Source organism: Phytopseudomonas dryadis, from assembly GCF_004327355.1.
GTDB lineage: Bacteria > Pseudomonadota > Gammaproteobacteria > Pseudomonadales > Pseudomonadaceae > Aquipseudomonas > Aquipseudomonas dryadis.
Genome location: NZ_QJUM01000026.1, coordinates 57,672 through 99,625, shown reverse-complemented (window position 1 = coordinate 99,625; position 41,954 = coordinate 57,672). Strand labels below are relative to the sequence as shown.

The window sequence follows — 41,954 nt, the reverse complement described above, 5'->3', positions numbered from 1 at the left end:
CCCCCGCCCCACCCTCGGCGGACAACTGGCTGGGCACCGACGACCAGGGCCGCGACGTGCTCGCGCGGGTCATCTACGGCTTCCGCATTTCCGTGCTGTTCGCCCTCATCCTCACCGTGCTCAGTTCGGTTATCGGCGTCGCCGCCGGCGCCGTGCAAGGCTTCTACGGCGGCTGGGTGGACCTGGCCGGGCAGCGCTTCCTGGAAATATGGTCCGGCCTGCCGGTGCTCTATCTGCTGATCATCCTGGCCAGCTTCGTGCAGCCGAACTTCTGGTGGCTGCTGGGCCTCATGCTGCTGTTCTCCTGGATGAGCCTGGTCGATGTGGTGCGCGCCGAGTTCCTGCGTGGACGCAACCTGGAATACGTGCGCGCGGCCCGGGCGCTGGGCATGCAGAACGGCGCGATCATGTTCCGCCACATCCTGCCCAACGCCATGGTCTCGACCATGACCTTCATGCCCTTCATTCTCACCGGCGCCATCGGCACCCTCACCGCCCTGGACTTCCTCGGCTTCGGCCTGCCCCCTGGCGCGCCCTCGCTGGGCGAACTGGTGGCGCAGGGCAAATCCAACCTGCAGGCGCCCTGGCTGGGCATCAGCGCCTTCGCCGTGCTGGCGATCATGTTGAGCCTGCTGGTATTTATCGGCGAAGCGGCTCGCGATGCCTTCGACCCGAGGAAATAAGATGACCGATTCGCACAACCTCGTCGAAGTCCGCGACCTCGCGGTGGAGTTCGTCACCGGCGACAGCCGGCAGCGCGTGGTGGAAAACGTCAGCTTCGATATCCGTCGCGGCGAAACCCTGGCCCTGGTCGGCGAAAGCGGCTCCGGCAAATCGGTCACCGCCCATTCCATCCTGCGCCTGCTGCCCTACCCGCTGGCGCAGCATCCCAGCGGCAGCATCCACTACGCCGGCGAGGACCTGCTGACCCTCGGCGAGAAGAAACTGCGCGCCATCCGCGGCAACCGCATCGCCATGGTCTTCCAGGAGCCGATGACCTCGCTCAACCCGCTGCACAGCATCGAGAAACAGATCAACGAGGTGCTGGCGCTGCATAAGGGCCTCACCGGCAAGGCCGCGACCCGGCGCACCCTCGAGCTGCTCGAACTGGTCGGCATTCCCGAGCCGCAAAAGCGCCTCAAGGCCTTCCCCCATGAGCTGTCCGGCGGGCAACGGCAGCGCGTGATGATCGCCATGGCCCTGGCCAACGAGCCGGAACTGCTGATCGCCGACGAGCCGACCACGGCCCTGGACGTCACCGTCCAGCTGAAGATTCTCGAACTGCTCAAGGACCTGCAGGCACGCCTGGGCATGGCCATGCTGATCATCAGCCATGACCTCAACCTGGTACGCCGCATCGCCCATCGGGTCTGCGTCATGCAGCACGGCAGCCTGGTCGAGCAGGCGCCCTGCGAAACGCTGTTCCACTCCCCGCAGCACCCTTACACCCAGGAACTGCTGGGCGCCGAGCCGAGTGGCGAGCCGGTGCCGGCGGCCGCTGCGGCGACCATCCTCGAAGTCGACGACTTGCGGGTCTGGTTCCCGATCAAGAAAGGCCTGTTGCGCCGTACCGTCGACCACGTGAAAGCGGTGGACGGGATCAATTTCAGCCTGCGCCAGGGCCAGACCCTGGGCATCGTCGGCGAAAGCGGCTCCGGCAAATCGACCCTGGGGCTGGCGATCCTGCGCCTGCTCGGCAGCCAGGGCGGCATACGCTTCCAGGGCCAGGCCTTGGATGGCCTGTCGCAGAAACAGGTGCGCCCGCTCAGGCGGCAGATGCAGGTGGTGTTCCAGGACCCGTTCGGCAGTCTCAGCCCGCGCATGTCAGTCGGCATGATCGTCGGCGAGGGGCTGCGCATTCATGGCATGGGCAGCGAGGCCGAGCAGGAACAGGCGATCATCGCCGCCCTGCAGGAAGTGGGGCTCGACCCGGAAACCCGGCATCGCTACCCCCACGAATTCTCCGGCGGCCAGCGCCAGCGTATCGCCATTGCCCGCGCCCTGGTGCTGAAGCCGGCGCTGATACTGCTCGACGAACCGACCTCGGCCCTGGATCGCACCGTGCAGCGTCAGGTAGTCGAGTTGCTGCGCTCGCTGCAGGCCAAGTACAACCTGAGCTACCTGTTCATCAGCCATGACCTGGCCGTGGTCAAGACCATCAGCCATCAACTGATGGTGGTCAAACAGGGCCAGGTGGTCGAGCAAGGCGCCGCCGATGAGATCTTCCGCGCCCCTCAGCATCCTTATACGCAACAACTGCTGGAAGCCGCCTTCCTCGCGCCAGCCAGCCGCGCCTGAGCATGCCGCCCTGCCCCGTATCGACTGCTACGGGGCAGGGTGCTCTTGCTCGGGCGATACGACCCCGACCAGGCATAGCGCAGAGCTATCCCTTTTCTTGACGGCAAAAACACGAACGCCCCGACGAGTCGGGGCGTTCGCATGATCGGCCATCGGGCCTAGAAGCGCTCGATATCCGCCTTGCTTTCCAGTTGCCTGCGGAAGGCGGCGAAGTCCTGCTGACCGCTGCGCGAAGCGAGGAAACGGCGATACATGGCCTTCTCGTCCTCCGCCACAGCCCCTTCGGGCTCGCTGACACCATTCAGACGAATGGCCACGAAATCACCATTGCTCAGGGTCACGCCCGCGAACTCTGGTGTGCCCTCGACCGGCTTGGGCATACGGAACAGCGTCTGCAGCACGGCGGGATCGACACCATCCTGATTGCGCGTGGCCGCTTCCACGACCTGCCAGTCCTCGCCCTCTGACTGCGCCTTGCCATCGCGCAGCTCGCTGATCAGCGCTTCGCCAGCCGCTTTCGCCGCCTCGCTGGCACGGCTCTGGGTCAGTTGCTCGCGGATGCTGTCGGCTACCTGTTCCAGGCTCAGTTGCTCGGGCTTGCGGTGTTCCTTGACGCGGATCACCACCAGGGTGCTCGGGTCCAGTTCGATGGCGCCGCTGTTGCTGCCATCCTCGAGCACCTCCTGGCTGAACGCGGCCTGCAATACCTGGCGGTTGCTCGCCAGCCCTGCACCGCCATCGCGGCCGAACGCCGGGCTGGTCTGTACCTCGAGGCCCAGTTCCTGAGCCGGCTGCGCCAGGTCGGAGGATTCGAAGGCGGCATCTTCGAGCTGCTTGGTGGCTTCGACGAAGCGCTGCTCGACGCGCTGACTCTTCAGATCGCGTTCCAGTTTTTCCTTCAGGCTGGCGAAGCTCGGCACTTCCGGTGCCTGTACGCCGAGCAGTTTGATCAGGTGCCAGCCGAACTCGCTGCGCACCGGCGCCGAGACTTGGTTTTCCTTGAGCGCATAGAGCGCGTCCTCGAAAGCAGGGTCGTAAACGCCCTTGCCGGCATAACCGAGGTCGCCGCCCTCTTCGGCGGAACCCGGGTCCTGGGAGAATTCCTTGGCCAGGGTGGCGAAGTCCTCGCCCTGCTGCAGGCGCTTCTGCACCTCTTCGATCCTGGCCTTGGCCTGGTCGTCGCTGAGGTCGCCGCCGACTTCGATGAGGATATGCGCCGCCTGACGCTGTTCGGCCAGGTTGGCGATCTCGGCCTCGTAGGCGTTCTTCAGTTCCTCTTCGCTGACCTCGACCTGGGAGAAGAAAGCCTCCTTCTTCAGCTCGACATACTCGAGCACGACCTGCTCGGGGCTCATGAACTGAGCCATCTGCGCGTCGTAGTAGGCCTTGATGTCATCATCGCTGACCTGAACCGACGAGCTGTCGACCTTCAGGGTACGGGTGGCGAAGTCGCGGGTCTGCTTCTCCAGACGGGCGAAGGCGTCGACCTCTTCATCGGTGACGAAGCCACTGCCCGCCAGGCCGGCGCGCAGCTGGCCAATCAGCATTTCCTGTTCGAGCATCTGCCGGAACTGCATGCGCGTGTAACCGAGCTGGCGAATGACCTGGTCGAAACGCTCGGCATTGAAGCGGCCATCCACCTGGAACTCCGGCGTCTGTACGATGACCTGATCCAGCGCGGGCTGGGAAAAGGCGAATTTGGCGTCCGCGGCGCCCTGCATCAACAGGGAGCGCTCGATCAGCCCCTTGAGGGCGGACTGGCGCAGCAGGTTCTCGTCCAGCAGCGAGGCATCGAAATCCTGGCCGAGCTGCTGCAACAGCTGACGGCGCTGCATCTCGACCGCCTGATTGAGTTCGTTCTGGCTGATCGCCTCGCCATTCACCTTGGCGGCATTCTGCGTGTTGCCACCACCGGTGAAGATGGCCTCGACCCCGGTCAGCGCCAACAGGGCGATGATCAGGCCGATGATGGTTTTGGCAATCCAACCTTGTGAATTGTCCCTGATATTCTGCAGCATTGTTTCCCCCAGAACGGCCATGAACGAATGACGGCCGCGCAGCGTGGGTAAAATCCGGATAGAAGAAAGGCGCATCCGAGGATGCGCCTTCTCGTAACGTGCGGAGCGGATCGGGACTCGATTCTACAATCCCCGGCGTGGCAGACCCTGAGGTCTTGTGCCATCGCCCCGCAACCGAGCCGGGATGAACCGACCCGGCGGGCAAAGGCCCGGAGACGCTTAGTTGACGGCGTCTTTCAGCGCTTTACCAGCTTTGAAACCAGGGATCTTGGCAGCAGCGATGCTGATCGGCTTGCCGGTCTGCGGGTTACGGCCAGTGCGTGCAGCACGCTCTTTAACGGCGAAAGTACCGAAACCAACCAGTACGACGGAGTCACCAGCCTTCAGAGCGCCAGTGACGGATTCAATCACTGCGTCCAGCGCGCGGCCAGCAACAGCTTTCGGGATATCAGCAGATGCAGCGATGGCATCGATCAGTTCCGACTTGTTCACTCTAAGTCCCCTTAATTTCTGTTGAGTTTGTTTCTTGATTTTAGTGTAAAGCGAATCGGTGCTGGATTGCCTGCCGACACGGTAAGAGCCGCTTTATAACAAGGGCTCTAAAATGGTGTCAAGGAAGCCGCCCGGCTAATGCGTGCTGATTCGCTCCTTGGAATCAGACTCGCGTTTTTCATCCTTTGCAACCAACTCCGGAGCCGCATCGGGCAAGGGCTCCGGAGCGTATTGCAGCGCAATTTGCAGGACCTCGTCAATCCATTTAACCGGTTTAATCTGCAAGTTCTGCTTAATGTTCTCGGGAATCTCCTTCAGGTCGCGAACATTCTCCTGCGGAATGATCACGGTTTTGATTCCACCCCGGTGTGCCGCCAGCAGTTTTTCCTTGAGCCCGCCAATCGCCAGAACCTGTCCGCGCAGGGTGATTTCCCCGGTCATCGCCACGTCGGCGCGCACCGGAATCTGGGTCAGGGCCGAAACCAGGGCCGTGCACATGCCTACGCCCGCGCTGGGGCCATCTTTGGGCGTGGCCCCTTCCGGCATATGGATATGGATGTCGCGCTTCTCGTAGAAGTCCACAGGCACGCCCAGGCTCTTCGCCCGGCTGCGCACGACGGTCTGCGCCGCGGTGATCGATTCGAGCATCACATCGCCCAGGGAACCGGTCTTGATCAACTGGCCCTTGCCGGGAACGACGGCGGCCTCGATGGTCAGCAACTCGCCGCCGACCTGGGTCCAAGCCAGCCCCGTGACCTGCCCGATCTGATCCTGCTGCTCGGCCAGTCCGTAGCGATGCTTGCGCACGCCCAGGAAGTGCTCCAGGGAATCGGCGTTGACCACGACCTGGAAGCGCTTCTCCTTGGCGTGCTCCTTGACCGCCTTGCGGCAGACCTTGGCGATCTGCCGTTCGAGGCTGCGCACACCGGCTTCGCGGGTGTAGTAGCGGATCATGTCGCGGATCGCCGATTCGTCGAACGCCAGTTCGCCCTTCTTCAGGCCATTGGCCTGAATCTGCTTGGGTGCCAGGTACTTGATGGCGATGTTGACCTTCTCGTCCTCGGTGTAGCCCGGCAGACGGATCACCTCCATGCGATCCAGCAGGGCTGCCGGAATGTTCATGGAGTTGGCCGTGCACAGGAACATCACGTCGGACAGGTCGTAATCGACTTCCAGATAATGGTCGTTGAAATTGTGGTTCTGCTCGGGATCGAGCACTTCGAGCAGCGCCGAGGCGGGGTCGCCGCGCATGTCCTGCCCCATCTTGTCGATCTCGTCGAGCAGGAACAGCGGGTTGCGCACACCGACCTTGGTCATCTTCTGGATCAGGCGACCCGGCATCGAGCCGATGTAGGTACGCCGATGACCGCGGATTTCCGCCTCGTCACGCACGCCACCCAGGGCCATGCGCACGAACTTGCGGTTGGTGGCGCTGGCGATGGACTCGGCCAGGGAGGTCTTGCCCACCCCGGGCGGCCCCACCAGGCAGAGTACCGGGCCCCGGATCTTCTTCACCCGCTTCTGCACGGCGAGGTATTCGAGGATGCGTTCCTTGACCTCGTCGAGGCCGTAATGGTCGGCATCGAGGATGGTCTCGGCACGCGCCAGGTCCAGGCGCACCTTGGTCTGCGCCTTCCACGGCACATTCACCAGCCAGTCGATGTAGGAGCGCACCACGGTGGCCTCGGCGGACATCGGCGACATCTGCTTGAGCTTGTTCAGCTCGGCCTGGGCCTTGCCATGGGCTTCCTTGGTCAGCCCGGCGTTCTCGATACGCCGCTTCAGCTCGTCGAGCTCGTTGTGCCCTTCCTCGCTGTCGCCGAGTTCCTTCTGAATGGCCTTCATCTGCTCATTCAGGTAGTACTCGCGCTGGCTGCGCTCCATCTGCTTCTTCACCCGGCCACGGATGCGCTTCTCGACCTGGAGCAGGTCGATCTCGGCATCCAGCAGCGCCAGAACGTGCTCGACCCGCGACGGCAGATCGATGATCTCGAGGATTTCCTGCTTCTGCTCGATCTTCAGGGCCATGTGCGCGGCCATGGTGTCGACCAGACGGCTCGGCTCATCGATGCTGTTGAGCGAAGAGAGCACCTCGGCCGGCACCTTCTTGCCCAACTGCACGTATTGCTCGAACTGGCTGAGCAGGCTGCGGGTGAACACTTCAGACTCGCGTTCGGGCGCATCCACCTCGTCGAGCAGTTGAACCTCGGCACGGCTGTAGCCATCGGCCTCGATGAACTGCTCGATCTCGCCGCGCTGCTCGCCCTCGACCAGCACCTTGACCGTACCGTCCGGCAGTTTCAGCAGTTGCAGCACGGTGGCCACCGTGCCCACACGGTAAAGCCCCTCCTCACTCGGATCATCGTCGGCGGGATTCTTCTGGGCCAGCAGCAGGATCTGCTTTTCCCCGGTCATCGCCGCTTCCAGCGCTTCTATGGATTTTTCGCGGCCCACGAACAGCGGGATGACCATGTGCGGATAGACCACGACATCGCGCAAAGGCAGGAGAGGCAATTCGATGGTTGTCTTCATGATTTTGGCTCTACGGCGGCCATACGGCCGTAAACGGTGGGAGTACCCTTGACCCTAAGATGGGGGTAGGCCCGAGAAAAAACAAGCACCGTGTCGGCATAAGCAAAGGGCCCCATGGGGGCCCTTGCTTTCAACATGTGACAAACGCCTCAGGCGTCGGGTGCGGCCTTGGCCGGCGGCTCGCTGTTTTCGTAGATCAGCAGCGGCTTGGAGGTCCCCTCGATGACGCTTTCGTCGATGACCACCTTGCTGACGTCGGACTGCGAAGGAATCTCGTACATGGTATCGAGCAGGATACCTTCGAGAATCGAACGCAGGCCACGGGCACCGGTCTTGCGCTCCAGCGCCTTGAGGGCCACGGATTTCAGCGCATCGGGCCTGAACTCCAGGTCGACGCCTTCCATTTCGAACAGCTTGCCGTACTGCTTGGTCAGCGCGTTCTTCGGCTCGGTGAGAATCTGCACCAGCGCCGCCTCGTCCAGCTCGTCGAGGGTGGCGATGACCGGCAGACGACCGACGAACTCGGGGATGAGGCCGAACTTGACCAGATCGTCCGGTTCGACTTCACGCAGCGACTCGCCGATCTTCTTGCCTTCCTGCTTGCTGCGCACCTCGGCGTTGAAACCGATGCCGCCGCGGGTGGAACGGCCCTGGATGACCTTTTCCAGGCCGGAGAACGCCCCGCCGCAGATGAACAGGATGTTGCGCGTGTCGACCTGCAGGAACTCCTGCTGCGGATGCTTGCGCCCGCCCTGGGGCGGAACCGAGGCCACGGTGCCCTCGATCAGTTTCAGCAGGGCCTGCTGCACGCCCTCGCCGGACACGTCGCGGGTGATCGACGGGTTGTCCGATTTGCGCGAGATCTTGTCGATCTCGTCGATATAGACGATGCCCATCTGGGCCTTCTCGACATCGTAATCGCACTTCTGCAACAGCTTCTGGATGATGTTCTCGACATCCTCGCCCACATAACCGGCTTCGGTCAGGGTGGTGGCATCGGCGATGGTGAACGGAACGTTGAGCAGACGCGCCAGGGTTTCGGCCAGCAGGGTCTTGCCCGAGCCGGTCGGCCCGATCAGCAGGATGTTGCTCTTGCCGAGCTCGACGTCATCCTTCTTCTCGCGCTGATTGAGGCGCTTGTAGTGGTTGTAGACCGCGACCGACAAGACCTTCTTCGCACGCTCCTGGCCGATCACGTACTGATCGAGGATGGTGCTGATCTCCTTCGGAGCCGGCAATTTGTGCGCGCTGCTCTCGGCCTGTGCCTCCTGCACCTCCTCGCGGATGATGTCGTTGCACAGGTCGACGCACTCGTCGCAGATAAAGACCGAGGGTCCGGCAATCAATTTGCGCACTTCATGCTGGCTTTTGCCGCAGAAGGAGCAATAAAGCAACTTGCCGTTGTCCTCGCCGTTGCGGGTGTCAGTCATTCGATCAATCCAATACCGTAGGCTTAAAACACAAGATGGAGGCAAACCCGGGCATTTTCAAGCCCGATGCGCAGCGGACCGACAATCGTCGGCCGCCGCCACTCACCTTCAGCCAACCTGCTGACGCCGGCTGTGTACCTGGTCGATGAGGCCGTAATTGACGGCTTCTTCGCCGCTCATGAAGCGATCGCGGTCGGTATCGCGGGCAATCACGTCGATCGGCTGACCGGTGTGATTGGCCAGAACCTGATTCAGGCGCTCGCGGATGAAGAGAATTTCCTTGGCGTGGATCTCGATGTCCGAGGCCTGGCCCTGGAAGCCGCCCAGCGGCTGGTGGATCATCATGCGCGAGTGCGGCAGGCAGTAGCGCTTGCCAGCGGCGCCGCCGGCCAGCAACAGCGCGCCCATGCTGCAGGCCTGGCCGATGCAGGTGGTCGACACGTCGGGCTTGATGAACTGCATGGTGTCGTAGATCGACATGCCGGCAGTGACCGAGCCACCCGGCGAGTTGATGTACAGGTGGATGTCCTTGTCGGGGTTTTCCGCCTCGAGGAACAGCAACTGGGCGCAGATCAGGTTGGCCATGTAGTCTTCGACCTGGCCGATCATGAAGATCACCCGCTCCTTCAACAGGCGCGAATAGATGTCGTAGGCGCGCTCGCCACGGGCGGACTGCTCGATCACCATGGGAACCAGGCCGCCGGCGGCCTGGATATCGGACATTTGCTGCATGAAAGGATTGTGCGACATTTCTTGCACTCGCTCCCTAATAAAAGTCATGTCTCGAATACGCATAAGCCAGCACTGAGGCTGGCTTATGGTGTTCTCGAACGAGGTAAAGAAATCAGGCGGCTTGCGGAGCTTCTAGCGGCTTGACAGCTTCTTCGTAAGAGACCGATTTGTCAGTCACTTTGGCCTTCTGCAAAACAGTATCTACAACTTGCTCTTCCAGCACAACCGAACGCACTTCGTTCATCTGCTGGTCGTTTTTGTAGTACCAGGCCACGACCTGCTCCGGCTCCTGGTAGGCCGAGGCCATTTCCTGGATCAGTTCACGGACGCGGGCGTCGTCGGGCTTGAGTTCGAACTGCTTGACCACCTCGGCGACGATCAGGCCGAGGGAAACGCGGCGCTTGGCCTGCTCTTCGAACAGTTCGGCCGGCAGTTGGTCAGGCTTGATGTTGCCACCGAACTGCTGGACGGCCTGCGCACGCAGACGGTCGACTTCGTTAGCGATCAGCGCCTTCGGCACCTCGACCGGGTTGGCCGCCAGCAGGCCGTCCATCACCTGGTTCTTGACCTTGGATTTGATCGCCTGGCGCAGTTCGCGCTCCATGTTCTTGCGCACTTCGGCGCGGAAGCCTTCCAGGCCGCCGTCCTTGATGCCGAACAGGGCGAAGAACTCGTCGTTCAGCTCCGGCAGCTGCGGCGCGGCAACGCTGTTCACGGTAACGGTGAATTCAGCGGTCTTGCCGGCCAGCTCGAGGTTCTGATAGTCCTCGGGGAAGGTCGGGGTGATGACCCGCTCCTCGCCGGCCTTGGCACCGATCAGGGCGTCTTCGAAGCCCGGGATCATGCGGCCCGAACCAATCACCAACTGGGTGCCCTTGGCGGAACCGCCGGCGAAGGCCTCGCCGTCGATCTTGCCGACGAAGTCGATGTTCAACTGGTCATCCTTCTCGGCGGCACGCTCGACCGCTTCGAAACGGGTGTTCTGCTTGCGCAGGATATCCAGCATGTTGTCCAGGTCGGAATCGGCCACTTCAGCCTGCAGGCGCTCGACCTCGATGCCGTCCAGACCGCCGATCTGGAACTCGGGGAACACTTCGAAGGTGGCGACGTATTCGAGATCCTGGCCCTTTTCGAAAGCCTTGGGCTCGACCGACGGAGAACCGACGGGATTGAGCTTCTGCTCGACGACGGCCTCGTAGAAGGTCGCCTGGATCAGTTCGCCCAGCGCTTCCTGGCGCGCAGCTTCTTCATAACGCTGACGAATGACGCTCATCGGTACCTTGCCAGGACGGAAACCCGGGACCTTGGCGCGACGGGCAGTCTGCTGCAGACGCTTGTTGACTTCGGTCTCGATGCGCTCGACGGAAACACCAACGGTCATACGGCGCTCAAGAGCAGAAGTGCTTTCAACAGAAACTTGCATGAATATTCCTCGTTGCACAGACAGTAAGCCGGCCGTTTACCGGCCCCTAATCAAGGGCATGCATTCTAGAGGGTCGATTTACAGAAGTCACCCTAGATGCAGGCGGCAAACGGGAGGGCACTAAAAGATGGTGCGGACGGAGAGACTCGAACTCTCACGCCTTGCGGCGCTGGAACCTAAATCCAGTGTGTCTACCAATTCCACCACGTCCGCGTGGCAAGGCTTTACAAACAAAAACGCCAGGCCCGAGGGCCTGGCGCTTTGGAATATGGGGTGGACGAAGGGGATCGAACCCTCGACACCAGGAGCCACAATCCTGTGCTCTACCAACTGAGCTACGCCCACCATATTGCACGTTGCTTGTGCCAAGACTGCCAAATGGCACGCCCGGCAGGACTCGAACCTGCGACCATCCGCTTAGAAGGCGGATGCTCTATCCAGCTGAGCTACGGGCGCCTATCCATCTGCAAGCGCAGACTTAAAGCTTTCGGCTTCGGCCATCGCCTTTCGGCTCCGGCCTTTGCCGTCTTACCCAGCGACTGGCTGTGCTCGACAAGCGGGGCGCATGTTATAGAGGTGCCCCTATGTCGTCAACAGCAAAATCAAAAAAAGTTCAGCGAGATAAAGGGGTTACAGGAAATTCGCCGGCCCGCGCCTTTGCCGCACTGCGACGCCATGCGAGAATGCGCGTCCTTTTTCATTCCCTTTCGATGGTTAACCAAGCGCAATGACCGCACAACTGATAGACGGCAAGGCGATTGCCGCCGACATCCGCCAGCAGATCGCCCAGCGTGTCGAGCAACGACGCCAGCAAGGGCTGCGTGCGCCGGGCCTGGCGGTGATCCTGGTCGGCAGCGATCCGGCCTCTCAGGTCTATGTCGCGCACAAGCGCAAGGATTGCGAAGAAGTGGGCTTCGTCTCCCACGCCTATGACCTGGATGCCGACACCCGCCAGGATGACCTGCTGGCGCTGATCGACTCGCTCAACGACGACCCGAGCATCGACGGCATCCTGGTGCAACTGCCGCTGCCCGAACATCTCGACTCGTCGCTGCTGCTCGAGCGCATTCGCCCGGACAAGGACGTGGACGGCTTCCACCCCTATAACATCGGGCGCCTGGCGCAACGCATGCCGTTGCTGCGCCCCTGCACGCCCAAAGGCATCATGGCCCTGCTGCACAGCACCGGCGTGGACCTGTATGGCCTGCACGCCGTGGTGGTGGGCGCCTCGAACATCGTCGGCCGGCCCATGGCCATGGAGCTGCTGCTGGGCGGCTGCACCGTCACCGTGACCCACCGCTTCACCAGGGATCTGGCCAGCCACGTCGGCCAGGCCGACATCGTCGTGGTCGCCGCCGGGAAGCCCGGCCTGGTCAAGGGCGAGTGGATCAAGGAAGGCGCCATCGTCATCGACGTCGGCATCAATCGCCAGGCCGACGGCAAGCTGATCGGCGACGTGGTCTACGAAACCGCCCTGCCCCGTGCCGGCTGGATCACCCCGGTTCCCGGCGGCGTAGGCCCGATGACCCGCGCCTGCCTGCTGGAGAACACCCTGCACGCCGCCGAGCACCTGCACGACTGAGCGGCGTCGCGCGCCTGACGAACGGGTAATGCCGGTCAGTTGGGCATTGGCCTGCAAGACAGCGATTGGCCCAGGCCCTGTAGGAGCTGCGACCTCGCAGCGAATAGCGGTCGCACCACGGATTTTGCGGGATGGCCGCAAGCGTATCGCGCCGAGGGCGACGCTCCTACACGAGCGGTGGTTTGCCGCGATTTTCTGTGGGAGCTGCGACCTCGCAGCGAATAGCGGTCGCACCACGGATTTTGCGGGATGGCCGCAAGCGTATCGCGCCGAGGGCGACGCTCCTACACGAGCGGTGGTTGCCGCGATTTTCTGTGGGAGCTGCGACCTCGCAGCGAATAGCGGTCGCACCACGGATTTTGCGGGATGGCCGCAAGCGCATCGCGCCGGGGGCGACGCTCCTACATGGGTGGCGGTTTGCCGCTCTCCTGTAGGCGCCCCGCCAGCAGGCCCGCCGCTCCTTGGGGCCTGCGCGCATACCAGAACACGCGACTGACGCCGCGGGTGATCGCCACGTACCCCAGGCGCAGGCTCTCGTCCGCCATCGCCTGGTCGTAGCTGTTGCTGAAAAAACCGCAGTGGGCGTACAGGGCGTTGCGCAATGGATGGGAGGCAGGCGGCAGGCAGTCATCGACGATGATCGCCACTTCGGCCTGCAGCCCCTTGGCGCGGTGGATGGTGTAAGCCTTGACCGGCAATTGCCGCTCGAGCTGGGACTGTATCTGCCGCAGCGTCTCGTTGCGCCGGCCGAGCAGCAACACGGCCGTGCGCTCCGTGGAGCCCATGGCACGGGCATACTCGCACTGGGCAACAACCTCGCGCAGCAATTCAGGCATTTGCCGGACCGCATCGAAAGGCGTGATCAGCCGCACACCATGCCCGCCCGCGGGCACCGTCCTGATCGCCTGCGTGGTTTTCTCCTGCTTGCAGGCCACCTCGCGCAGCAGCGCCTCGGCATCACGGATCACCGGCTCGATGGATCGGTAGTTGGCCTGCAGCATCAGCAGCGCGCTCTTGCCCTTGCCTTTGCTCGGAAAATGCCGATCAAAGGCCATGAACAGCTCCGGCGAGCTGCCGCGCCAGCCATAGATGGATTGCCAGTCGTCGCCAATGGCCATCAGGCTCACCGCCTCGCCGGCCCGCACCAGGCGCCGGTGCACGGCCTGCAGCCACTGCACGATCTGCGGCGAGACATCCTGGAACTCGTCGATCAACAGGTGGGAAAAACCCGCCAGCGCATAGATGGGCCCGTCGCCTTCGTCGAGCATCCGCGTCAGTTGCTGAAAGGCACCGTTGAAGGTCATCAGACCCTGCTCGCCAAGCCTCTGCTGCAATGCCCGCCAGAATGCCTGCAACGCCTGGAGAAAAAGGCGCTCCTGAGCACCGCAGGACAGCGCATCCACCGTCAACCGGTCGATACCTATGCCGATGCTTTCGATAAAGCCGGCCTGGCCGTAAAACACTTCGAACAGTGGCGCCGCGTGCAACTCGCCGTCCAGCCTGAATGGCTGCATGGGAGCCTTTGCCAGCGACTTCCGCTCATCCGCTGCAGGCATGCCGAGCAGTTCGTGCACCTGGGCGCGAAATGCTCGATCGTCGGCGTAACAAGCCTGGTACACCTCTTTCAGCAGGCGACTTTGCGCGGCGCCCAGGCGCCCGCCGGCCAGCGGATTGTCCGGCTCGCCGGACGAGGCCCGCTTGTCACCCAACTGCTCGAACCAGCCCGGATTGCCCAGCGCCTGACGTGCCAGCAGGCCCATGGCCGAGTGAAAGGTGCGCACGCATTGCTGCACCGCGCGCTCGTCGACGGACGACTGCCAGAATGCCAGCACCTTCAACAAGCGCTCACGCAGTTCGGCGCAGGAGGCATTGGTGAAGGAGATCACCGTCAGTCGCCCAGGTTCGATATTCAGGTGGCAGAGCATGAACACCACACGCAGCACGAGGGTCGTCGACTTGCCCGAACCGGCCCCGGCGAAAATTCGCGTCAGCGGCTGCCGCCCCAGAATCATCGCCCACTGCTCGTTGGAAGGCGCGCCAACCACGCCTGCGGCCACGGCTCGTGCGACGGCGTCACGCATGGCCTGCTCCTGGGCAACGGCGACCTTCATGGCTGCAGCCGAGTAGATGCCGGCGCTCGAGCGCCTAACGGGCTTTTTTGGCGCAGGCCCTCCCTTGGCGCCCTTACCCGCGCGCTTTGCAGGTGCCGCCTTCTTTCCGGGCACAGGCTTGCCCTTGGCTTTGGCAGCGGATTTCAGGCGTTCGGCGGCAGCCTGTCTTTCCGCTTCCAGATAAGCCGTCGTGCGCGGGAAATAGCGGGCCAGCGTGGTGGAGAGCAGCAGTTTGTAGCGCGTCAGCATGGGGATTCCGTAGGAGCCGTCTCCGCGTCTTCGCCGCAGCGCTGCCGCGCAGCAAACAGGCCGTAGGATGGGTGGCAACCCATCAATTGCCGATGGGTTGCCACCCATCCTACGCGGCCCGCCCTTCCTGCATTTTTTACATGCCTAAAAATCAATGGGTTACCTGATGTCTGATAAGAGATTCGGGCGCAGGCCGCGACAGGGCCATGGCTGGCGGCCTGGCGAGGACTGCCGGCAGCCGCGCGGGAGGCGCTTCAGCGGCGAGCTTTTTCGCGGCCGAACCCCCTCCCACGAAAGCTGACCGAGCACCGACATCGGGAACGATGCCTATCTGGCCAGCAGCCGTTTCGTGACGACAGCGGATTACTCGGCCAGGCGCCAGGTGGTGCCGCCCTTGCCATCCTCGAGCACCACGCCCATGGCGCCGAGCTGATCGCGGATACGGTCGGATTCGACCCAGTTCTTCTCGGCACGGGCCTGCAGGCGCGCGGCGATCAGCGCGTCCACCGCGGCGGCGTCGACCTTGCCGGCCGCGCCGCCCTGCAGGAAGGCATCCGGCTCCAGTTGCAGCACGCCGAGCAGGCCGCCCAGCACCTTCAGCCGTGCGGCCAGCCCTGCCGCCGCCTGGGGATCGCTGTCGCGCAGGCGGTTGATCTCCCGCGCCAGCTCGAACAGCACCGCGCAGGCTTCCGGCGAGTTGAAGTCGTCATCCATGGCCGCGGTGAAGCGCTCGACGAACGCCTCGCCACCGGCAGGCGCTATCGCGGGCAGGCCCTTGAGGGCGTTGTAGAAGCGCTCGAGGGCACCCCTGGCCTCGCGCAGGCTGTCCTCGGAGTAGTTGATCGGGCTGCGGTAGTGACTGGACACCAGCAGGTAGCGCACCACTTCCGGCGCATATTTTTCCAGCACCTCGCGAATGGTGAAGAAGTTGCCCAGGCTCTTGGACATCTTCTCGCCGTCCACGCGCACGGCGCCGGCGTGCATCCAGGCGTTGGCGTACGGCTTGCCGGTGGCCGCCTCGCTCTGGGCGATCTCGTTCTCGTGGTGCGGGAACACCAGGTCCGGCCCGCCGCCGTGGATGTCGAAGGTTTCGCCCAGGCAGCAGGTGGACATCACCGAGCACTCGATGTGCCAGCCCGGACGGCCCGCGCCCCAGGGCGACGCCCAGCTAGGCTCGCCCGGCTTGACGCCTTTCCAGAGGACGAAATCCAGCGGGTCCTCCTTGGCCTCGTCGACTTCGATACGCGCGCCGATCTTCAGGTCTTCGATCTTCTTGCGCGACAGCTTGCCGTAGCCTTTGAACCTGCCGACCCGGTAATACACGTCGCCATTGCCCGGCGCATAGGCGTAGCCCTTGTCGATCAGGGTCTGGATCATGGCGTGCATGCCGGCGATATGCTCGGTGGCGCGCGGCTCCTGATCCGGACGCAGCACGCCGAGGCGCGCCTCGTCTTCGTGCATGGCGGCGATCATGCGCTCGACCAGCGCCTCGAAGGGTTCGCCGTTGTCGTTGGCGCGGCGAATGATCTTGTCGTCGATGTCGGTGATGTTGCGCACGTAGGTCACGTCATAGCCGCGGTGGCGCAGCCAGCGGCTGACCACGTCGAACGCCACCATCACCCGCGCATGACCGATATGGCAGAAGTCGTAGACCGTCATGCCGCACACGTACATGCGCACCTGGTTATCCACCAGCGGTTTGAATACGTCCTTGCTTTTGGTCAGCGTGTTGTAGATCGAGAGCATCGGGATTCCTTGGAGAAACAACGGGCCACCGCGCGGCCCGCGTAAAACGGGGGTGGAGCCTCAGCTCCAGGAGTCGCGCAGGGTCACCGTACGGTTGAACACCAGGGCGCCGGGCTTGCTGTCCTTGGCGTCGACGCAGAAGTAGCCCTCGCGCTCGAACTGGAAGCGATCCTCGGGCCCGGCCAGGGCCAGGGACGGCTCGGCACGACAGCCGCTGAGCACCACCAGCGACTCGGGATTGATGTTGTCGAGGAAGCTGCCGCCCTCCTCGTCCTTCTCCGGGTTGGCCGAACGGAACAGGCGGTCGTAGAGACGCACTTCGCACTCGACGCTGGCCGCGGCCGGCACCCAGTGGATCACGCCCTTGACCTTGCGCCCTTCCGGGTTCTTGCCCAGGGTGTTCTCGTCGTAGCTGCAGCGCAGCTCGACGATGTTGCCGTCAGCATCCTTGATCGCCTCGTCGGCGCGGATCACGTAGCTGCCGCGCAGGCGCACTTCGCCACCGGGGATCAGGCGCTTGTAGCCGGCCGGCGGCACTTCCTCGAAGTCGCTGGCGTCGATGTAGATCTCGCGGGCGAACGGCAACTGGCGGACGCCCATGTCCTGCTTGGGATGGCGCGCCAGTTCGAGCGTTTCGACCTGGCCCTCGGGGTAGTTGGTGATCGTCACCTTCAGCGGCTTGAGCACGCACATGGCGCGCGCCGCATTGGCATCGAGGTCTTCGCGGATGGCGAACTCCAGCATGCCGATGTCGACCACGCCGCCGGCGCGGTTGACGCCGATCATGTCGCAGAAGGTGCGGATCGACGCCGGGGTGTAGCCGCGGCGGCGGTAGCCCGAGAGGGTCGACATGCGCGGGTCGTCCCAGCCATTGACGTGCTTCTCGTCGACCAGTTGCTTGAGCTTGCGCTTGCTGGTGATGGTGTAGTTGAGGTTGAGGCGGGCGAATTCGTACTGACGCGGCTGCGCCGGCACCGGCAGGTTGGCCAGGAACCACTCGTACAGCGGACGGTGATCCTCGAACTCCAGGGTGCAGATGGAGTGGGTCACGCCTTCGATGGCGTCCGACTGGCCATGGGTGAAGTCGTAGCTGGGGTAGATGCACCACGTGTCGCCGGTCTGGTGGTGGTGGGCGTGGCGGATGCGGTAGAGGATCGGGTCGCGCAGGTTCATGTTGCGCGACGCCATGTCGATCTTGGCGCGCAGGGCGCGGGCGCCGTCCGGGAACTCGCCGGCCTTCATGCGGGCGAACAGGTCGAGGTTCTCCTCGACACTGCGCTCGCGGTAGGGGCTGTCCCTGCCGGGCGTGTTGAGGGTGCCGCGGTACTCGCGGGCTTCGTCCGGGGACAGATCGTCGACATAGGCCTTGCCGGCCTCGATCAGCTCGACGGCCCAGGCGTGCAACTGGTCGAAGTAATCGGAGGCATAACGCTCCTTGCCGGCCCACTGGAAGCCCAGCCACTCGACATCGGCCTTGATCGCGTCGATGTATTCCTGATCTTCCTTGGCCGGGTTGGTGTCGTCGAAGCGCAGGTGGCAGTCACCGCCGAACTCCTTGGCCAGGCCGAAGTTCAGGCAGATCGACTTGGCGTGGCCGATGTGCAGGTAACCGTTGGGCTCGGGCGGGAAGCGGGTGATGATTTTCGCATGCTTGCCGGCATCCAGGTCGGCCTGGACGATGGGGCGCAGGAAGTTCGAAGCGGCAGTGGTTTCTGGCTTGCTCATGGTGTCCTTGATCATGCAGGTGCGCGGCGCAGGTAGGCCGACTAAAACAAAGCGCTTATCATAGCCGAAGCTGTCAACCCCCTGACAGGCCTTGGTGCCTGCTCTTCGCCCTTTGCCCATCGTCGATGGCGCATCACACGCGCTGCAGCAGCACCGGGATTTTCCCGACAGAGCGATTAAACCCATGATCAAGCTGCACACCAACCACGGCGTCATCACCCTGAAGCTGTTCAAAGACAAGGCCCCCGCCACCGTCGCCAACTTCAAGGAATACGTTCAGGCCGGCCACTACGACGGCACCGTGTTTCACCGCGTGATCGGCAATTTCATGATCCAGGGCGGCGGTTTCGAGCCGGGCATGAAGCAGAAACCCACCCGTGCACCGATCAAGAACGAAGCCAACAACGGCCTCAGCAACAAGACCGGCACCGTGGCCATGGCCCGCACCATGGAGCCGCACTCGGCCTCCGCGCAGTTCTTCATCAACGTCGCCGACAACACCTTCCTCGACCACAGCGCGCCGACCGTGCAGGGCTGGGGTTACGCGGTGTTCGGCGAAGTGGTCGAGGGCCTGGATGTGGTCGAGGCGATCAAGGGCGTGGCCACCACCATGAAATCCGGCCACCAGGACGTCCCCAGCGAAGACGTGATCATCGAGCGTGCCGAGATCGTTGAGTGATCCTGCTGATCTCCGACCTGCATCTTGAAGAGGAGCGCCCGGACATCAGCCGGGCGTTCTTGCATTTCCTCGCCACCCGCGCACGCCAGGCCGAGGCGCTGTACATCCTCGGCGACTTCTTCGAAGTGTGGATCGGCGACGATGCCATCAGCCCCTTCCAGCGCACCATCGCCCAGGCCCTGCGCCAGCTCGGCGACAACGGCACGCGCATCTACCTGATGCACGGCAACCGCGACTTCCTGCTGGGCAAGGCGTTCTGCCGCGAGGCTGGTTGCACGCTGCTCGGCGATCCCCACGAAGTGCAGCTCGCCGGCGAGAAGGTGTTGCTGATGCACGGCGACAGCCTCTGCACCCTGGACGTCGGCTACATGAGAATGCGCCGCTGGCTGCGCAACCCGCTGAGCCTGTTCATCCTGCGCCACCTGCCCCTGGCCACCCGGCGCCGGCTGGCCCGCAAGCTGCGCAACGAAAGCCGCGCGCAGACGCGCCTGAAGGCCAGCGACATCGTCGACGTCACCCCCGCTGAAGTGCGCCGGGTCATGGCCGCCCATGGCGTACGCACCCTGATCCACGGCCACACCCACCGCCCTGCCACCCACGAATGGCAGATCGATGGCCAAGCGGCACGCCGAATCGTCCTGGGCGACTGGGATAAACAGGGTTGGGCCTTGCAGATCGATGAAAACGGCTTCAATCAGGCGCCGTTCGAACTGTAGGGCTTTGCTCCCCTCTCCCGTGTGCGGGAGACGACTGCATGGATGCAGGAGGTAGGGCAACGCAGGATGCCCAAGCCGAGGGGTTGGGGGAGAGGGCAACGGCATGCGCTGAACCACCCTCTCCCGCCCTTCGGGCACCCTCTCCCGAGGGAGAGGGTCATCAGAAGGCCGCAAGCGGCCGTTTTATATGGGCACGCCGCTGTGGAAGCGAAACTCCGTATCGGGCGACTCGATCAGTTCCTGCTCGACCGCCCTCACCCGCGCGATCGCCTGCTCGACGTCCGCCGCATCGCCATACTGGTAGGCCAGCTTCAGGTAGCCCTGGAAGTGCCGCGCCTCGCTTTTCAGCAAGCCGAAATAGAACGTGCCCAGTTCCTCGTCGAGATGCGGCACCAGCGCCTCGAAGCGCTCGCAACTGCGCGCCTCGATAAAGGCGCCGACCACCAGGGTGTCGACCAGCTTGTGCGGCTCGTGGTTGCGCACCACCTTGCGCAGCCCCGAGGCATAGCGGGCCGCCGAGACCGGGCGCAGGCCGATCTTGCGACGCTTCATGAGGCGCAGCACCTGTTCGTGGTGCACCAGCTCCTCACGGGCCAGGCGCGACATCATGTTGATCAGGTCGACATGGCAGCTGTACTTGGCCATCAGGCTGAGCGCCGTGCTGGCGGCCTTGAACTCGCAGTTCTTGTGGTCGATCAGCAGGGTGGCCTGATCGGCCAAGGCCGCGTCCACCCAGGCTGGCGGCGTGCGGCAACCGAGGAACTCGTGGATTTCCGGCAGGTTCATCGGGCGTCCCCGGTAGCCGGGCAGGCAGGGCATTCGACGGGACTTGCGGGCAACGACAGGGTTTCGACTGGGGATGACACGGGCATGGACTCACGAACAGTACGGGGTAGCGCCGATCTTCGCGCCGGACCCGGCATTATACGGCTGGAGGCGGCGGCGACCAGCCACGACCGTTGATACCGATCAAGAACTTCCCACAGCCCCGGCATCTATATTGGTTGTATATCGTCAGGGGGACACGCTCATGCAAGCCATCCGCAGCATTCTTGTGGTCATCCAGCCCAACCATGCCGAGGGCCTGGCCCTCAAGCGCGCCAAGCTGATCGCTGGCGTCACCCAGTCGCACCTGCACTTGCTGGTGTGCGACGACAAGCATGATCACAGTGCTTACCTGCGCACCCTGTGCGATGCCCTGGAGCAGGATGGCCACAGCGTCAGCGCCCAGCAGGCCTGGCACGAAAGCGAGCAGCAGACCATCATCAGCACGCAGCAGAGCGAAGGCTGCGGCCTGGTGGTCAAGCAGCACAAGCCCGACAACCCGCTGAAGAAGGCCCTGCTCACGCCAGATGACTGGAAGCTGCTGCGCTACTGCCCCTGCCCGGTGCTGCTGGTCAAGACCGAGGCCTCCTGGGCGGGTGGCACCGTACTGGCGGCCGTCGACGTGGGCAACGCCGATGGCGAACACCGCGCCCTGCACACCAGCATCATCGATCATGGCTACGACATCGCCGCCCTGGCCAAGGCCACGCTGCACGTGATCAGCGCCCATCCGTCACCGATGCTGGCAGCGGCCGACCCGACCTTCCAGCTGCGCGAAACCATCGAAGCGCGCTACCGCGAACAGTGCCGCGCCTTCCAGCAGGCCTACGACATCGACGACGATCACCTGCATATCGCCGAAGGGCCGGCGGACGTGCTGATTCCGCATTACGCCCGGCAGTTGCACGCCTCGGTCACCGTGGTCGGCACAGTGGCGCGCACGGGCTTTTCCGGGGCGCTGATCGGCAATACCGCCGAGGTGATTCTCGACGCTCTGGAAAGCGACATCCTGGTGCTCAAACCGGATGACATCATCGGCCACCTGGAGGAACTGGTCAGCCAGCGCTGATATGCCGCGGTGCCCACCCCAGGGAGACGATCCCTGGTTTGCTGCCAGCGCTGTGCGGTCGAGCAAAAGGCCGTGGAACCCTGGAACGGATCGGGCCGCGTGGGTGGCAGCCCACCGGAATTATCGATGGGTTGTCACCCATCCTACAGACTGCCTCGCTCCCGGGAGCTGACCCGGGGTTTCGTTCGCAGTGGCTCGAGCAGGGACGACAGGCCGTTGTGGTCGATCTCCTGCATCAACGCCAGCAGGCGGCCGAGCTCCCCGGCGGGAAAGCCCTCGCGGGCGAACCAGTTCAGGTAATGCCCCGGCAGGTCGGCAATCAGCCGCCCCTTGTACTTGCCGAAAGGCATTTCCCGGGTCACCAGCAGTTGCAGGTCTTCGGCTTTCATCGCGGGGCCCCTATCGCCGTTGTGCAGTGACGGATTATGCCGAAAAGTCCGGCCGTTCGCCCGGCCAGCGGGTCAGTGGCGCGCAACTCGGGTAAGCTGCGCGCGCCGTTCACAGCTCACAGGTGTTTCCAGGATGATTATCAAGGCTCTCAGACTCGGCCTCGGCCAACTGATCGTAGGGCTCGACCTCGCTACCCGCCCGGCCCCCATGAAACGCGCCGCCGAGGATCAGGCCGCGGTCGAACGGGCCGCCGGCCATCTGACGCTGTACCAGTTCAAGGCCTGTCCGTTCTGCGTCAAGATCCGCCGCACGCTGCACCGGCTCAACGTGCCGGTCGCCCTGCGCGACGCCAGGAACGATGCCCAGCACCGCCAGGCCCTGGCCGAACAGGGCGGCAAGATCCAGGTCCCCTGTCTGCGCATCGAGGAAAATGGCCAGAGCACCTGGCTGTACGAGTCCAAGGCCATCGCCGCTTACCTGCAGCAGCGTTTCGCCGCCAGCCAGGCGCAGTGAAGACGGCTCATCCACCACCCCGTGGATGAGCCAGGCGGCACGCCGACCCGCAGCGTGCCGCGATTTATCGGGCCGTTGAAAAACGTTGGCGAGGCAGCCTGTTTTTAACGCCGCGATGGCAACGCACGACTGCATGGATGCAGGAGGTAGAGCGACGCAGGAAGCCAAAGCCGAGGTGGTTTTTCAACGGCCTGTTACTCGACGACGCCGATCTTTCCCACCATCCCGGCCTGGTAGTGCCCGGCGATCAGGCAGGCGAAATCGAACGCGCCGGCCCGGTTGAACGTCCACACCACCTCCCCCTGCTCGCCCGGCTGCACGTGCAGCATGTCCAGCCCATCGTGGGCCATGTCCGGATGCTCGAGCATCATGGCCGCGTGTTCGTCCAGCTGCGCCTTGTCGCCCAGCACGAATTCGTGCAGCAGCTGACCGTCGTTATGCAGGACGAAGCGCACGGTTTCCCCCTGCTTCACCTCCAGGCTGGCCGGGACGAAGCGCATCTGGTCGTTCATGCGGATCTCCACCGTGCGCCCGGCCCTGGCGGCATCGCCAGGGACGCCCCAGGGCTTCTGCTGGGTGCTGGCCGAACCATGCTGGTGGCCGCCGTGCCCATCCGCCGCGGCCAGCGCCATGGGTGCCTGGATAAAGCCGCTCAGCAGCAGTGTGCCAATCAAGCCGGTCATCTTGTGCATCGTTGTCACCTCGATAAATCGTCGTTCTGCGTACTCGGGCACGCAGCAGGTCGCTCGGCTGTCGAGCGGCGAAAAAAGAAGAAAATCAGACGAGGAAACGACGAGGAGGACGATCCGGTGTGTCGCCGATATGGCCACTGAAGTGCCGCTGCCAGGCGCCACCTGCCAGGCTGGAAGACAGGGGCGAAGGCGCGGCCAGACCGGCATCGAACGCCACTGCGCCGACGCAGAAGGCGCACAGGCCGCAGCCGGCATGGCCAGGGGCTGGATGATCCATGGCCTGCGCAGGGTGCCCGATGCCTTCGGCACAGGCCAGCTCGGCCAGCGGCCCATGCATGGCCTGGTCGCTAGCCGCGGTCGCGGCCAACGCCATGCTCAGCTGCATGGCAACGGCCGCCACGCCCTGGGCGGGCAAGGCCAGCACCAGCATGCAGAGCAGCAGGACACGCAGGGAACGGGAAGCCATGGGCTACGACTGAACCAGTAAGGGCCGAAGCCGGGATTATGCGTCAGTTCGCCTCCTGTTCAAAGCGCCGGAAAGAGCGCTGGAAGACAGACGGCAACTTGGAACTTGCGGCTTGCCTAGTGTCGCGGCACCGATCAAATGTCGGTCTACACGGGATTCAGCAAGAAGCGCTCAGCATGGCCACATTCGTGTGGGAGCCGCGACCTCGCGGCGAATCGTGGCCATATCGCGTTTTTGCAGCATGGCCGCCATCGCATCGCGCCGGGGGCGACGCTCCTACTGGCGAACTCTGATTCCGAACGGGCTCTTGCTGGCCAGGGATCAAGACGGTATCCACGGGAGTCCGACATTTCATGATCGACGCGGCCCTAGTGCTGGTGGCTGCGCCCGACATGGGAGACAGCGTTGTCATTGTGCAGGTTGTCGCTGGTGTTGAGTTGGCGAATGATCTCGCAGGGGGCCGCGTCGCGATCCGCCATGCAACTGCGGCGCAGTTCGACCAGTTGCGCCTGCAAGGACTGCAGGCTGGCGATACGCGCATTGACGTGCTCGATATGCTCGTCGATCAGCGCGTTGATCGCCTCGCAATTGTCGGCCGGCCGACCACGCAGGCTGAGCAGTTCGCGGATCTCGTCGAGGGTCATGTCCAGGGTGCGGCAGTTGCGGATGAAGGTCAGGCGCTCGACATGCTCGGCGCGGTACAGGCGGTAATTGCCTTCGCTGCGCTGCGGCGCGGGCAGCAGCCCTTCACGCTCGTAGTAACGGATGGTTTCCACCTGACAGTGGGTCAGTGCCGCCAGTTCGCCGATCTTCATGCCATGTCCTCCCCCATGAAAGGTACTCAGGGCAATTGTGCTACGCGCTCGAAGAACCGACGACTGCATCGATGCAGGAGGGGAGCCCGAGCCGAAAAAAGCAGCCCGAGCACGCAGTTTCTCGTTCAGCCTTCCAGCCTCCAGCGCTTTTCATCGAGTGTATTTCACACGATGACGCCATGGCGCGATTGCCCTGGAAAGGTACTCCAGGGCCTTGACCCTATAGTGGCTACAGGGTGTTCACTCTGCAACAGCTCATATGGAGATCCGCTCATGGCCAACTGTTGCGATCACACCCCGAAACCCCGACCCGCCGAGTCGTGCTGCGCCAGCGCGGCCAAGAGCGCCTGTTGCGACCCGGGCACGCCGCTGCTCACAACTATCGCCGAACCGGCGCCTGTCGCTGCAAGGCAGCATAGCACCCTGCGTATCGAGCAGATGTGCTGCCCGACCGAGGAGGCGTTGATCCGCGGCAAGCTGCATGAACTGCCGCAAGTGCATGCCATGCGCTTCAACCTGCTCAACCGCACCTTGCACGTCGAGCACGCGGCCGATGCCGCGCCGCTGCTGGTCGAGGCCATTGCCAGCCTGGGCATGACGGCGCGGACGCTGGGCGGCGAAACCCGCATCCGCATCGAGCAGATGGACTGCCCGACCGAAGAACGCCTGATCAGCGACAGGCTGTCACGCCAGCCTGGCGTGCAGGCCCTGCATTTCAATCTGCTGCAGCGCGTGCTGACCATTCGCCATACCGAGGATGGCCTGGCGCCGGCCCTGCAAGGCATACGCGAGCTGGGTTTCACCCCGCAGTTGCAGGATAGCGACACCCCGCCCGCCGCCGATGAGCCCGACAAGTCCGGGCCGCCCTGGCGCCTGATTGCCGCCGGCGTGGCCGCGTTCATGGCCGAGCTGGTGCATTTCACCGACAGCGCCCCCGAGTGGGTGGTCGCGCTCATGGCCCTGGGCGCCGTGCTGGCGTCGGGGCTGGAGGTCTATAAAAAGGGCTGGATCGCCCTGAAGAACCTCAACCTGAACATCAACGCGCTGATGAGCATCGCCGTGACCGGCGCCATCCTCATCGGCCAGTGGCCCGAAGCGGCCATGGTCATGGTGCTGTTCGCCATCGCCGAACGGATCGAGGCGAAATCCCTGGATCGCGCGCGCGACGCCATCCGCGGGCTGATGGCGCTGACCCCGGAACAGGCCAGTGTGCGCCAGACCGACGGCAGCTGGCGGACCCTGGCGGTCACCGAGGTCGCCATCGGCAGCCTGGTCCGGCTGCGCCCGGGCGAACGCATCGGCCTGGATGGCGAGGTGCTCGAAGGCAACTCGACGGTCGATCAGGCACCGATCACCGGCGAAAGCCTGCCCGTGGAAAAGCACCCTGGCGACCCGCTGTTCGCCGGCACCATCAACCAGGCCGGCGCCCTCGACTACCGGGTGACCGCGGCTGCCGGCAACAGCGCTCTGGCGCGCATCATCAGGGCGGTGGAAGAGGCCCAGGGCGCGCGGGCACCGACCCAGCGCTTCGTCGACCGCTTCGCGCGCATCTACACGCCGCTGGTGTTCCTGCTCTCCCTGGCCGTGGCCGTGGTGCCGCCCCTGCTGTTCGGTGGCGGCTGGTACGAATGGGTCTACCGCGCGCTGGTGTTGCTGGTGGTCGCCTGCCCCTGCGCCCTGGTGATCTCCACGCCGGTGAGCATCGTCAGCGGCCTGGCGGCGGCGGCGCGCAAGGGCATTCTGGTCAAGGGCGGGGTGTACCTGGAGAACGGCCGCCACCTCACCCACCTGGCGCTGGACAAGACCGGCACCCTCACCCACGGCAAGCCGGTACAGACCGATCATCGCGACCTGCTGACGGCCGAACCGGGCCTGTATCGGACGCTGGCCGCCAGCCTCGCCCAGCGCTCGGATCACCCGGTGTCCCAGGCGGTGGCCAAGGCGGCGCAGGAGCAAGGCGTCAGCCTGCGCGAGGTCCAGGACTTCGAGGCATTGCCGGGGCGCGGCGTGCGCGGCCTGATCGCCGGCCAGCGCTACCAGTTGGGCAATCATCGCCTGCTGGAAGAACTGGGCCTGTGCTCGACTGAAATCGAGGTGCAGCTCGACCAACTCGAGCGTGAGGGCAAGACGGTGATCCTGCTCAGCGACGAGCAGCGCGCCCTGGCCCTGTTCGCCGTGGCCGACACGCTCAAGCCCAGTAGCCGCGAAGCCATCGCCGCGCTGCACGCCATGGGCGTCAAGACCCTGATGCTGACCGGCGACAACCCGCACACCGCACAGGCCATCGCCGCCCAGGTAGGCATCGACGAGGCCCGCGGCGACCTGTTGCCGGCCGACAAGCTGGCGGCGGTCGAAGGCCTGCTCGGCCAGCCAGGCCGGGTCGGCATGGTCGGCGACGGCATCAATGACGCCCCGGCCCTGGCTCGCGCCGATATCGGCTTCGCCATGGCCGCCATCGGCACCGATACCGCCATCGAAACCGCCGACGTGGCGATCATGGACGACGATCTGCGCAAGATTCCGGCGTTCATCCGCCTGTCGCGGCAGACCGCGGCGATCCTCAAGCAGAACATCGCCCTGGCCCTGGGGATCAAGGCGATCTTCCTGGTGGTCACCCTCGCCGGCCACGCCACCATGTGGATGGCGGTGTTCGCCGATATGGGCGTCAGCCTGCTGGTGGTGCTCAACGGCCTGCGCCTGCTGCGCAAGTAACCGGCCAGTTACCGCGCCCTGGGAGCCTGATGCCGATCAGATAAGGTTTTTGTAGCAACAGGGGCGCGACTGGAGAGCGGCAACCCGCCGCCCGTGTAGGAGCGCCGACCTCGGCGCGATGCGATGGCGGCCATGCTGCAAACATCGCGGTATGGCCACGATTCGCCGCGGGGGCGCGGCTCCTACAGAGCCTGGCGAATCGACTTTTGCGGACCATTTGTAGCCTGCCACTGAGCGCAGCGATGTGCAGGGAGCGGTCTCGCGCGTCCCCGGATTTCGCTGCGCTCTACGCCAGGCTACAAGAGCGGATGGTGCCATCAGCCCAACATGGTCACGTGCCGCGGATGGCTGGCGATCCGGGCCAGCCAGGCATTGACCGCCGGGTAGGCGCCGAGGTCGAAGCCGCCCTCGTGGGCCACGTGGGTGTAGGCGTACAGGGCGATATCGGCGATGGAGTAGCTGTCGCCCACCAGGTAGGGCGTGCGCTGCAGCTGCTGCTCCATGACCTTGAGGGCCTTGTGCCCGCGAATCTGGCACACCTGGTACTCTTCCCGACGCTCGGCCGGCATGCCTTCCAGCCACTGGATGCGGCGCGCCACGGCGATGTAGGGCTCATGGCTGTACTGCTCGAAGAACTGCCACTGCAGCACCTGGGTGCGCAGCCGCGGCTCGGTCGGCAGGAATTCGCTGCCGTCGGCGAGGAAGTTGAGAATGGCGTTGGACTCCCAGAGGTAGCTGCCGTCCTCCAGCTCCAGCACGGGAATCCTGCCGTTGGGGTTCATCGCCAGGAACTCGGCACTGCGGGTCTCGCCCTTGAAGATGTCCACCGGCACCCAGTCATAGGGTTTGCCGAGCAGGGTCAGCATCAGTTTGACCTTGTAGCAGTTGCCCGAGCGGTAATCGCCATACACCTTGTACATGTTCGCCTCCTCAAGTTGCCCGCCAGCGGGCGTTCGATGCTCACGCCGCATCGGCGGCCAGTCCCTGGCGAACGATGCCGGCCAGCCGGCGCAGCCCTTCCCCCAGACGCTCCGGTGCCACATGGCTGAAATTCAGCCGCAGATAACCCGGTTGCCGATCCGGGTCGATGAAAAAGGGTTCGCCCGGCATGAATGCCACGTTCTGCGCCAGGGCGGCGTCGAGCAGCAGGCGGGTGTCCTGGGGCTGCTTCAGGCGCAGCCAGAAGAACAGCCCGCCCTGAGGCACCTGCCAGTCGGCCAGGTCGCTGAAATGCTCGACCAGCGCGGCCTGCATGGCATCACGGCGCAGCCGGTAGAAATCGCGCAGCTCGGCCAGATGCTCGCGGTAGCGGTCGCTGCCCAGCCACTGCAGGGCCTGCCACTGCCCCGCGCGGTTGCTGTGCAGATCCGCCGACTGCTTGAGGCGCAGCAGATAGGGATACAGGTCCGGCGTGGCGATCAGGTAGCCGACCCGCAGCCCGGGCAGCAGGGTCTTGGAAATGGTGCCGGTGTAGATCCAGCTGGCCTTGCGCAGACGGCCGACGATGGGCGTGGCGCTGCCAGCATCGAACACCAGCTCGCGGTAGGGCTCATCCTCGATCAGGGTCACCTGGTAACGATCCAGCAAGGCCGCCACCGCATCGCGCTTGGCTTCGCTGTAGCGCACCGCCGACGGATTCTGAAAGGTCGGGATCAGGTAGGCGAAGGCCGGTCGCTGGCGCTCGAGCTGCTCCTCGAGCGCCTGCAATTGCGGTCCATCGGCCTCCTGCGGCACGCCCACGCAGTCGGCGCCGAACAGCTGGAATGCCTGCAGCGCCGCCAGGTAGGTCGGCGCTTCGAGCAGCACCTTGGTGCCCGGATCGATGAACAGCTTGCTGGCCAGGTCGAGGGTCTGCTGCGAACCGCTGACGATCAGCACCTGGCTGGCCTCGCAGGGTACGCCCAGGGCGCGCGCCTCGGCGGCGATGACTTCGCGCAGGGCCGGCTCGCCCTCGCTCATGCCGTACTGGCCCAGGGCGCCGGGCATCTGCGACCAGTCGAGCGTGGGCAGCATCTCCTCGGCCGGCAGGCCACCGGCGAAGGACATCACCTCCGGGCGCTGCGCCGCGGCGAGGATCTCACGGATCAGGGAGCTTTTCAGGCGGGCAACGCGTTCGGAGAAGGCCATGCAGGTCACCGGATGATAAGTCGGATAAAGTACGTCAAACTACTTGACCGAAAGTACGACGCCCGGGACATATACGTCAATATGATTGACCTTAAAAATTCGGCCGCCCAGCAGGCGGCCATGGAAGCCTTCTTCTTCGGTTACCAGGCGTTCACCGCCAAGGCCGACGAAATGCTGGCGCGCCGCGGGCTGTCGCGGGTACACCAGCGCATCCTGTTCTTCATCGCCCGTCACCCGGGCCTGAGCGTCAAGGAACTGCTCGCCTACCTGGGCGTGAGCAAGCAGGCGCTGAGCATCCCCCTGCGCCAGTTGCTGGAGATGCACCTGGCGCAGAGCGTCACCGCCGAGGATGACAAGCGCAAGCGCCTGCTCGGCCTGACCGCCGAGGGTGCCAACCTCGAGCGCGCCCTGCGCCGCGAGCAGGTCAAGCTGCTGCAACGGGCCTTCGACGAAAGCGGCAAGCACGCGGTCGATGGCTGGCTGGCGGTGAACAAGGCGCTGAGCGGTACAGGTCGCGCGCCTGAGTGATCCGCGCACGACTGTATGGCTGCTTATAGCGGCCGCTGTATCGCGACGGCCGCACTGGCAGCCCTTATCGTGGCAGCTCAACCACGAGAATTCGCCATGACCCTGGAACTGCTGATCGCCTTCGTCGCCTTTGCCTTCGTCACCTCGGTGACCCCGGGCCCCAACAACATGATGCTGCTCGCCTCCGGGGTGAACTTCGGCCTGCGCCGCAGCGTGCCGCATATGCTCGGCATCAGCCTGGGCTTCATGGTACTGGTGATGGCGGTGGGCTTCGGCCTCGGCCAGCTGTTCGAACAGTGGCCGGCGCTGTATACCCTGCTGCGCTACCTGGGCGCGGCCTACCTGCTGTACCTGGCCTGGAAGATCGCCAATGCCGGAGCGCCCGACAGCCGTGGCGGCGAGCGCGGCAAACCGTTCGGTTTCCTGCAGGCCGCGGCCTTCCAATGGGTCAATCCCAAGGCCTGGGTGATGGCCATCGGCGCCATCACCACCTATACCCCGCAGGAGAACTTCCTGGTCAACGTCCTGTTGATCGCCGCCCTGTTCGCCCTGGTCAACTGCCCCAGCGTCGGCCTGTGGACGGTCGCCGGCACGCTGCTGCGCAACTGGCTGCGCCATCCCCGTGTGTTGCGCGCCTTCAATATCGGCATGGCGTTGCTGCTGGTGGCCTCGCTGTACCCGATCTTCGCCGATGTGAAAGGAGCGCTGTGATGCTCGAAGGCAGCCGTCCGCGCCTGCGCCCGCTGGCCGATACCTCGCTGTCTGCCGTGGTGGCCGGTTTCATCGGCATGCTCACCGGCTACACCAGTTCGCTGGTGCTGATGTTCCAGGCCGGCCAGGCGGCGGGCCTGAGCGCCGGGCAGATTTCCTCGTGGATCTGGGCGCTGTCGATCGGCATGGCGGTGACCTGTATCGGCCTGTCGCTGCGCTACCGCGCCCCGATAATGGTCGCCTGGTCGACGCCTGGCGCGGCGCTGCTGATCAGCAGCCTTCCCGGGGTGCCCTATGGCGAGGCCATCGGCGCCTATATCCTCGCCTCGGCGCTGATCGTGCTGATCGGCCTGACCGGCAGTTTCGACCGCCTGATGCGGCGCATCCCCGGCTCCATCGCCGCGGCGTTGCTGGCTGGCGTACTGTTCAAGATCGCCCTGGAAATCTGCGTCGCCGCCGAACAGCAACCGCTGCTGGTGGTCGCCATGCTGCTGGCCTACCTGCTGGGCAAGCGCCTGCTCCCCCGCTATGCCGTGCTGGCAGCGCTGCTGGTCGGCTGCGTGCTGGCTGGCACCCTGGGGCTGCTGAACTTTTCCCACTTCGAGCTGCAACTGGCGATACCCGAATGGACGACGCCAAGCTTTTCACTGGCGGCGGCGATCAGCATCGGCATCCCGCTGTTCATCGTCGCCATGGCCTCGCAGAACCTGCCGGGCATGGCCGTGCTGCGCGCCAACGGCTACGACGTGCCGGCCTCGCCGCTGCTGACCACGACCGGCCTGGCCTCGATCCTGCTGGCGCCGTTCGGCTCCCACGGCATCCATATGGCGGCCATCAGCGCGGCGATCTGCGCCGGCCCCGAGGCCCATGAGGATCCGCGCAAGCGTTATACGGCGGCGGTCTGGTGCGGCGTGTTCTATGGCATCGCCGGACTGTTCGGCGCCACCCTCGCCGCCCTGTTCGCCGCCCTGCCCAAGGCGCTGATCCTGTCCATCGCCGCCCTGGCCCTGTTCGCCTCGATCATCGGCGGTCTGACCCAGGCCATGAGCGAAGCGCAGGAACGTGAAGCGGCGCTGATCACCTTCCTGGTCACCGCCTCGGGCATGACCCTGTTCGGCGTGGGCTCGGCGTTCTGGGGAATCGTCGCCGGCCTGCTGACCCTGGCGGTCCTCAATGGCGGCAAGCGGGCCTGACCCGCCTTCAAGGTCAACGCATCACATCGCCAGGATGTTTTTATGCCGCTGAGCTTTCACAAGATGCACGCCAATGGCGATGACTTCGTGGTCGTGGACTCGCGAAGCTCGGCCAATCCAGTGACCAGTAGCCTGGTTCGGCGCCTGGGTGATCGGAACCGGGGAATCGGATTCAATCAACTGGCCGTGGTCCTCGATTGCGATGACGCAGCCGCACGCCTGATGTTCTGGAATGCCGATGGTTCCACGCTGGATACCTGTGGCAGCGCAACACGGGGTGCCGCGGATATGCTGATGCGCGAAACCAATACGACGTCGATCGTGCTGCGAACCAACCGTGGCCTGCTGACTTGCGAACGAACCCCTGTCGGCAGCATTTCCGTCAATATGGGCGAACCGCTTTTCGACTGGTCGGATATTCCCCTGGCGCTGGAGCTGGATACCGCTGTTTTACCGCTTGTTGGCAGCCCAGCGGCTTGCAATATGGGAAATCCGCACTGCACCTATTTTGTCGACGATCTGACAGCGATCGATTTGGCGACAATCGGGCCGGGCCTTGAAAGCAATCCCCTGTTCCCCCTCAGAACGAACGTGCATTTCGTCCAGATCATCGACCGAAAGCACATTCGGCTGCGTATCTGGGAGCGCTGGGGCGGAATTCCGCTCGGTTCGGGTTCCTGCTCGTGCGGCGCGGCCGTCAACGGCATTCGTCGTGGTTTGCTGGACAATACCGTCGACGTCGAATGCGATGGCGGCACGGTGAGGGTTCATTGGAACGGCAGCGGGCCGGTCTTTCTCACCGGACCGGTAGCATGCAGTTTTTCCGGGGTGATCGCGGACAGCGTATTGGCCAACAGCAATGTTATTCCGGCGACCGAAGCGGATCGCCATCCGCCTCACGACTCGTAGCAGCTGGCTTGCCAGCGAAGCGATCTCACCGGCAACGCTGCGTGAATATCATCACCTGCTATCGCAGGGCTAGTTGTAGATACCGTCTTGCTCCTTGGCCTGCAAGAGCCCGTTCGCAGTCAGTGTTGACCGGTAGGAGCGTCGCCCCCGGCGCGATGCGAGGGCGGCCATGCCGAAGAATCGCGGTATGCCCACGATTCGCCGCGAGGTCGCGGCTCCCACACGAATGTGGCCATTCTGCGCTCCCGTGCAGATACCGTCTTGAACCTCACTTCGCAAGGGCGAGTTCAGGGTTGGGGGGTGGAGGACGCAGCGCAATCTACGTTGGAAGCTCGTGGCTTAAGGGTGGATACGGCTTGCAGCTCCTCCCCCGAGGATCAGTCGGGAACCATATAGCCTCGTTAAAAGGCTGTAGTCGAGATACAAGGGTGGCTCGGGCCGCGTAGGCAAGCGTCGTCCACCCTACGGAGGCCGCTAGCGCATGGAGTCAACCCCGCTATTTAGCATCAGCCTCCGCCGCCAGTTGCTTGCCGTGGGCGATATTGACCCACCAGCCGAAGGCCGCCGCGGTGAAGAACATGATGATGCTGTACAGCGCCGCCGGAATGGCCATGGTGCTGTTGTTGAGCAGCACCGGGCTGAGCGCCAGGGCGATGGCCAGGGTGCCGTTGTGGATGCCGATTTCCATGCCGATGGCGATGGCCTGGCGCAGGCTCAGCTTGAGCAGGCGCGGCACGAAGTAACCCACCGCCAGGCTGAGCAGGTTGAAGGCCAACGCGGCGCCACCGACTACCGGGGCGTACTCGACCACCGTCTGCCAGTCCTTGACCAGCGCCAGGATGATGATCAGCAGCAGGAACAGCGCCGAAATGATCTTCACCGGCTTCTCCATGCGCAGCGCGAAAGCGGGAAAACGGCTGCGCAGGAACATGCCGATGGCCACCGGCCCGAGGACGATGGCGAACACCTGCACCACCTTGGCGAACTGCAAGGGAATCGCCTGATCCCCTTCCATGAAATAAGCCAGCGACAGATTGACGATAAAGGGCATGGTCAGCACCGCGACCACCGAGTTCACCGCGGTCAGGGTGATATTCAGGGCCACGTCGCCATGGGCCAGGTGGCTGTAGAGGTTGGCCGAGGTGCCGCCGGGCGACGCGGCCAGCAACATCATGCCCACCGCCAGGGCGGGCGCCAGGCCGAATGCCTGCACCATGAAGAAACAGGCTACCGGCAACAACAGCAATTGGCAGAACAACCCGATCAATACCGGTTTGGGATACTTCACCACCCGGGCGAAATCCGCCAGGGTCAGGGACAGACCCAGGCCGAGCATGATGATGCCCAGGGCCAGGGGGAGAAACAGGCTCAGCAAGGGGCTCGCGGTCATCGTCACATCTCCGTGTTGGCAATCGGCCGTCTGCTCACTGTAGCGGGCAACCAGCGATCTGCGCGATCACGCTGCCCGGCCCATCACTTCGGTGGATCAATGGACATTCGGCCACTGCGACATCCTTGCCCAATTGCAGTCCGAGACTTATCACCACTCACCACTGCTTGTTTCAACGGAGGCCTCCCATGTCCACTCAGCTCAACCGCCAGTTCCTGCTCGCCAAGCGCCCAATCGGCATGGTTAGCCGCGATACCTTCGATTACGTGGAAAAGCCGGTCGGCGAACCCGGCGAAGGGCAGATTCTGGTCAAGAACCTCTATCTGTCGCTCGATCCGGCCATGCGCGGCTGGATGAACGAAGGCAAGTCCTATATTGCCCCGGTGGGTCTGGGCGAGGTGATGCGCGCCCTGGGCGTGGGTGAGGTGATCGCTTCCAACCACCCGGACTACGCCGTCGGCGAGCATGTCAACGGCGCCCTCGGCGTACAGGACTATTTCCTCGGCGAGCCCAAGGGCTTCTACAAGGTCGATGCGCAGCGCGCGCCCCTGCCGCTGTACCTGTCGGCCCTGGGCATGACCGGCATGACCGCCTACTTCGCCCTGCTCGAGGTCGGCGCGCCGCAATCCGGCGATACCGTGGTGATTTCCGGCGCCGCCGGCGCGGTGGGCAGCATCGCCGGGCAGATCGCCAAGCTCAAGGGCTGCCGGGTGGTCGGCATCGCTGGTGGCGCGGAGAAATGCGCCTACCTGACCGACGAGCTGGGTTTCGATGCGGCCATCGACTACAAGAGCGAGTCGCTGCCCGAAGCCCTCAAACGCGAATGCCCCAAGGGCGTCGATGTGTACTTCGACAACGTCGGTGGCGACACCCTGGATGCGGTGCTGAGCCGACTGGCGCCGAAAGCCCGCATCGTCATCTGCGGCGCCATCAGCCAGTACAACAACAAGGAAGCGGTCAAGGGGCCGGCCAACTATCTGTCGCTGCTGGTCAACCGGGCGCGCATGGAGGGCTTCGTGGTAATGGATCACGCCGCCCATTTCGCCGACGCGGCCAAGGAGATCGGCGGCTGGCTGGCCAGCGGCAAGCTGAAATCACGGGAACACATCGTCGAAGGCCTGGAAACCTTCCCGGAAGCCTTGCTCAAGCTGTTCAACGGGGAGAACTTCGGCAAGTTGATACTGAAGGTCTGAAACGCGGCGCTGTCAGCTCGCGCCCGCCCTGCCCGGACAGCTCCGGCACGACATGTCGCTCGGGCACGTATCTACTACTCTTGGTATTGATCCGACTCTCCGAGGCAGGATTTGCAAAGCAGCGCCGCTCCCCCTACGCAGGCCATGCAGTGCCATAATAATCAGAAAAAAAGAGGTCAAAGGCCATGTACAAGATCCCGATCGCGGGCGACCGCCCGCTGTTCCGCGAAGCCAGCCACAGCGTCATCGGCACCGCTCCCTCCATCGGCACCCTGGGCTTTATCACCCGCTCCTCGCCACGGGCGCGGATGACCGAAGCCATCCGGCAGATTCCCAACGGCAGCGTCTACCTCCCGCCCGACATCATCCGCACGCAGAAGGGCAGCCGCCCCCCAGCGCCAGCCTGTGGAACATCCCGCACTGCTGCGGGCACTGACACCCAGGCAGGCGCTTCTATCGGCCGGCGATCTCGTCTTCGCCGCCAACCTGCGCCACTGAATGCTCGGCAGCCTGAAAGCGAAAGAAAAGATGGCCAAAAGCCATAAAAAGGCTTGAGGCATTGCCGCTCGTTCGAGTAATTTCGCCGCCGCCAAGGCACCTCCTCAACCACCCAGCCGGAGCCCTGATGGAACTCGTTTTCACCGCTGTAACAATCCTGGTGGTCGGTCTCGTCTGCTGGCTGTACAACGCCTATCGAGGCAATGCCGGCCTGGGCCGCAAACCCATGAGCGAATGGCTGGCGCGCTACACCACGGCGGCCCCGGTGGAGCAGCACGAAATGGCCGAGGCCCTGCTGCACCAGTCGATCCGCCTGGCGGCGCGCATGGGCGTGCAGGTCAGTGTGGAGGATCTGCTCCCGATCGGCGACGAACCCTGCAGCCTGATCGCCCGCTGGCAGGTTCATATGCACAGCGACATGAGCGCCACTCCCCTGCCCACCACACCGGCCAGAACCCTCGGTGCGCTGTTGCTGATCCGTCAGTTGCAACCGCAGCGCTACCGGGAGCTGACCAGCGGTTGACGGCCCGGCTCGCCCCCTCAACTGCCCAGCGTTCCAGCAGATGACTGGAGGCTGGCCGGCGTAACGCAACGGCACCCGATGCCGGATCGCCGTTGCCGGCAAGCGTTCAGAGGCTGCGCATGAGAATGATCGGCAAGACCGTGAACAGCACGGTCACCAGCACCAGAATCAGCGTCAGGTCCAGGTTGTACACACTCACGTCGTTCTCCAGGCGAGCGGACATTGCGCTCGCATCGGGGTTGGTCGACTCGGTATGGCCCCCAAGGCGGTTGCAGTCGGCGAACGCAAACAGGCCATGCCAGGGGCCGAGCTTGCCATCGTCCTCGGCCTTGCCGCAGGCCGGCGCGACACGCTGCCTGCCCCAAGTGTAGGAGGCTTGCGGCAAGTCGCCATCGCTATCGATCTGGCGCAGTGCCGAGGGTGTCCGTGCGCAACGAATCGCTGCCGCTCGCCCCGACAGGGGGAACTTATCGGCGCCCAGGCCTACAGAATTCTGTATCGGCCCTCTCCCGGCCGCGTCCTTAACGCATCCAGAGGAGAAACCTGGCATGGAACAGTGGAACATCTGGTTCGACCGCGATCTGTGGCTCGGCGTCGCCATCGTGCTGGTGGCCACCCTGGTCATCTACACCGCCCTGCGCACCATCGTCGGCATCCTGCACCGGCGCCTGAGCGCCTGGTCGAAAGGCCAGGACGGCAACTGGCCGCACTTTCTCGCCGTGGTCATCGGCCGCACCAGTCGTTTCCTGCTGATTGCCTTCTCCCTGCTGCTGGCCCTCAGGCTGGCGGATCTGCCGGCGAACTGGCAATCGGCCCTCAGCCACGGCTGGTTCGTCGCCCTGGCCCTGCAGATCGCCCTGTGGGTGGATACCGGCGTGCGCCTGTGGTCGCGCAGCCTGGTGGTCGGCAAGCACGGTGGTACGGGCTACAACCCGGTGATGACCACCATCATCAGCATCATGGTGCTGATCGTGGTCTGGTCGGTGATGCTGCTGTCGATCCTTGCCAACCTCGGCGTCGATATCACCGCGCTGGTCGCCAGCCTCGGGGTCGGCGGTATCGCCGTGGCCCTGGCGGTGCAGACGGTGCTCGGCGACGTGTTCGCCTCGCTGTCGATCGGGGTCGACAAACCGTTCGAGATCGGCGATTTCGTGGTCTTCGGCGAAGTGGCCGGCAATATCGAGCACATCGGCCTGAAGACCACGCGCATCCGCAGCCTCAGTGGCGAACAGGTGGTCTGTGCCAACGCCGACCTGCTGCGCCAGGTGGTGCACAACTACAAGCGCATGGACACCCGGCGCATCGTCTTCAAGTTCGGCATCAACTACGACACGCCGAGCGACAAGGTGCGCCAGGTGGCCGAGCGCGTGGGCGAGATCATCCGCGCCACGCCGAAGACCAAGTTCGACCGGGCGCACTTCCTCGGCTTCGACGAGAGCCAGCTGACCTTCGAGGTGGTGTATATCGTGCTCAGTTCGGATTACAACCAGTACATGGACATCCAGCAGGAGATCAACCTGCAGTTGCTCGATGCCCTGCGCGAACTGGACGTGCGCTTCGCCCTGCCGCGCCGCGACCTGCGCCTGGTCGGCGAACGCCTGCCGACCCTGAAAGTGGCCGGCTTGCCACCGCAGGCAGAGCCGGAGCCGAACGAGCAGGATCAGCGTTTACCGAGGTTCAGCTAGATTTGCAGAGCGCCTACTAGGTTTATAAAGCCAGCACGTTATTCATAAACTTGAATGGTTTCGAGCCAACTGCAGCGAACTGAGGAAGCAGGTGCTCTGCTCGCTGCTCGTAAAGGTGGCGATTAGCCCAGTCACGCAAGATCGTCTGGATGAAACGTCCGGGCTTACCAATGACAGCCGCGTCCTCGGGGAATCGCACGTCTAGGCTGCGCTGGTATCGCTCTGCCCTGGTCAGCGCGTGGCAGACACTGATACCGCGTTCAACCGGGTGCAGAACGCTGAAGGGGACCCGCAAATTTGTCGGTAGCTTAGTCGAAACCGTACCTCTAAAGGGTAACGCCATCGCTTTTTTCGTATTGACATTGTGGGTACGGATAAGCATATTGCCAAGCATGTCGAAAACTCGCATATCCTCTACTGAGAGCCCTGAACAGGCGGACGTGATGCTCGCCGAACGGTCTTCGGCTGCCGATACGAAAGGAAGCATCAACCTGCGGATCGAAACGAACACTCGTCAGCTCATCGACGCTGCAGCAGCGGTTCTGGGTAAGACGCGGACGGAGTTCATGGTCGAAAGCGCCCGGCGACAGGCAATAGAGGTACTACTCGAACAACGGCTGTTCATGCTGAATGCCGAATGTTACGACGCCTTCATGCATGCTCTCGATAATCCGCCTGCACCAGGACCGAAACTGAGGTCTCTGTTGCGCCGAGTGCCGGCATGGCAGAAGTAGGTGATGCATCGGAACGTCCCGACATTGGTCTTTCGGCTCCTGTTCCCCTAGCCGCTGAACATGATTCGTCAGGGTTCGACTGCGGCGAATCAGCGCTGAACGACTGGTTGCGTCACCGGGCCTTGAAAAACGAAAGCCGCTTCTCACGGACCTATGTCGTCTGCCAGGGAAATCGGATAGTGGCCTATTTCTGCATCTCAGCCGGCGCGGTCGAGCGCGGGGTCGCTCCCGGTAGAGTTCGACGCAATGCGCCCGATACGATTCCGGTTTCGGTGATCGGGCGTCTCGCCGTTGATCGCGATTATGCCGGGAAGGGTCTCGGTGCTGACATTCTCTCGGATGCGCTGCGCCGGATCGCGATCGCTTCCCAAAGTATCGGCATTGGCGCCGTGCTGGTCCATGCAAAGGACGATGCGGCCAAGCACTTTTATCTTCGTTGCGCCGAGTTCATAGAATACCCGGAAGACAGCCGCACGCTGTTTCTACCCATTGAGACAGTGATCGCAGCATTCAGCTAGTGGCGGAGGGTCTGCGGTGGGCGAAGCCAAGCGGAAAAAGCAAGAGCGGTCGGCTTGGCCAGACGCCGACAATTTCAGGGGCACGATAGACCTCCATGTCCTCCCCCCCGTTGCTGCGATCAACGGTGCACGTATCCGCGAACTGACCGGCGAGACCGTCATTAAAGAATCGGCACAAGTGGTTCTGCAAACGTTCAAGGCCGTAGTTGAATCACGGACTTTCCATGTTGGCTTCTGTCTTGGCGACGGGGAATCGTTCAGCGCAGTTGGTATCGCCGTCATCGAGCGGCTGGCTATGGAAATGCCGGAAGCCGTGCTTCATGTTGTGCCGATCGCTCACGAGGACATTGCGTGGGACATCGTGACAAGGCATTTGCGCTGCTTCACGGGCCAAGTGCTGCTGTTCGCGTTTCCGAATTCGGATGTGTATGACGCCGGCACTGCGCAAATCTCATATTCGAAACATATTCGGCAGTTCAATCCTCAAGGTCAGCAGATCTCTCGACTGACCGATGCGCAACGTCGTCGAATATTGGAGCAAAAAGCGGCAATTCTGGATCATCCGCCACCCCCTAAGTTTTACGCTGCGCAAGGGGAGACGCAGGAAGATTGTCCTTGGATATTTCGGATCACGACACCAGCCGGAAAGGCCATCCGAACGGCAGTTTGGAATGGCAGGCGCGACTATGCCCACGAATTCCCTGCTGACATCGTGCAATGGGTGGGCGGCGACAAGATCGCCATCGTCCAGGTCGATAGTCCGGTCGGAGTAAACCGCCGCTCGTCACTTGATCTCACCCATCGGCTTGCGAAGGATTTCGATGGGGTGATCCATTGGGCGCGTGACACCGAAACGTTCCAGTCGATCCTCAGGTCGTTCATCCGTCTCGATCTGGATTCGGTCAGCCCACCTGAACTTCCCGAAGGCTGGGCGCCGGACATCAAGATTCTGACGGTAGGCGGCGCAGCCAATGGAGAAAATGATGAAGAAGGCTGATGGCAAACGCGTTATCCGTCATTCATGCCGCCACCGGTGCGAGGCATGCGGTTTCTCGAAGACGCCATCCGATCGCTCGACGTCAAACGGGCCCGCTTATGACTGTTCATTTGAGGTTCCTAGAACCGGGTTGGATTGGTAGCCCCTTTTGATCCCCGGATGAACAGATCAAAGCTAGCGGCACCCACTGATTCGATTGCAACTGACCCGGTCGCGCTCGCCCTGGGAACTGGAAAAGCGGCTGACCACGTTCCAGCCGATGCGCCGGCTGGAACCCACCCACAGCTCGCCGCTGCTGCTGATGCCGGTAAATAGCTGCAGGCGACCATAAGTGGTACTGGTCTGTGCCCAGGTCTGCCCACTGATGGCATCGAAGCCGCGCATCAGCGTGTCGTTGCCACGCTGCACGATGCCGTAGTGATTGCCGAATCGATCCGTGCAATTGAGCACGCTGGCGCTGCGCACGCACTGCATGGCATCGCCGGGCAGCATGAACGCAGCCTGGGCAGGCAGCGTCCAGAGGCAGGCGAGCAGAACACCTGGAACCAGCTTGAGACAGATCGACACGGGCAGCTCCTGGGCAGGTCGATGGGCGTTCATGCTAGCGCATCAGAGCCGCCCGCTCAGCGGATACTCCACGGACAGGCGCACCTGATCGACATCGCCCTCGGCCTGGGCGGCATTGCCGCGGTGCAGGCTGTGGCGCAGCAGCACCGTCAGATCCTTGGCCGCACCGGACTGCACCACGTAGCGCAGGTTGAGGTCGCGCTCCCAGTGCCTGCCGCCCTTGCCGTAGCCCAGCCAGGCGTAACTGCCCGTGGGGTCGACATCGCTGCCGTCGATGCCGCTGCCGCGGATGTAGGCGGCGCTGGCGCTCAGCCCCGGCACGCCGACCGCGGCCAGATCGTAGTCGTAGCGCAATTGCCAGGAGGTTTCGTTAGGCGCGTTGAAGTCCGACAGCTGCACCGCGTTGCCCAGCCAGATCGCGCCACGGGTGACGTAGTCGAACGGTGTGTCGCCAGCGACCTTCTGATAGCCCAGGCCGACCTTGTGGTAGCCCTGGGCATAGCTGAGCAGCAGGCTGCCGGTGGTGTTGGACACCCTACCGGCCAGCGCCTTGCCGGTGTCGCTGCTGCGGTACAGATGCAGATCGACACTGATGGCCTTGTCCTCGGCCAGGGCATGGCTGTAGCTGCTGCCCAGGTAGTGCGTGCGCCAGCTGTCTTCCAGTTCGCCGCTGTAGAGGCTGACGGACAGCCCCGGCACACCGCTGTAGCTGCCACCGACGAAGCTGAAGGCATTGCCCAGGCGCATGGACGGATCGGCGTAGTTGATCACCAGCGGATTGTTGTTGCTGCGCGAGTTGCGATCCGCCGAACCGGTGAAATGCCCGCCGACCAGGGTCAGGTCGTCGAACTCGCGACTGTCGACGAACCAGCCGGTGTGGGTCTCGGGCAGCAGGCGGCTGTCGGACGAAGAGAAAATCGGCGTTTTCACCCGCTGCTCGCCGTAACGCAGCCAGGTCGACGACAGCCGCGCCTTGAGCGCCGCGCCGCCACGGGCGGCGCCGTCCTGGTCGTAGCCCTCGTTGTCCACCGGCAGGTGGCGCAGCTTGCCGGCGCGGCCGCCGCCACCGTCGAGTTTCTGCGACAGGTACAGGTGTCCGTCCAGGCCGAAGCCGAGGGTGCCCTGGGTAAAGCCCGACTTGAACTCGCCCATCAGCCCGTAGCCCC

General features: G+C 63.8%; 40 protein-coding genes and 3 tRNA genes (1 of these 43 only partly in view). 19 read left to right on the top strand and 24 right to left on the bottom strand.

The features are described from left to right. Together DNK34_RS20035 and DNK34_RS20030 are read left to right on the top strand one after the other, a co-directional pair. Nucleotides 1–683 (top strand): ABC transporter permease (locus DNK34_RS20035; protein ID WP_131199530.1); only part of this gene is annotated, 683 nt, incomplete at its 5' end. A 1-nt stretch (nucleotide 684) separates the two neighbouring features. Then, nucleotides 685–2,298 carry an ABC transporter ATP-binding protein gene (locus DNK34_RS20030; RefSeq protein ID WP_131176815.1) on the top strand — a complete coding sequence of 538 codons (1,614 nt, stop codon included), beginning with the start codon at nucleotides 685–687 and terminating at the stop codon, nucleotides 2,296–2,298. A 158-nt stretch (nucleotides 2,299–2,456) separates the two neighbouring features. Here DNK34_RS20030 and DNK34_RS20025 read toward each other — a convergent pair whose 3' ends face one another. From DNK34_RS20025 to DNK34_RS19985, 9 genes are all read right to left on the bottom strand, one after another. Further along, nucleotides 2,457–4,316 (bottom strand): SurA N-terminal domain-containing protein, encoded by a 1,860-nt coding sequence (locus tag DNK34_RS20025; RefSeq protein WP_131176816.1) that lies wholly within the window; start codon nucleotides 4,314–4,316, stop codon nucleotides 2,457–2,459. Between the two features lie 219 nt (nucleotides 4,317–4,535). After that, complete coding sequence (gene hupB / locus DNK34_RS20020) at nucleotides 4,536–4,808, bottom strand: nucleoid-associated protein HU-beta (protein ID WP_003239952.1); 273 nt, start codon at nucleotides 4,806–4,808, stop codon at nucleotides 4,536–4,538. A gap of 135 nt (nucleotides 4,809–4,943) precedes the next feature. Further along, nucleotides 4,944–7,340, bottom strand: coding sequence for an endopeptidase La (gene lon / locus DNK34_RS20015; protein WP_131176817.1), 2,397 nt, complete (start codon nucleotides 7,338–7,340; stop codon nucleotides 4,944–4,946). Nucleotides 7,341–7,489: 149 nt separating this feature from the next. Further along, a complete protein-coding gene (gene clpX / locus DNK34_RS20010) occupies nucleotides 7,490–8,770 on the bottom strand; it encodes an ATP-dependent Clp protease ATP-binding subunit ClpX (RefSeq protein WP_131176818.1) in 1,281 nt (426 codons plus the stop codon). Between the two features lie 108 nt (nucleotides 8,771–8,878). Further along, on the bottom strand, nucleotides 8,879–9,520 hold the full coding sequence (clpP, locus tag DNK34_RS20005; RefSeq protein WP_131176819.1) for an ATP-dependent Clp endopeptidase proteolytic subunit ClpP: 642 nt from the start codon (nucleotides 9,518–9,520) through the stop codon (nucleotides 8,879–8,881). 94 nt (nucleotides 9,521–9,614) lie between these two features. Beyond that, nucleotides 9,615–10,925, bottom strand: a complete 1,311-nt coding sequence (gene tig, locus DNK34_RS20000; RefSeq protein ID WP_131176820.1) for a trigger factor — start codon at nucleotides 10,923–10,925, stop codon at nucleotides 9,615–9,617. A gap of 128 nt (nucleotides 10,926–11,053) precedes the next feature. Continuing rightward, nucleotides 11,054–11,138, bottom strand: a tRNA-Leu gene (locus DNK34_RS19995). Nucleotides 11,139–11,194: 56 nt separating this feature from the next. Further along, nucleotides 11,195–11,270 (bottom strand) — tRNA-His (locus tag DNK34_RS19990). Nucleotides 11,271–11,304: 34 nt separating this feature from the next. Continuing rightward, nucleotides 11,305–11,381 (bottom strand) — tRNA-Arg (locus DNK34_RS19985). A gap of 271 nt (nucleotides 11,382–11,652) precedes the next feature. Here DNK34_RS19985 and folD point away from each other — a divergent pair. Continuing rightward, nucleotides 11,653–12,507 (top strand): bifunctional methylenetetrahydrofolate dehydrogenase/methenyltetrahydrofolate cyclohydrolase FolD, encoded by an 855-nt coding sequence (gene folD, locus DNK34_RS19980; RefSeq protein ID WP_131176821.1) that lies wholly within the window; start codon nucleotides 11,653–11,655, stop codon nucleotides 12,505–12,507. Between the two features lie 401 nt (nucleotides 12,508–12,908). Here the strand turns inward: folD and DNK34_RS19975 are convergent, their stop codons facing one another. From DNK34_RS19975 to DNK34_RS19965, 3 genes are all read right to left on the bottom strand, one after another. After that, complete coding sequence (locus tag DNK34_RS19975) at nucleotides 12,909–14,867, bottom strand: DEAD/DEAH box helicase (protein ID WP_131176822.1); 1,959 nt, start codon at nucleotides 14,865–14,867, stop codon at nucleotides 12,909–12,911. A gap of 363 nt (nucleotides 14,868–15,230) precedes the next feature. Further along, nucleotides 15,231–16,613 carry a cysteine--tRNA ligase gene (gene cysS, locus DNK34_RS19970; protein ID WP_131176823.1) on the bottom strand — a complete coding sequence of 461 codons (1,383 nt, stop codon included), beginning with the start codon at nucleotides 16,611–16,613 and terminating at the stop codon, nucleotides 15,231–15,233. Nucleotides 16,614–16,673: 60 nt separating this feature from the next. Further along, nucleotides 16,674–18,338, bottom strand: coding sequence for a glutamine--tRNA ligase/YqeY domain fusion protein (locus DNK34_RS19965; protein WP_131176824.1), 1,665 nt, complete (start codon nucleotides 18,336–18,338; stop codon nucleotides 16,674–16,676). A 184-nt stretch (nucleotides 18,339–18,522) separates the two neighbouring features. Between DNK34_RS19965 and DNK34_RS19960 the strand changes: the two genes are divergently transcribed. Then, nucleotides 18,523–19,017 (top strand): peptidylprolyl isomerase, encoded by a 495-nt coding sequence (locus DNK34_RS19960; protein ID WP_131176825.1) that lies wholly within the window; start codon nucleotides 18,523–18,525, stop codon nucleotides 19,015–19,017. Beyond that, nucleotides 19,014–19,733: a UDP-2,3-diacylglucosamine diphosphatase gene (gene lpxH, locus DNK34_RS19955; protein ID WP_131176826.1), complete on the top strand. Its 720-nt coding sequence runs from the start codon at nucleotides 19,014–19,016 to the stop codon at nucleotides 19,731–19,733. The genes DNK34_RS19960 and lpxH overlap by 4 nt, the downstream gene beginning before the upstream one ends. A 183-nt stretch (nucleotides 19,734–19,916) precedes the next feature. Here the strand turns inward: lpxH and DNK34_RS19950 are convergent, their stop codons facing one another. Continuing rightward, on the bottom strand, nucleotides 19,917–20,519 hold the full coding sequence (locus DNK34_RS19950) for a MiaE family protein (protein ID WP_131176893.1): 603 nt from the start codon (nucleotides 20,517–20,519) through the stop codon (nucleotides 19,917–19,919). A gap of 244 nt (nucleotides 20,520–20,763) precedes the next feature. Between DNK34_RS19950 and DNK34_RS19945 the strand changes: the two genes are divergently transcribed. Beyond that, nucleotides 20,764–21,627: a universal stress protein gene (locus DNK34_RS19945; protein WP_131176827.1), complete on the top strand. Its 864-nt coding sequence runs from the start codon at nucleotides 20,764–20,766 to the stop codon at nucleotides 21,625–21,627. A 143-nt stretch (nucleotides 21,628–21,770) separates the two neighbouring features. On the opposite strand, the gene DNK34_RS19940 is transcribed toward DNK34_RS19945, so the two are convergent. Continuing rightward, nucleotides 21,771–22,016 (bottom strand): DUF3820 family protein, encoded by a 246-nt coding sequence (locus tag DNK34_RS19940; protein ID WP_131176828.1) that lies wholly within the window; start codon nucleotides 22,014–22,016, stop codon nucleotides 21,771–21,773. A 133-nt stretch (nucleotides 22,017–22,149) separates the two neighbouring features. Between DNK34_RS19940 and DNK34_RS19935 the strand changes: the two genes are divergently transcribed. Beyond that, a complete protein-coding gene (locus DNK34_RS19935) occupies nucleotides 22,150–22,530 on the top strand; it encodes a glutaredoxin family protein (protein ID WP_131176829.1) in 381 nt (126 codons plus the stop codon). A 194-nt stretch (nucleotides 22,531–22,724) separates the two neighbouring features. Here the strand turns inward: DNK34_RS19935 and DNK34_RS19930 are convergent, their stop codons facing one another. From DNK34_RS19930 to cadR, 3 genes are all read right to left on the bottom strand, one after another. Next, entirely contained in the window at nucleotides 22,725–23,213 is a 489-nt protein-coding gene (locus DNK34_RS19930; protein WP_207390837.1) for a cupredoxin domain-containing protein, read from the bottom strand. 94 nt (nucleotides 23,214–23,307) lie between these two features. After that, nucleotides 23,308–23,688 carry a hypothetical protein gene (locus DNK34_RS19925; RefSeq protein WP_131176831.1) on the bottom strand — a complete coding sequence of 127 codons (381 nt, stop codon included), beginning with the start codon at nucleotides 23,686–23,688 and terminating at the stop codon, nucleotides 23,308–23,310. Nucleotides 23,689–24,056: 368 nt separating this feature from the next. Further along, nucleotides 24,057–24,503 (bottom strand): Cd(II)/Pb(II)-responsive transcriptional regulator, encoded by a 447-nt coding sequence (gene cadR, locus DNK34_RS19920; protein WP_131176832.1) that lies wholly within the window; start codon nucleotides 24,501–24,503, stop codon nucleotides 24,057–24,059. Nucleotides 24,504–25,007: 504 nt separating this feature from the next. On the opposite strand from cadR, the gene DNK34_RS19915 reads away from it, so the two are divergent. After that, the gene (locus DNK34_RS19915) at nucleotides 25,008–27,215 is read left to right on the top strand and encodes a heavy metal translocating P-type ATPase (protein ID WP_458860369.1); all 2,208 of its coding nucleotides are present in this window, start codon (nucleotides 25,008–25,010) and stop codon (nucleotides 27,213–27,215) included. 317 nt (nucleotides 27,216–27,532) lie between these two features. On the opposite strand, the gene DNK34_RS19910 is transcribed toward DNK34_RS19915, so the two are convergent. Continuing rightward, nucleotides 27,533–28,135: a glutathione S-transferase family protein gene (locus DNK34_RS19910; RefSeq protein WP_131176834.1), complete on the bottom strand. Its 603-nt coding sequence runs from the start codon at nucleotides 28,133–28,135 to the stop codon at nucleotides 27,533–27,535. Nucleotides 28,136–28,175: 40 nt separating this feature from the next. Further along, complete coding sequence (locus DNK34_RS19905) at nucleotides 28,176–29,342, bottom strand: aminotransferase-like domain-containing protein (RefSeq protein WP_131176835.1); 1,167 nt, start codon at nucleotides 29,340–29,342, stop codon at nucleotides 28,176–28,178. An 81-nt stretch (nucleotides 29,343–29,423) separates the two neighbouring features. Between DNK34_RS19905 and DNK34_RS19900 the strand changes: the two genes are divergently transcribed. The 4 genes from DNK34_RS19900 (at nucleotide 29,424) to dapF (ending at nucleotide 32,683) form a co-directional block, all read left to right on the top strand. After that, complete coding sequence (locus tag DNK34_RS19900; protein ID WP_131176836.1) at nucleotides 29,424–29,870, top strand: MarR family winged helix-turn-helix transcriptional regulator; 447 nt, start codon at nucleotides 29,424–29,426, stop codon at nucleotides 29,868–29,870. A gap of 96 nt (nucleotides 29,871–29,966) precedes the next feature. Continuing rightward, nucleotides 29,967–30,581, top strand: coding sequence for a LysE family translocator (locus DNK34_RS19895; RefSeq protein ID WP_131176837.1), 615 nt, complete (start codon nucleotides 29,967–29,969; stop codon nucleotides 30,579–30,581). Beyond that, complete coding sequence (locus DNK34_RS19890) at nucleotides 30,581–31,774, top strand: benzoate/H(+) symporter BenE family transporter (protein WP_131176838.1); 1,194 nt, start codon at nucleotides 30,581–30,583, stop codon at nucleotides 31,772–31,774. Before DNK34_RS19895 ends, DNK34_RS19890 begins: the two co-directional genes overlap by 1 nt. A gap of 42 nt (nucleotides 31,775–31,816) precedes the next feature. Continuing rightward, on the top strand, nucleotides 31,817–32,683 hold the full coding sequence (dapF, locus tag DNK34_RS19885; protein WP_131176839.1) for a diaminopimelate epimerase: 867 nt from the start codon (nucleotides 31,817–31,819) through the stop codon (nucleotides 32,681–32,683). A gap of 496 nt (nucleotides 32,684–33,179) precedes the next feature. Here the strand turns inward: dapF and DNK34_RS19880 are convergent, their stop codons facing one another. Then, nucleotides 33,180–34,073 (bottom strand): bile acid:sodium symporter family protein, encoded by an 894-nt coding sequence (locus DNK34_RS19880; protein ID WP_131176840.1) that lies wholly within the window; start codon nucleotides 34,071–34,073, stop codon nucleotides 33,180–33,182. 188 nt (nucleotides 34,074–34,261) lie between these two features. Here DNK34_RS19880 and DNK34_RS19875 point away from each other — a divergent pair, with 188 nt between their 5' ends. From DNK34_RS19875 to DNK34_RS19865, 3 genes are all read left to right on the top strand, one after another. Then, on the top strand, nucleotides 34,262–35,266 hold the full coding sequence (locus tag DNK34_RS19875; protein WP_131176841.1) for an NADP-dependent oxidoreductase: 1,005 nt from the start codon (nucleotides 34,262–34,264) through the stop codon (nucleotides 35,264–35,266). A 185-nt stretch (nucleotides 35,267–35,451) separates the two neighbouring features. Further along, complete coding sequence (locus DNK34_RS25580; RefSeq protein WP_207401616.1) at nucleotides 35,452–35,811, top strand: response regulator transcription factor; 360 nt, start codon at nucleotides 35,452–35,454, stop codon at nucleotides 35,809–35,811. An 80-nt stretch (nucleotides 35,812–35,891) separates the two neighbouring features. Then, entirely contained in the window at nucleotides 35,892–36,287 is a 396-nt protein-coding gene (locus DNK34_RS19865; RefSeq protein WP_131176842.1) for a hypothetical protein, read from the top strand. Nucleotides 36,288–36,393: 106 nt separating this feature from the next. On the opposite strand, the gene DNK34_RS19860 is transcribed toward DNK34_RS19865, so the two are convergent. Further along, nucleotides 36,394–36,672, bottom strand: coding sequence for a hypothetical protein (locus tag DNK34_RS19860; protein WP_131176843.1), 279 nt, complete (start codon nucleotides 36,670–36,672; stop codon nucleotides 36,394–36,396). Between the two features lie 163 nt (nucleotides 36,673–36,835). Between DNK34_RS19860 and DNK34_RS19855 the strand changes: the two genes are divergently transcribed. After that, a complete protein-coding gene (locus tag DNK34_RS19855; RefSeq protein ID WP_131176844.1) occupies nucleotides 36,836–37,972 on the top strand; it encodes a mechanosensitive ion channel family protein in 1,137 nt (378 codons plus the stop codon). Between the two features lie 22 nt (nucleotides 37,973–37,994). On the opposite strand, the gene DNK34_RS25470 is transcribed toward DNK34_RS19855, so the two are convergent. Beyond that, entirely contained in the window at nucleotides 37,995–38,381 is a 387-nt protein-coding gene (locus DNK34_RS25470; protein ID WP_165496968.1) for a hypothetical protein, read from the bottom strand. Nucleotides 38,382–38,415: 34 nt separating this feature from the next. Here DNK34_RS25470 and DNK34_RS19850 point away from each other — a divergent pair, with 34 nt between their 5' ends. The 3 genes from DNK34_RS19850 to DNK34_RS19840 are packed head-to-tail and all read left to right on the top strand — an operon-like array spanning nucleotide 38,416 to nucleotide 40,221. Continuing rightward, complete coding sequence (locus tag DNK34_RS19850) at nucleotides 38,416–38,706, top strand: type II toxin-antitoxin system TacA family antitoxin (protein WP_207390839.1); 291 nt, start codon at nucleotides 38,416–38,418, stop codon at nucleotides 38,704–38,706. Then, the gene (locus DNK34_RS19845; protein WP_131176846.1) at nucleotides 38,694–39,224 is read left to right on the top strand and encodes a GNAT family N-acetyltransferase; all 531 of its coding nucleotides are present in this window, start codon (nucleotides 38,694–38,696) and stop codon (nucleotides 39,222–39,224) included. Before DNK34_RS19850 ends, DNK34_RS19845 begins: the two co-directional genes overlap by 13 nt. Before the next feature lie 16 nt (nucleotides 39,225–39,240). Next, on the top strand, nucleotides 39,241–40,221 hold the full coding sequence (locus DNK34_RS19840; protein WP_131176847.1) for a hypothetical protein: 981 nt from the start codon (nucleotides 39,241–39,243) through the stop codon (nucleotides 40,219–40,221). 174 nt (nucleotides 40,222–40,395) lie between these two features. Here the strand turns inward: DNK34_RS19840 and DNK34_RS19835 are convergent, their stop codons facing one another. Both DNK34_RS19835 and DNK34_RS19830 read right to left on the bottom strand, forming a co-directional pair. Beyond that, nucleotides 40,396–40,788 carry a hypothetical protein gene (locus DNK34_RS19835; RefSeq protein WP_411269324.1) on the bottom strand — a complete coding sequence of 131 codons (393 nt, stop codon included), beginning with the start codon at nucleotides 40,786–40,788 and terminating at the stop codon, nucleotides 40,396–40,398. Between the two features lie 42 nt (nucleotides 40,789–40,830). After that, nucleotides 40,831–41,954, bottom strand: the 3' portion of a protein-coding gene (locus tag DNK34_RS19830) for an OprD family porin (RefSeq protein WP_131176848.1). 241 nt of this gene lie beyond the right edge of the window; 1,124 of the gene's 1,365 nt are visible here — the last part of the coding sequence; its start codon lies off the right edge, out of view — the gene reads right to left on this strand; the stop codon is at nucleotides 40,831–40,833.

What these genes read in the sequence shown, in the direction of transcription:
- DNK34_RS20030 (WP_131176815.1), top strand. Translation starts at nt 685, where the DNA reads ATGACCGATTCGCACAACCTCGTCGAAGTCCGCGACCTCGCGGTGGAG.
- DNK34_RS20025 (WP_131176816.1), bottom strand. Translation starts at nt 4,316, where the DNA reads ATGCTGCAGAATATCAGGGACAATTCACAAGGTTGGATTGCCAAAACC.
- lon (WP_131176817.1), bottom strand. Translation starts at nt 7,340, where the DNA reads ATGAAGACAACCATCGAATTGCCTCTCCTGCCTTTGCGCGATGTCGTG.
- clpX (WP_131176818.1), bottom strand. Translation starts at nt 8,770, where the DNA reads ATGACTGACACCCGCAACGGCGAGGACAACGGCAAGTTGCTTTATTGC.
- clpP (WP_131176819.1), bottom strand. Translation starts at nt 9,520, where the DNA reads ATGTCGCACAATCCTTTCATGCAGCAAATGTCCGATATCCAGGCCGCC.
- tig (WP_131176820.1), bottom strand. Translation starts at nt 10,925, where the DNA reads ATGCAAGTTTCTGTTGAAAGCACTTCTGCTCTTGAGCGCCGTATGACC.
- folD (WP_131176821.1), top strand. Translation starts at nt 11,653, where the DNA reads ATGACCGCACAACTGATAGACGGCAAGGCGATTGCCGCCGACATCCGC.
- DNK34_RS19975 (WP_131176822.1), bottom strand. Translation starts at nt 14,867, where the DNA reads ATGCTGACGCGCTACAAACTGCTGCTCTCCACCACGCTGGCCCGCTAT.
- cysS (WP_131176823.1), bottom strand. Translation starts at nt 16,613, where the DNA reads ATGCTCTCGATCTACAACACGCTGACCAAAAGCAAGGACGTATTCAAA.
- DNK34_RS19965 (WP_131176824.1), bottom strand. Translation starts at nt 18,338, where the DNA reads ATGAGCAAGCCAGAAACCACTGCCGCTTCGAACTTCCTGCGCCCCATC.
- DNK34_RS19960 (WP_131176825.1), top strand. Translation starts at nt 18,523, where the DNA reads ATGATCAAGCTGCACACCAACCACGGCGTCATCACCCTGAAGCTGTTC.
- DNK34_RS19950 (WP_131176893.1), bottom strand. Translation starts at nt 20,519, where the DNA reads ATGAACCTGCCGGAAATCCACGAGTTCCTCGGTTGCCGCACGCCGCCA.
- DNK34_RS19945 (WP_131176827.1), top strand. Translation starts at nt 20,764, where the DNA reads ATGCAAGCCATCCGCAGCATTCTTGTGGTCATCCAGCCCAACCATGCC.
- DNK34_RS19940 (WP_131176828.1), bottom strand. Translation starts at nt 22,016, where the DNA reads ATGAAAGCCGAAGACCTGCAACTGCTGGTGACCCGGGAAATGCCTTTC.
- DNK34_RS19935 (WP_131176829.1), top strand. Translation starts at nt 22,150, where the DNA reads ATGATTATCAAGGCTCTCAGACTCGGCCTCGGCCAACTGATCGTAGGG.
- DNK34_RS19930 (WP_207390837.1), bottom strand. Translation starts at nt 23,213, where the DNA reads ATGACCGGCTTGATTGGCACACTGCTGCTGAGCGGCTTTATCCAGGCA.
- DNK34_RS19925 (WP_131176831.1), bottom strand. Translation starts at nt 23,688, where the DNA reads ATGGCTTCCCGTTCCCTGCGTGTCCTGCTGCTCTGCATGCTGGTGCTG.
- cadR (WP_131176832.1), bottom strand. Translation starts at nt 24,503, where the DNA reads ATGAAGATCGGCGAACTGGCGGCACTGACCCACTGTCAGGTGGAAACC.
- DNK34_RS19915 (WP_458860369.1), top strand. Translation starts at nt 25,008, where the DNA reads ATGCGCTTCAACCTGCTCAACCGCACCTTGCACGTCGAGCACGCGGCC.
- DNK34_RS19910 (WP_131176834.1), bottom strand. Translation starts at nt 28,135, where the DNA reads ATGTACAAGGTGTATGGCGATTACCGCTCGGGCAACTGCTACAAGGTC.
- DNK34_RS19905 (WP_131176835.1), bottom strand. Translation starts at nt 29,342, where the DNA reads ATGGCCTTCTCCGAACGCGTTGCCCGCCTGAAAAGCTCCCTGATCCGT.
- DNK34_RS19900 (WP_131176836.1), top strand. Translation starts at nt 29,424, where the DNA reads ATGATTGACCTTAAAAATTCGGCCGCCCAGCAGGCGGCCATGGAAGCC.
- DNK34_RS19895 (WP_131176837.1), top strand. Translation starts at nt 29,967, where the DNA reads ATGACCCTGGAACTGCTGATCGCCTTCGTCGCCTTTGCCTTCGTCACC.
- DNK34_RS19890 (WP_131176838.1), top strand. Translation starts at nt 30,581, where the DNA reads ATGCTCGAAGGCAGCCGTCCGCGCCTGCGCCCGCTGGCCGATACCTCG.
- dapF (WP_131176839.1), top strand. Translation starts at nt 31,817, where the DNA reads ATGCCGCTGAGCTTTCACAAGATGCACGCCAATGGCGATGACTTCGTG.
- DNK34_RS19880 (WP_131176840.1), bottom strand. Translation starts at nt 34,073, where the DNA reads ATGACCGCGAGCCCCTTGCTGAGCCTGTTTCTCCCCCTGGCCCTGGGC.
- DNK34_RS19875 (WP_131176841.1), top strand. Translation starts at nt 34,262, where the DNA reads ATGTCCACTCAGCTCAACCGCCAGTTCCTGCTCGCCAAGCGCCCAATC.
- DNK34_RS25580 (WP_207401616.1), top strand. Translation starts at nt 35,452, where the DNA reads ATGTACAAGATCCCGATCGCGGGCGACCGCCCGCTGTTCCGCGAAGCC.
- DNK34_RS19865 (WP_131176842.1), top strand. Translation starts at nt 35,892, where the DNA reads ATGGAACTCGTTTTCACCGCTGTAACAATCCTGGTGGTCGGTCTCGTC.
- DNK34_RS19855 (WP_131176844.1), top strand. Translation starts at nt 36,836, where the DNA reads ATGGAACAGTGGAACATCTGGTTCGACCGCGATCTGTGGCTCGGCGTC.
- DNK34_RS25470 (WP_165496968.1), bottom strand. Translation starts at nt 38,381, where the DNA reads ATGCGAGTTTTCGACATGCTTGGCAATATGCTTATCCGTACCCACAAT.
- DNK34_RS19850 (WP_207390839.1), top strand. Translation starts at nt 38,416, where the DNA reads ATGCTCGCCGAACGGTCTTCGGCTGCCGATACGAAAGGAAGCATCAAC.
- DNK34_RS19845 (WP_131176846.1), top strand. Translation starts at nt 38,694, where the DNA reads ATGGCAGAAGTAGGTGATGCATCGGAACGTCCCGACATTGGTCTTTCG.